The organism is Mammaliicoccus sp. RAM2 (assembly GCF_045897195.1).
Taxonomy (GTDB): Bacteria; Bacillota; Bacilli; order Staphylococcales; family Staphylococcaceae; genus Mammaliicoccus; species Mammaliicoccus sciuri.
On sequence record NZ_JBJNWI010000001.1, the window covers coordinates 57,672 to 115,342 of the forward strand.

Annotated in this window: 58 protein-coding genes and 1 riboswitch (2 of these 59 cut by a window edge); of the genes, 14 read left to right on the forward strand and 44 right to left on the reverse strand. The window is 32.7% G+C overall.

The window, feature by feature from the left end; genetic code table 11:
• The 6 genes from ctaG to cyoE all read right to left on the reverse strand — a co-directional run.
• On the reverse strand, nucleotides 1-487 hold the 5' portion of the coding sequence (ctaG, locus tag ACJTHF_RS00300) for a cytochrome c oxidase assembly factor CtaG (RefSeq protein WP_048542279.1). The gene continues 467 nt to the left of window position 1, outside the view; the window shows 487 of its 954 coding nt (coding positions 1-487); it begins with the start codon at nucleotides 485-487; its stop codon lies off the left edge, out of view.
• A gap of 159 nt (nucleotides 488-646) precedes the next feature.
• Complete coding sequence (locus tag ACJTHF_RS00305) at nucleotides 647-1,000, reverse strand: cytochrome C oxidase subunit IV family protein (RefSeq protein WP_048542277.1); 354 nt, start codon at nucleotides 998-1,000, stop codon at nucleotides 647-649.
• Nucleotide 1,001: 1 nt separating this feature from the next.
• Entirely contained in the window at nucleotides 1,002-1,631 is a 630-nt protein-coding gene (locus tag ACJTHF_RS00310) for a cytochrome c oxidase subunit 3 (RefSeq protein ID WP_048542275.1), read from the reverse strand.
• Complete coding sequence (gene ctaD, locus ACJTHF_RS00315) at nucleotides 1,631-3,532, reverse strand: cytochrome c oxidase subunit I (protein ID WP_048542273.1); 1,902 nt, start codon at nucleotides 3,530-3,532, stop codon at nucleotides 1,631-1,633. The genes ACJTHF_RS00310 and ctaD overlap by 1 nt, the downstream gene beginning before the upstream one ends.
• A gap of 23 nt (nucleotides 3,533-3,555) precedes the next feature.
• Complete coding sequence (gene coxB, locus ACJTHF_RS00320; RefSeq protein ID WP_037587457.1) at nucleotides 3,556-4,623, reverse strand: cytochrome c oxidase subunit II; 1,068 nt, start codon at nucleotides 4,621-4,623, stop codon at nucleotides 3,556-3,558.
• Nucleotides 4,624-4,661: 38 nt separating this feature from the next.
• Nucleotides 4,662-5,567 (reverse strand): heme o synthase, encoded by a 906-nt coding sequence (gene cyoE / locus ACJTHF_RS00325; RefSeq protein WP_049319430.1) that lies wholly within the window; start codon nucleotides 5,565-5,567, stop codon nucleotides 4,662-4,664.
• A 357-nt stretch (nucleotides 5,568-5,924) separates the two neighbouring features.
• On the opposite strand from cyoE, the gene ACJTHF_RS00330 reads away from it, so the two are divergent.
• The gene (locus ACJTHF_RS00330; RefSeq protein WP_058592396.1) at nucleotides 5,925-6,836 is read left to right on the forward strand and encodes a COX15/CtaA family protein; all 912 of its coding nucleotides are present in this window, start codon (nucleotides 5,925-5,927) and stop codon (nucleotides 6,834-6,836) included.
• Between the two features lie 49 nt (nucleotides 6,837-6,885).
• On the opposite strand, the gene ACJTHF_RS00335 is transcribed toward ACJTHF_RS00330, so the two are convergent.
• From ACJTHF_RS00335 to ACJTHF_RS00345, 3 genes are all read right to left on the reverse strand, one after another.
• A complete protein-coding gene (locus ACJTHF_RS00335; RefSeq protein WP_058592397.1) occupies nucleotides 6,886-10,332 on the reverse strand; it encodes a pyruvate carboxylase in 3,447 nt (1,148 codons plus the stop codon).
• A gap of 136 nt (nucleotides 10,333-10,468) precedes the next feature.
• Nucleotides 10,469-11,668 (reverse strand): FtsW/RodA/SpoVE family cell cycle protein, encoded by a 1,200-nt coding sequence (locus tag ACJTHF_RS00340; RefSeq protein ID WP_048542264.1) that lies wholly within the window; start codon nucleotides 11,666-11,668, stop codon nucleotides 10,469-10,471.
• Nucleotides 11,669-11,734: 66 nt separating this feature from the next.
• Nucleotides 11,735-12,010 (reverse strand): YlaN family protein, encoded by a 276-nt coding sequence (locus tag ACJTHF_RS00345; RefSeq protein WP_025904660.1) that lies wholly within the window; start codon nucleotides 12,008-12,010, stop codon nucleotides 11,735-11,737.
• Nucleotides 12,011-12,151: 141 nt separating this feature from the next.
• On the opposite strand from ACJTHF_RS00345, the gene ACJTHF_RS00350 reads away from it, so the two are divergent.
• Nucleotides 12,152-12,634, forward strand: coding sequence for a hypothetical protein (locus ACJTHF_RS00350; RefSeq protein WP_058592398.1), 483 nt, complete (start codon nucleotides 12,152-12,154; stop codon nucleotides 12,632-12,634).
• A gap of 5 nt (nucleotides 12,635-12,639) precedes the next feature.
• Nucleotides 12,640-12,786, forward strand: a complete 147-nt coding sequence (locus ACJTHF_RS00355) for a DUF2197 domain-containing protein (protein WP_075578086.1) — start codon at nucleotides 12,640-12,642, stop codon at nucleotides 12,784-12,786.
• A 33-nt stretch (nucleotides 12,787-12,819) separates the two neighbouring features.
• On the opposite strand, the gene ACJTHF_RS00360 is transcribed toward ACJTHF_RS00355, so the two are convergent.
• A complete protein-coding gene (locus ACJTHF_RS00360; protein WP_037587446.1) occupies nucleotides 12,820-13,158 on the reverse strand; it encodes a YlaH-like family protein in 339 nt (112 codons plus the stop codon).
• A 5-nt stretch (nucleotides 13,159-13,163) separates the two neighbouring features.
• Nucleotides 13,164-15,011, reverse strand: a complete 1,848-nt coding sequence (gene typA / locus ACJTHF_RS00365) for a translational GTPase TypA (protein WP_048542260.1) — start codon at nucleotides 15,009-15,011, stop codon at nucleotides 13,164-13,166.
• 220 nt (nucleotides 15,012-15,231) lie between these two features.
• Between typA and ACJTHF_RS00370 the strand changes: the two genes are divergently transcribed.
• A complete protein-coding gene (locus ACJTHF_RS00370) occupies nucleotides 15,232-15,417 on the forward strand; it encodes a DUF5325 family protein (RefSeq protein ID WP_048542258.1) in 186 nt (61 codons plus the stop codon).
• 221 nt (nucleotides 15,418-15,638) lie between these two features.
• Here ACJTHF_RS00370 and ACJTHF_RS00375 read toward each other — a convergent pair whose 3' ends face one another.
• Nucleotides 15,639-16,460 (reverse strand): inositol monophosphatase family protein, encoded by an 822-nt coding sequence (locus tag ACJTHF_RS00375; RefSeq protein ID WP_107609346.1) that lies wholly within the window; start codon nucleotides 16,458-16,460, stop codon nucleotides 15,639-15,641.
• A 104-nt stretch (nucleotides 16,461-16,564) separates the two neighbouring features.
• Between ACJTHF_RS00375 and ACJTHF_RS00380 the strand changes: the two genes are divergently transcribed.
• Nucleotides 16,565-17,176, forward strand: coding sequence for a YktB family protein (locus tag ACJTHF_RS00380; RefSeq protein ID WP_037587436.1), 612 nt, complete (start codon nucleotides 16,565-16,567; stop codon nucleotides 17,174-17,176).
• Between the two features lie 56 nt (nucleotides 17,177-17,232).
• Here ACJTHF_RS00380 and ACJTHF_RS00385 read toward each other — a convergent pair whose 3' ends face one another.
• From ACJTHF_RS00385 to ACJTHF_RS00445, 13 genes are all read right to left on the reverse strand, one after another.
• Complete coding sequence (locus ACJTHF_RS00385; RefSeq protein WP_058592400.1) at nucleotides 17,233-17,751, reverse strand: DUF4064 domain-containing protein; 519 nt, start codon at nucleotides 17,749-17,751, stop codon at nucleotides 17,233-17,235.
• A 47-nt stretch (nucleotides 17,752-17,798) separates the two neighbouring features.
• Complete coding sequence (locus ACJTHF_RS00390; RefSeq protein WP_058592401.1) at nucleotides 17,799-18,788, reverse strand: DUF4064 domain-containing protein; 990 nt, start codon at nucleotides 18,786-18,788, stop codon at nucleotides 17,799-17,801.
• Between the two features lie 81 nt (nucleotides 18,789-18,869).
• Nucleotides 18,870-19,943 (reverse strand): ABC transporter substrate-binding protein, encoded by a 1,074-nt coding sequence (locus ACJTHF_RS00395; RefSeq protein ID WP_048542251.1) that lies wholly within the window; start codon nucleotides 19,941-19,943, stop codon nucleotides 18,870-18,872.
• Nucleotides 19,940-20,752 carry an ABC transporter permease gene (locus tag ACJTHF_RS00400; RefSeq protein WP_049319340.1) on the reverse strand — a complete coding sequence of 271 codons (813 nt, stop codon included), beginning with the start codon at nucleotides 20,750-20,752 and terminating at the stop codon, nucleotides 19,940-19,942. The genes ACJTHF_RS00395 and ACJTHF_RS00400 overlap by 4 nt, the downstream gene beginning before the upstream one ends.
• A gap of 1 nt (nucleotide 20,753) precedes the next feature.
• The gene (locus tag ACJTHF_RS00405; protein WP_088592420.1) at nucleotides 20,754-21,557 is read right to left on the reverse strand and encodes an ABC transporter permease; all 804 of its coding nucleotides are present in this window, start codon (nucleotides 21,555-21,557) and stop codon (nucleotides 20,754-20,756) included.
• On the reverse strand, nucleotides 21,550-22,647 hold the full coding sequence (locus ACJTHF_RS00410; protein WP_025905170.1) for an ABC transporter ATP-binding protein: 1,098 nt from the start codon (nucleotides 22,645-22,647) through the stop codon (nucleotides 21,550-21,552). Before ACJTHF_RS00410 ends, ACJTHF_RS00405 begins: the two co-directional genes overlap by 8 nt.
• A gap of 10 nt (nucleotides 22,648-22,657) precedes the next feature.
• Nucleotides 22,658-23,200 (reverse strand): helix-turn-helix domain-containing protein, encoded by a 543-nt coding sequence (locus tag ACJTHF_RS00415; RefSeq protein ID WP_048542242.1) that lies wholly within the window; start codon nucleotides 23,198-23,200, stop codon nucleotides 22,658-22,660.
• A 114-nt stretch (nucleotides 23,201-23,314) separates the two neighbouring features.
• The gene (locus tag ACJTHF_RS00420; RefSeq protein ID WP_048542241.1) at nucleotides 23,315-23,587 is read right to left on the reverse strand and encodes a UPF0223 family protein; all 273 of its coding nucleotides are present in this window, start codon (nucleotides 23,585-23,587) and stop codon (nucleotides 23,315-23,317) included.
• Between the two features lie 64 nt (nucleotides 23,588-23,651).
• Nucleotides 23,652-25,058 carry a dihydrolipoyl dehydrogenase gene (gene lpdA, locus ACJTHF_RS00425; RefSeq protein ID WP_048542237.1) on the reverse strand — a complete coding sequence of 469 codons (1,407 nt, stop codon included), beginning with the start codon at nucleotides 25,056-25,058 and terminating at the stop codon, nucleotides 23,652-23,654.
• A 2-nt stretch (nucleotides 25,059-25,060) separates the two neighbouring features.
• A complete protein-coding gene (locus ACJTHF_RS00430) occupies nucleotides 25,061-26,347 on the reverse strand; it encodes a dihydrolipoamide acetyltransferase family protein (protein WP_058592402.1) in 1,287 nt (428 codons plus the stop codon).
• A gap of 42 nt (nucleotides 26,348-26,389) precedes the next feature.
• Nucleotides 26,390-27,367, reverse strand: a complete 978-nt coding sequence (locus ACJTHF_RS00435; protein ID WP_058592403.1) for an alpha-ketoacid dehydrogenase subunit beta — start codon at nucleotides 27,365-27,367, stop codon at nucleotides 26,390-26,392.
• Nucleotides 27,368-27,370: 3 nt separating this feature from the next.
• Complete coding sequence (gene pdhA / locus ACJTHF_RS00440) at nucleotides 27,371-28,483, reverse strand: pyruvate dehydrogenase (acetyl-transferring) E1 component subunit alpha (RefSeq protein WP_048542229.1); 1,113 nt, start codon at nucleotides 28,481-28,483, stop codon at nucleotides 27,371-27,373.
• Nucleotides 28,484-28,647: 164 nt separating this feature from the next.
• Nucleotides 28,648-29,280, reverse strand: coding sequence for a YkyA family protein (locus ACJTHF_RS00445; protein ID WP_153653279.1), 633 nt, complete (start codon nucleotides 29,278-29,280; stop codon nucleotides 28,648-28,650).
• A gap of 121 nt (nucleotides 29,281-29,401) precedes the next feature.
• Between ACJTHF_RS00445 and def the strand changes: the two genes are divergently transcribed.
• Nucleotides 29,402-29,956: a peptide deformylase gene (def, locus tag ACJTHF_RS00450; protein ID WP_049319348.1), complete on the forward strand. Its 555-nt coding sequence runs from the start codon at nucleotides 29,402-29,404 to the stop codon at nucleotides 29,954-29,956.
• Nucleotides 29,957-30,297: 341 nt separating this feature from the next.
• On the opposite strand, the gene ACJTHF_RS00455 is transcribed toward def, so the two are convergent.
• Together ACJTHF_RS00455 and ACJTHF_RS00460 are read right to left on the reverse strand one after the other, a co-directional pair.
• Nucleotides 30,298-30,570: a hypothetical protein gene (locus tag ACJTHF_RS00455; RefSeq protein WP_025905179.1), complete on the reverse strand. Its 273-nt coding sequence runs from the start codon at nucleotides 30,568-30,570 to the stop codon at nucleotides 30,298-30,300.
• A 12-nt stretch (nucleotides 30,571-30,582) separates the two neighbouring features.
• Complete coding sequence (locus ACJTHF_RS00460; protein ID WP_058592404.1) at nucleotides 30,583-31,362, reverse strand: Cof-type HAD-IIB family hydrolase; 780 nt, start codon at nucleotides 31,360-31,362, stop codon at nucleotides 30,583-30,585.
• A 236-nt stretch (nucleotides 31,363-31,598) separates the two neighbouring features.
• On the opposite strand from ACJTHF_RS00460, the gene ACJTHF_RS00465 reads away from it, so the two are divergent.
• Together ACJTHF_RS00465 and rnjA are read left to right on the forward strand one after the other, a co-directional pair.
• Complete coding sequence (locus tag ACJTHF_RS00465) at nucleotides 31,599-31,811, forward strand: DNA-dependent RNA polymerase subunit epsilon (protein ID WP_048542221.1); 213 nt, start codon at nucleotides 31,599-31,601, stop codon at nucleotides 31,809-31,811.
• Complete coding sequence (gene rnjA, locus ACJTHF_RS00470; protein ID WP_058592405.1) at nucleotides 31,812-33,485, forward strand: ribonuclease J1; 1,674 nt, start codon at nucleotides 31,812-31,814, stop codon at nucleotides 33,483-33,485.
• A 43-nt stretch (nucleotides 33,486-33,528) separates the two neighbouring features.
• Here the strand turns inward: rnjA and ACJTHF_RS00475 are convergent, their stop codons facing one another.
• From ACJTHF_RS00475 to ACJTHF_RS00485, 3 genes are read right to left on the reverse strand one after another with little or no spacing between them, the layout of a single operon-like run.
• Nucleotides 33,529-34,191: a potassium channel family protein gene (locus ACJTHF_RS00475; protein WP_025905183.1), complete on the reverse strand. Its 663-nt coding sequence runs from the start codon at nucleotides 34,189-34,191 to the stop codon at nucleotides 33,529-33,531.
• Between the two features lie 24 nt (nucleotides 34,192-34,215).
• Nucleotides 34,216-35,232 (reverse strand): cytochrome d ubiquinol oxidase subunit II, encoded by a 1,017-nt coding sequence (locus tag ACJTHF_RS00480; protein ID WP_048542219.1) that lies wholly within the window; start codon nucleotides 35,230-35,232, stop codon nucleotides 34,216-34,218.
• Entirely contained in the window at nucleotides 35,232-36,578 is a 1,347-nt protein-coding gene (locus tag ACJTHF_RS00485) for a cytochrome ubiquinol oxidase subunit I (protein WP_048542217.1), read from the reverse strand. The genes ACJTHF_RS00480 and ACJTHF_RS00485 overlap by 1 nt, the downstream gene beginning before the upstream one ends.
• 185 nt (nucleotides 36,579-36,763) lie before the next feature.
• Between ACJTHF_RS00485 and ACJTHF_RS00490 the strand changes: the two genes are divergently transcribed.
• Entirely contained in the window at nucleotides 36,764-36,994 is a 231-nt protein-coding gene (locus ACJTHF_RS00490; RefSeq protein WP_048542216.1) for a glutaredoxin family protein, read from the forward strand.
• The gene (locus ACJTHF_RS00495; RefSeq protein ID WP_058592406.1) at nucleotides 36,994-37,755 is read left to right on the forward strand and encodes a metallophosphoesterase; all 762 of its coding nucleotides are present in this window, start codon (nucleotides 36,994-36,996) and stop codon (nucleotides 37,753-37,755) included. Before ACJTHF_RS00490 ends, ACJTHF_RS00495 begins: the two co-directional genes overlap by 1 nt.
• Nucleotides 37,756-37,834: 79 nt before the next feature.
• On the opposite strand, the gene ptsP is transcribed toward ACJTHF_RS00495, so the two are convergent.
• The 7 genes from ptsP to auxA form a co-directional block, all read right to left on the reverse strand.
• Nucleotides 37,835-39,547 (reverse strand): phosphoenolpyruvate--protein phosphotransferase, encoded by a 1,713-nt coding sequence (gene ptsP / locus ACJTHF_RS00500; RefSeq protein WP_048542211.1) that lies wholly within the window; start codon nucleotides 39,545-39,547, stop codon nucleotides 37,835-37,837.
• Nucleotides 39,547-39,813: a phosphocarrier protein HPr gene (locus ACJTHF_RS00505; RefSeq protein ID WP_016912884.1), complete on the reverse strand. Its 267-nt coding sequence runs from the start codon at nucleotides 39,811-39,813 to the stop codon at nucleotides 39,547-39,549. Before ACJTHF_RS00505 ends, ptsP begins: the two co-directional genes overlap by 1 nt.
• 136 nt (nucleotides 39,814-39,949) lie before the next feature.
• On the reverse strand, nucleotides 39,950-40,867 hold the full coding sequence (locus ACJTHF_RS00510) for a pseudouridine-5'-phosphate glycosidase (RefSeq protein ID WP_058591005.1): 918 nt from the start codon (nucleotides 40,865-40,867) through the stop codon (nucleotides 39,950-39,952).
• Entirely contained in the window at nucleotides 40,867-41,958 is a 1,092-nt protein-coding gene (locus ACJTHF_RS00515; protein ID WP_048542207.1) for a carbohydrate kinase, read from the reverse strand. The genes ACJTHF_RS00510 and ACJTHF_RS00515 overlap by 1 nt, the downstream gene beginning before the upstream one ends.
• Before the next feature lie 153 nt (nucleotides 41,959-42,111).
• Nucleotides 42,112-42,648 carry a hypothetical protein gene (locus ACJTHF_RS00520; RefSeq protein WP_048542205.1) on the reverse strand — a complete coding sequence of 179 codons (537 nt, stop codon included), beginning with the start codon at nucleotides 42,646-42,648 and terminating at the stop codon, nucleotides 42,112-42,114.
• A gap of 72 nt (nucleotides 42,649-42,720) precedes the next feature.
• Nucleotides 42,721-43,893: a class I SAM-dependent rRNA methyltransferase gene (locus ACJTHF_RS00525; RefSeq protein ID WP_048542203.1), complete on the reverse strand. Its 1,173-nt coding sequence runs from the start codon at nucleotides 43,891-43,893 to the stop codon at nucleotides 42,721-42,723.
• A gap of 347 nt (nucleotides 43,894-44,240) precedes the next feature.
• Complete coding sequence (auxA, locus tag ACJTHF_RS00530) at nucleotides 44,241-45,539, reverse strand: lipoteichoic acid stability factor AuxA (protein ID WP_048542200.1); 1,299 nt, start codon at nucleotides 45,537-45,539, stop codon at nucleotides 44,241-44,243.
• A gap of 147 nt (nucleotides 45,540-45,686) precedes the next feature.
• Here auxA and ACJTHF_RS00535 point away from each other — a divergent pair, with 147 nt between their 5' ends.
• The 4 genes from ACJTHF_RS00535 to ACJTHF_RS00550 all read left to right on the forward strand — a co-directional run bounded on the left by ACJTHF_RS00535 (nucleotide 45,687) and on the right by ACJTHF_RS00550 (nucleotide 48,959).
• The gene (locus ACJTHF_RS00535) at nucleotides 45,687-45,812 is read left to right on the forward strand and encodes a hypothetical protein (RefSeq protein ID WP_255201038.1); all 126 of its coding nucleotides are present in this window, start codon (nucleotides 45,687-45,689) and stop codon (nucleotides 45,810-45,812) included.
• 179 nt (nucleotides 45,813-45,991) lie between these two features.
• Nucleotides 45,992-46,096, forward strand: a riboswitch (TPP riboswitch).
• Nucleotides 46,097-46,187: 91 nt separating this feature from the next.
• Nucleotides 46,188-46,763, forward strand: a complete 576-nt coding sequence (locus ACJTHF_RS00540; RefSeq protein WP_048542198.1) for an ECF transporter S component — start codon at nucleotides 46,188-46,190, stop codon at nucleotides 46,761-46,763.
• Nucleotides 46,764-46,774: 11 nt separating this feature from the next.
• Nucleotides 46,775-48,178 (forward strand): ABC transporter ATP-binding protein, encoded by a 1,404-nt coding sequence (locus tag ACJTHF_RS00545; RefSeq protein WP_058591006.1) that lies wholly within the window; start codon nucleotides 46,775-46,777, stop codon nucleotides 48,176-48,178.
• Nucleotides 48,168-48,959 carry an energy-coupling factor transporter transmembrane component T family protein gene (locus ACJTHF_RS00550; protein ID WP_058591007.1) on the forward strand — a complete coding sequence of 264 codons (792 nt, stop codon included), beginning with the start codon at nucleotides 48,168-48,170 and terminating at the stop codon, nucleotides 48,957-48,959. The genes ACJTHF_RS00545 and ACJTHF_RS00550 overlap by 11 nt, the downstream gene beginning before the upstream one ends.
• 92 nt (nucleotides 48,960-49,051) lie before the next feature.
• Here ACJTHF_RS00550 and purD read toward each other — a convergent pair whose 3' ends face one another.
• The 7 genes in view from purD to purQ are tightly spaced (at most 15 nt apart) and all read right to left on the reverse strand, a layout consistent with a single transcriptional unit that may run on beyond the window.
• Nucleotides 49,052-50,305 carry a phosphoribosylamine--glycine ligase gene (purD, locus tag ACJTHF_RS00555; protein ID WP_048542194.1) on the reverse strand — a complete coding sequence of 418 codons (1,254 nt, stop codon included), beginning with the start codon at nucleotides 50,303-50,305 and terminating at the stop codon, nucleotides 49,052-49,054.
• Nucleotides 50,306-50,314: 9 nt separating this feature from the next.
• Nucleotides 50,315-51,793, reverse strand: a complete 1,479-nt coding sequence (gene purH / locus ACJTHF_RS00560) for a bifunctional phosphoribosylaminoimidazolecarboxamide formyltransferase/IMP cyclohydrolase (protein ID WP_058591008.1) — start codon at nucleotides 51,791-51,793, stop codon at nucleotides 50,315-50,317.
• A gap of 15 nt (nucleotides 51,794-51,808) precedes the next feature.
• On the reverse strand, nucleotides 51,809-52,375 hold the full coding sequence (gene purN / locus ACJTHF_RS00565) for a phosphoribosylglycinamide formyltransferase (protein WP_048542190.1): 567 nt from the start codon (nucleotides 52,373-52,375) through the stop codon (nucleotides 51,809-51,811).
• On the reverse strand, nucleotides 52,372-53,406 hold the full coding sequence (gene purM, locus ACJTHF_RS00570; RefSeq protein WP_107603413.1) for a phosphoribosylformylglycinamidine cyclo-ligase: 1,035 nt from the start codon (nucleotides 53,404-53,406) through the stop codon (nucleotides 52,372-52,374). Before purM ends, purN begins: the two co-directional genes overlap by 4 nt.
• Entirely contained in the window at nucleotides 53,390-54,886 is a 1,497-nt protein-coding gene (gene purF, locus ACJTHF_RS00575) for an amidophosphoribosyltransferase (RefSeq protein WP_058591010.1), read from the reverse strand. Before purF ends, purM begins: the two co-directional genes overlap by 17 nt.
• Nucleotides 54,865-57,054 (reverse strand): phosphoribosylformylglycinamidine synthase subunit PurL, encoded by a 2,190-nt coding sequence (gene purL, locus ACJTHF_RS00580; protein ID WP_058591011.1) that lies wholly within the window; start codon nucleotides 57,052-57,054, stop codon nucleotides 54,865-54,867. The genes purF and purL overlap by 22 nt, the downstream gene beginning before the upstream one ends.
• Nucleotides 57,047-57,671, reverse strand: partial view of a phosphoribosylformylglycinamidine synthase subunit PurQ gene (purQ, locus tag ACJTHF_RS00585; RefSeq protein ID WP_048542181.1) — the 3' portion only. 47 nt of this gene lie beyond the right edge of the window; the window shows 625 of its 672 coding nt (coding positions 48-672); its start codon lies beyond the right edge, outside the window; it ends in the stop codon at nucleotides 57,047-57,049. Before purQ ends, purL begins: the two co-directional genes overlap by 8 nt.

Genomic DNA, 57,671 nt, shown 5'->3' on the forward strand with positions numbered 1-57,671 from the left:
ATAAAATAATCGTATATAACTCATGCAAAACAAGATCTTGTTTTAAAGTATCTAACACAAGTGGTATATGATATACAGAGAATAAACCGTTAAAAAGAAAAATTGCTAATATCGGCTTTGTAAATAATTGAACAATCTTATTAATTACGGGTAGCTCTTCCACATATTTGATGATGTACTCTGGGATAGCAAAATACAGTAACGGGACGACAATTAAAAATAACAAAGCCATTTGCAACATATGGAAACTAAAAATGATATGTGAAAGCAGATCAATAGGTCCACCTTCTAAAAAGTATATCGTTAACATTAAGATAACGAAAAGTGTTGCTTCACCTTTTCTTAAAGGTCTTCCACCTGGTATATCTTTATACCATTTTCCACAAATTAAAAAGTATAAGATTATTACACATAATACGCCTACAAAGAAGAATGGCGTCCAGTTTGCCCAAAAACCGAATATAGATATTGAGGTTAAGTTACCCATCTCTTTACACTTCCCCACTTAGTCATTACTTTCATTATAAAATTTAATCCACCGTTAAACAACCCAACAATGTAAATAGTTATGACAATGATATGACCAATTATGAAAGATAAAAAGACTCGAGAACTTATATAACAAAGTTCTCGAGTCTTTTATAAATTATTTCGTTTTTACGAATAACGGATCGCCTAACCATACGATGTAAATAAACGTTACGACGAACGATAATCCGAAGAATACACCCGTAATCATGAATAATTTTGATATGCCATGTTTTTCAGCTTTCATATGCATGAAATAATAGAATTGTAATACAACTTGTAGTACTGCTAATCCTAAAATAACTGGAATAACGAACTCTTTAGGAAGTTCAGCAGCAACTAACGCGAAAGCAACAAAAGTAACAAAAATCATAATAGCAAAGTTTGTAACTTGCATACGCATTTCTTTTGTACTTTTACGCTTTCTATACTCTCTAAGTGCTTGTGCGTCATGATTTATTTGTTGACTCATATTATCCTAACGCTCCCATCAAGTATACTACTGTAAAGATAAACACCCATACAACGTCAATGAAGTGCCAATATAAAGCAGCAGTATTAAATTTATGTGCATTATAAATACTTAATCCTCTACCTCTATTACGGAAGATGAGTAATGTTAACCATACTAGTCCTATAAGTACGTGGAATCCGTGTGTTCCTACCAAGAAGTAGAAGGCACTACCAAACGCACTTGAACGGAATGTATGACCTTGATGTACATACTCTACGAATTCATAAATTTCTAATCCTAAGAATCCTAAGCCTAACAGTATTGTAATACCAATCCAAAGGAATAATCCTTTAGCATTGAAATTACGCATATGGTATAAAGCATATACACTTGTTAGAGATGATGTTAATAATAACATTGTCATTACGAACGCTAATGGTAAATGGAATAAATCTTTAGCTAATAAATGATCTTCACTTGGCACTGCATCTTTTAATGCTAAGTAAGTAGCGAATAGTGATGCGAATAATGCAACCTCTCCACCTAAGAACACCCAAAATCCTACGAGTTTATTCTTACCTTCCATAGATGCTGTTTCAGGATGGTTTGGCCAATTGTCAGCTGTAAATTTTGCTTCTTCATGTGACATTAACGCTCACCCCTTTCATACTCTAATAACTCTTCTTTAGAAATATGGTGACCATGATCATCTTTAAGTGATCTCACAATCATACTTCCTGCAGTAATACCTAAACCAAGAATCAATACGTAAACCGCCCATGGTTTTTCATGTAAATCTTTAACTGCATCTAGAGCCCATTCTTTACCATCTGCAAAATACATAGCACCAAAAGCTGCTACGAATAAACCGAACGCTTGCATGAATGGAATAAATGAATTGTTTGGCATATGAATCTCATCTAAAGATTCAGCTGGAAGAATTTTTCCGTCGCCTTGTGTTTTTTCAATCCATAATGCATCTAGTCCACGAACTAATGGTGTTTGTGCAAAGTTATAATGAGGTGTTGGTACAGGTAATGCCCATTCTAAAGTACGACCGTCTCCCCAAGCATCTTTTCCAACTTTTTCACCTTTAGCCAATGTCATGATTACATTGATAACTTCAGTAATAACAGCTACTGCCATGAAGAGTGCACCAATTGTTGATACTAAGTTTGGTATGTCATATCCTTGACCAGGTAAGTATGTAAATACTCGACGTGGCATACCCCATAGTCCTAAGAAATGTTGAATTAAGAATGTTAAATGGAAACCGATAAAGAATAACCAGAATGTTACTTTACCTAATTTTTCACTTAACATTTTACCAGCTATTAGCGGGAACCAATAATGTAAACCAGCTAATAAAGCGAATACTACTCCACCAACAATTACGTAGTGGAAGTGAGCAACGATAAAGTATGAGTCATGTAATTGATAGTCAGCTGGTGCTGATGCTTGCATGACACCTGTTACACCACCCATTACGAATGATGGAATAAAGAATAATGCATATAACATTGGTGTTGTGAATTCTACGCTACCGCCCCATACAGTCAGTAACCAGTTGAATATTTTCACACCCGTCGGAACAGCAATTGCCATTGTTGCAACAGCGAAAATCGCGTTAGCTACTGGACCTAAACCTACAGTGAACATGTGGTGAGCCCAAACCATGAATCCTAAGAAACCGATTAATACTGTAGCGAATACCATCGCTGAATAACCGAATAAACGTTTTCTAGCGAATACAGGTATAATTTCAGAGAATATACCAAACGCTGGTAATACTAAAATGTAAACTTCTGGGTGTCCAAAGATCCAGAATAAATGTTCCCAAATAATTGTGTTACCACCTTGAGAAGCAACAAAGAATGATGTACCAAACATTCTATCGAATATTAATAAGAAAATACCGATAGTTAATGGTGGGAATGCAAATACGATTAATGTAGAAGCAACAAATGTTGTCCAAGTCATTAGTGGCATACGCATATACGTCATACCAGGTGCTCTCATGTTAACGATTGTAGCTACAAAGTTAATACCAGCAATTAATGTACCAGCACCAGAAATTTGTAGCCCTAGAGCATAGAAGTTAATACCATGCCCTGCCGATTCTAAAGATAAACTTGCATAAGATGTCCAACCTGCGTTAGGCGCTCCACCTAAAATCCAAGATAAGTTTAAGAATATTCCACCAAAGAAGAATAACCAGAAACCTAATGCATTTAAGAATGGAAATGCAACATCTCGTGCACCAATTTGTAATGGAACAACTGCGTTCATATAACCGAATAATAAAGGCATTGCGGCTAAGAATATCATCGTTGTACCATGCATTGTGATAATTTCATTAAACAGTCCAGCTGTAACAAAGTCGTTTTCTGGAACTGCTAACTGGATACGAATTAACATTGCTTCGATACCACCGATAGCAAAGAATAATCCTCCAGCAATTAAATACAAAATAGCAATTTTTTTGTGGTCGACTGTTGTTAAATAGTCCCAAATAGTCGATCCAAACCCCTTTTTACTTTGAGTAGACACTAGAGTAACCTCCCTTTCAATTCTTACTTATCAACTTTTCTTTCCATTAAGTAGGCAGATAAAGCGTCAATGTCTTCATCAGAAACTTTATATTGACCAGTCATCTTATTACCAGGTTTAACGCTTTCTGGGTCTTTAATCCATTTTTTAAGATTTTCTTCATCATGTTTTAAGTAACCTGCAATTAAATCACGATCACCAAAGTTTGTTAAGTTAGGACCTTTAGCTCCATCTCCAGTTGGTGTAACAGCGTGACATCCTGCACATGATTTGTTAAATACCTTTTCGCCCTCTTTAGCTTGGCTAGAAGTAGCGGCTACAGGTTTTTTAACATCTTTCATATCTTTAACCCATTTATCAAAATCATCTTGTGGTAGGGCTTTCACTTTAAAGTCCATTAAAGCATGTGATGGTCCACATAACTCAGCACACTTACCATAGAATAGATTTTTGACTTCTTTAGCTCTTTTATCATCGAATTTTAAGTAGAATTTATTAATACCTTCTACGTTTGTATCCAATTTCCCTCCAACTGCTGGTACCCAGAATGAGTGTTTAACATCAGCTGAATGTAATCTGAAGTAAACTTTTTTATCAGTTGGTACAACCAGTTCTTGGCTGGTAACAATTTTTTCATTTGGATAACTAAACTCCCACCAATAAAGGTTAGCAGTTACATCAATAACAAGTTCTTTACTTTTACCTTTTTCATCTACTTTATCGATTGCTTTAGTATCTCCAAGTGAGAACGTAAGCATAACAGTAGGAATTGCTAGAATAATAAGTAAAATAATTGGGATGATTGTCCAAACCAATTCTAATTTATGATTTCCTTCAACGTCTTTAGGTACATAATCTTCACCTAACTTTTTACGACGGAATTTAATCATTGCAAATAAGAATATAACAACAACTACAACAATAACTAGCAACATAATGCCTATTGAAAGCATTAGTAAAAAGAATTGTTTATCAGCAACTTCACCAGCTGGGTGAAGAACTGATAAATGTTTTTGTCCACAACCTGCTAATACAAACAGCAAAGTAGCAAGCAAACCGAACATTTTCGTGTTTTTTAAACGTGTCTTCATTCGTTTAACCCCTCTTTCATGCATTCATTCATAATTAATTATATTAATTGTATAACAGTTACGATAACTGTCATGACAAAGAAAATAACAAGATAATTTAAAGAAAAAACAAACATACTCGTAGCCCATTTTGATTTGTTTATTTCTTTTTTAAATCCATATAAAGCTAATAACATCCATGCTAAATTGAGCAGTGTTGCAATAACAACGAACACTGTACCAAGTTGTGTCATTAAGAACGGTATCGGTAATAAAAGAACTACCCAAAACAACATACTTAAACGCGTTCTATTAAAGCTTTTGACTGACGGTAACATTGGTATATTAGCTAAGGTATATTCATCTTTACGACGATAAGCTAAAGCATAAAAATGAGCAGGTTGCCATGCAAATAACACTAAGAATAGTGTCCATGCTAATGGACTTAATGATGGATCAATACTCGCCCAACCAATTAACGGCGGTATTGCACCTGGAAAACTTCCTACAACTGTATTCCAAACAGTATGTCTTTTTGACCATATTGAGTAAAGTACAACATATCCAAATATACCAAGTAATCCAATTATGCCAGTTGGAATATTTATCATGAATAATAAAATTTCACCCACAACCATTAATCCGAAACTTAATTGAATTAAGTGGCGATTACTAATACGTCCATTTACTGTAGGTCTCTTTTGTTTAGAAGGCATGATAGAATCGATATCTTGGTCGTAATAATTGTTTATAGCACATGCTCCGCCCATAATAAGGGTTGATCCTACCATCATTAATAGAACAACCGGTAAACTGTGGAAGAAGTTAAATCCACCAAATACTATTGCAAGCCACGCACCCGCAAATGTTGGGATCAGATTTCCTTGAACAAGACCCATTTTAATGATGGCTTTAATTTCATACAAAGTGAGACGTCCAGTTTCAATTTCTTTCTCAGAAGTCACACTATATTGATTTTGTTGCAATTTTGTCCCTCCTTCCATTATCTTTCACATATAACTCAATGATATATGAAAATTGTCACATAATCTATACATTTTTGAAACAAAATTTTGACATTTTATTACTTATCGTTTGTTCGCATAAAAAGTCATTATTGTGTAACATTTACAATGCACATTCATTGTTATACTATAGATATTAGTGTTTAAATTAGAATCGTATTAAAGTAAGAATAATTGTTAATACGTTGTTCTCTTAAATTCTATCATATTTTGACATATAAATAAGGTTTATTTTAGAATAAAACTCATTTTATAGTACTATAAATATCAATTTTAATTTTACTTGAGGTGTTCGAATTGTTTAGTGATAAATTTTTAAAATGGCTATCAACTATAGCGACAATTGTGATGCTCTTTGTCCAATTAGGTGGCGCTTTAGTTACTAAGACTGGGTCTGCTGATGGTTGTGGAAACTCTTGGCCATTATGTCATGGCTCTGTTATACCTACAGATTGGCCAGTAGAAACGATTATAGAATTAGCCCATAGAGGCGTATCTGGATTAGCACTTATTCTTGTTTGCCTACTTACTTATATAAGTTGGGTCAAACTTGGACATATAAGAGAAGTTAAACCACTTTGTATTACAAGCATTGCATTTATCTTTGCTCAAGCTTTAATTGGTGCAGCAGCTGTAATTTGGCAACAAAATAGTTTTATTTTATCTCTACATTTCGGAATATCACTCATTAGCTTCGCATCAGTTTTATTATTAACATTAATTATTTATGAAGTTGATCAAAAATTCGAAGCTACAAGCTTAATAATAGATAAACACTTAAAGTTCCACACTTATGCTGTTACATTATTTATATATTTTGTGATTTATTCAGGCGCACTTGTAAGACATGCAGATGCAAGTTTAGCATGTTTAAGTTGGCCATTATGTAGAAACGGTGAAGTCGGATTACCTCAAAACTTTTATGAATGGGTTCAAATGTCTCATAGAACTTTAGCATTCATTATATTTATTTGGATATTATATATTTTCATTCATGCATTCAAAAATTATACACAATACCGTGTAATTAAATACGGTTGGACATTAGCTTTTATACTTGTTTGTTTACAAGTAACGACAGGTGCTTTATCAGTTATTACACGTGTTAACTTATTTATCGCACTCTTCCATGCATTATTTATAACAATGTTATTTGGATTGTTATGTTACTTCATCATGCTAATATCACGTTCTAAACATCGAAGTTAACATTCAAAAAGCCGCTGGAATCATTTGATGATTTCAGCGGCTTTTTTTATTATGCTTTATCGATTGTAATAATCAAATCTTGTGTTTGAATACTGTCACCAGCTGAAACGTAAATATTGCTTACCGTTCCATCAAATGGTGCTTGTATTGTTGTTTCCATTTTCATTGCTTCAGTAATGATAAGTGCATCACCTTGTTTCACTTCATCACCTTGTTTCACTTTCACTTCTGAAATTGTACCAGGCATTTGAGCACCAATATGAGATTCATTACTTAAGTCTGCTTTTTGTAATACTGCCTCGGATACTTTAACATGCTCATCTTTAACGTATACTTTTCTAGGCTGACCATTCAGCTCATAGTAAACCCAACGATGACCATCTTCGTATACATGACCGATAGAAAGTAATTTAACGATTAAGATCTTACCTTTATCAATTGTTATTTCAACCGTTTCATTCTTCTTCATACCGAATAAGAATGTAGGTGTATCTAACAATGATAAGTTTCCGAAACTTTCATATGTCTTAATATATTGTTCGTAAACTTTAGGATAAATGGCATAACTGATTAAGTCTTGTTCCGTTACTTCCTCTTGTTGTTTAGCTTGTAGTTCTTCACGCAATGCATCAAAATCAACAGGCTCTAATAATTCTCCTGGTCGTTTTTCAATTGGTTGTTGCCCTTTTAAGATGACTTTTTGTAATTCTTTATTAAAGCCATTTACTGGTTGGCCAATTTCGCCTTTAAAGAATGAGACAACTGATTCAGGGAAATCTAGTGAACGTCCACGTTTAATGACACTTTCTTCATCCAAATCGTTTTGAACCATGTATAATGCCATGTCCCCAACTACTTTAGAAGAAGGTGTAACTTTTACGATATCACCAAATAATAAGTTAACACGTTTATACATGTCTTTAACTTCATTAAATCTTTCACCTAATCCTAAACTTTTAGCTTGTTGGCCTAAGTTAGAATATTGTCCACCTGGCATTTCATGTTGGTAAATTTCAGTATGTGGAGAACGAATATCACTTTCAAAATCAGAATAATAGTTTCTAACTGTATCCCAATATTGAGATAACCTTTCAAGTCCATCAATATTTGTTCTAACATCTCTTTCATTACCACTTAATGCATAGTATAAAGAGTTAGCTGAAGGTTGTGATGTTGTACCACTCATACTTGCTACTGCAGTATCAATCACATCGACACCTGCTCTAATCGCACTTTGATAAACAAGTAATCCGTTACCACTCGTATCATGAGTATGTAAATGGATTGGAATATCAATTTGTGTCTTCAATTCACTAATTAATTCATAAGCAGCTTTAGGTTTTAATAAGCCGGCCATATCTTTAATGCCAAGAATATGTACACCTTCACGTTGTAATTCTTTAGCTAGATTAATGTAATACTCTAACGTATATACATTAGATCTTTCAGGATTTAAGATATCGCCTGTATAGCAAATTGCACCTTCAGAGATTTTACCTGATTTTTGTACCGCTTCATTTGCGACTTTCATTTGATCTAACCAGTTTAATGAATCGAATATTCTAAACACATCGATTCCAGCTTCAGCACTTTCTTTAACAAATTTTTCAATCACATTATCAGGATAGTTTTTATATCCAACTGCATTTGATGCTCTTAATAACATTTGGAATAACACATTTGGAATTTTTTTACGTAAGCGTGTTAAACGTTCCCATGGATTTTCTTTTAAGAAGTTATATGCCACATCAAATGTTGCACCACCCCACATTTCTAAAGAAAATGCGTCATTTAAATATTTAGCTGTTTCAGGTGCGATTTGTAACATGTCGTATGTTCTCATACGAGTAGCTAATAATGATTGATGTGCATCTCTAAACGTCGTATCCGTCAATAGTACTTCTTCTTGTTCTTTTAACCATTTACTTACGCCTTCAGGTCCATGTTGTTCTAGAATTTGTTTCGTACCTGATAATGATGCAATTTCTTCATTAGATACTTCTTCTAATTTGAACTTTTCAAAGTGTGGTTTTTCTCGTTTTTCAACACCAGGAAATCCATTTACCGAAATATTCCCGATATATTGTAACGTCTTTGTACCTCTATCTCTAGTCGGTGTAATATCAAAAAGCTCTGGGTTGTTCTCTAAAAATTTAGTTGTATATGTACCCTTTGCGAACTTCTCGTGATTTACCACATTATACAAGAATGGAATATTGGTTTTAATACCTCTTATTCTCATTTCTTTAAGCGAACGTAGCATTTTTTCAGTCGCTTGTCTTAATGACATAGCATGTGTTGAAACTTTCACTAATAATGAATCGTAATAAGGTGAAATTTCTGCACCTTCGAATCCATCACCAGCATCCAGTCTTACACCAAAGCCACCACTTGAACGGTAAGCAATAATTTTACCTGTATCTGGCATGAAGTCATTTAAAGGATCTTCAGTTGTGATACGACTTTGAATTGCAAAACCTAAAGTAGTAATATCTTCTTGTTGAGGCATTTCAATTTTGTTACCAAATAATGATTCACCTTCTGCAACTAGAATTTGTGTCTTAACAATATCGATACCTGTTACCATTTCAGTAATTGTATGTTCAACTTGTACACGTGGATTAACTTCAATAAAGTAGAATTCGTCACCAGATACTAAGAACTCAACCGTACCTGCATTGACATATCCAATTTTCTTCATTAAGTCTAATGCAACATTACAAATACGATGTCTTAATTCATCACCTAATGAAACAGATGGTGCAACTTCTACAACTTTTTGATGTCTACGTTGTACTGAGCAATCTCTTTCATATAAATGAACTAAGTTTCCATGCTCATCACCTATGATTTGAACTTCAATATGTTTTGGTTGATCTATGTATTTTTCGACATAAACTTCACTATTACCAAAAGATTTTCCCGCTTCTGATTTAGCTCTTTGATATGCATCTTCTAATTCACTCGCATTATTTACAATACGCATACCTTTACCACCACCACCAGAAATAGCTTTGATGATAACTGGGAAACCGTGTTCTTTTGTAAATGCTTCTACTTCCTCAAATGATTCAACCGCGCCATCAGTTCCTGGAATAACTGGAACATCTGCAGCTATAGCTGTCGCTCTTGCTTTTACCTTATCCCCAAACATGTCTAAATGTTTAAGTTCTGGTCCGATAAATTTAATGCCTTCTTCAGCACATCTCTTAGCGAATGTTTCATTTTCACTTAAAAAGCCATAGCCCGGATGAATCGCATCGACGCCTGCTTTTTTTGCAACTTTTATAATTGCTTCTATATTTAAATAACTTTCAGTTGGTCCAAGGTTTTCATCTACTAAATAAGACTCATCTGCTTTATATCTATGCAATGCGCCTAAGTCTTCATTAGAATAAATTGCTACCGTTTCAATATCTAACTCTGTAGCTGCTCTAAAAATTCTGATTGCAATTTCGCCTCGGTTGGCTACTAATAATTTGTTTATTTTGCTCATATTTGGAGGCTCCCCTCAATGTATTTGAATTTTCTAAAAACAATATATTAGTCCATTATATAAAAATTGCGGATTATATTCTACTATAATCCGCAGTTTTTATATAATTTATTAATTTGATTGATTAAATATGCATTTACCTCGTGCTTTGACGACTCTCAATTCTTATTTGTTTAGCCGTTAATAATAGTATACCTGTCGCGATACTTAAGCTTAACATAGAAGATCCTCCAAATGTCATAAACGGCAATGGAACACCTGTTAAAGGAATTGTTCCTGAAATACCAGCTAAATTGACAAAAGTTTGAATACCAATATAGCTTGAAATACCGACACACACTAATTTAAAGAAATATGAATCCGTAAGTGCTGCATATAAGAAACCTTTATATACAATGAAGCCAAGTAATCCTATTATAAATAACACGCCAACTAAGCCTAATTCTTCAGCAATAACTGCAAAGATAAAGTCTGTATGCGGCTCAGGTAAATAACCTAATTTCATAATACCATTACCTAACCCTTTACCAAAGAGTCCACCATTACCGATTGCTAATAATGAATTAGCTAAGTGATATCCAATACCGCTTTCGTAGTTGAAAGGATTTTCAAGTACATGAAATCGGTCTGCTTGGTGTTGTGACAGAATGCCACCTTTAAACACTATACTAAAGATAATCAGTAATACAACACCTGCAAATATTGGTCCAGACCATTTTATAATGGCTTTAATACCAATACCTGAATACGCAAATATACATAATACGATCATACATAGTATCAACGCTTGACCAGTATCATTTTGTAATAAGACTAATCCAATACAAGTACCGATTAAGAATAAAGGCATCATCAGTGCAAGTTTAAATTGTTTAAGTCGATTTCGCCTTTTATCAATAATGAAAGATAAGTATAAAATCATTGCAACTTTCAATATTTCAGATGCTTGTAAGTTCATAAATCCTAAGTTAATCCAACTTTTCGCACCATTAATCGTCGTACCAACAAGTAACGTTAACACGAGCAAACCAAATATTGTGAATATGACAATTTGTTGTACTCTTTTATTCTTTAAAATGTTGATGTGCATAAAATACGACATAAAAAATACAATAAAAAATCCAACTATACAATATAGTAGCTGCCTCACAAAAAAGTAAGTTCCCGATACTGGAATACCACCTGTTAAAGTACCTTTTGTAGCAGCAACCATACTTGCACTGTATACCATCACTAAGCCAATGAATGATAAAATGATATAAGTAATTAACAATGTAAAATCTATGTATTTTGAGTAATTCTTAATGTACTGGAAAAACCTCTTAATATATTCCATCGACTCATTCCAATTCTAAAAAAATAAGTCTAAAGAAAGATTTCTCCTCTCTAGACTTTGTATAATTTAAGCATTTGTGAAAGCATCATGCAATTTAGATAGTTCCTTTTCTAAACTTGCCATAAGTGTCTGACCCTTTTCTCTATCAACAAGTCCAATTTGTACTGCAAAATCTACTTCCTTTTGAAGACCAAACATTTGCGTATCTAAAACTTCCTCATATAAAGGACATTGTGGCATTGTTAAGTTGTCCATTTGTACCTTTATTAACTGAAGGATTTTTTCAGAATCGTTATATAATTGGTCATATGCCCTTTGACAAATTTCTGAATCGTAATGCATGACATACTCCCCCTTAATCTTTTTAAGTTTCTATACTTATAAAATTTTAGCCTACAAATCTGAAAATTGCAAGCGAAAACAGAAGGTTATTAATTACAAATATGTTAAAATTGAATTGTGAGATTGATAGGAGTGAAAAAATTGATACAAATTAAAGGAAATACGAAGTTTAATATTACGTTAGATGCAACAACATGGATTTTTGATGATCGCAAAGTAAAAATTGAAGATTTAGAGCAAGGTATCTTTAATGGCGAAAAGCCAATTGAATTTAAAAATAATGTTGCATGGAACCGTGCAATCCTTGAAGGTGCGACAAATCCTCCAACATTAAATAGTGAAACAACTTATAAAAGACGTTCATTTTTAAAAGATACTTATGTTATAAGTGCGATGCCTTTCATCAAAAATGCTGAACCAAATGAGAGCGCTACAAAAGTAGTCTTAAAAAATGATCAAGATTCAATTGATATTCCAATTGAACAATGGCCATATTTATTTTTCCAATTCTCTAAAGAAGGAAAAATGATATATAAAGATGGTAAAATCGACGCTTTTACTTATGATCAAGAAAATGGTTACCAAAATAAATTCAGTTATGTTTCTGACATAGAGGTTGTTTAACCATGATTATGAAAGTGAAATGCATTATTTGTGATTCTGTCGTTAATTTAGATTCTAAATCTAAAGAAGCAAAAAGATTAAGAAATCACCCAATACGTACGTTTATGTGCGATGATTGTAAAGCAAGACTTGATAAACCTAAATCAGAATAAAATAAAAAAGGCAGCTCTCATGAGCCGCCTTTTTTATTGTTGTTTACCGCTACTTCGTTCTTTATGAAGTCTGTAACGATATAGACCTAAAACAATTGCTGCAATTATTAAACTTTCTCCTACTGGCAAGAATACCGCTAGAAATGTTAATAATAAACAACCTAAAAACAGTAATATATAGATAATAATGTTTTGCCAAAACTTTAGTTTTCTTGCAAACCCTAAATTATAAACAATCGCACTTAATACAAAAATCGTTAATAATAAAAGCCACATACCAAGCTCTGGGTTCTCATCTACTCTAAATAACTTACCAAAAAATGAAAGCCTTTCTGTTGGATTGACACTTACATTTTTAGCAACTAAGAGCATCTATATCACTCCTCTTCTTGTTCAGCCATTTTTTGTCTCTTCTGAGCTCTTTCTCTTTCTGCTTTATCTAAAATTTTCTTTCTTAAACGAATTGATTCAGGTGTTACTTCAACTAATTCATCATCATTTAAGTATTCTAACGCTTCTTCAAGAGTTAAAATTCTAGGTTTTTTCATTGTTGTTGTTTGTTCTTTAGTAGCTGAACGGATGTTGTTAGCTGCTTTAACTTTTGTAATGTTAACTGTTAGATCGTTTTCACGAGTGTTTTCACCAACAATCATACCTTCATAAACTTCAGTACCTGGTTCCATGAAGTTTACACCTCTATCTTCTAAGTTCAAGATAGCATAAGTACTTGCTACACCTTTATCGATTGATACAAGAACACCATTTCTTCTTCCACCAATACGTCCTTTAATTCTTGGACGGTAAGAATCGAATGTATGATTAATGATACCATAACCGCGAGTCATTGACATGAATTCAGTAGTGTAACCAATTAATCCACGAGCTGGAACGATAAAGATTAATTTAGTTTGTCCATTTTCGTTAGATTGCATATCAACCATTTCACCTTTACGTGATCCTAAAGATTCAATAATTGCACCTGTATATTCATCAGGAACATCAATTTGAACACGTTCATAAGGCTCTGATTTAACGCCATCTATTTCTTTGATAATAACTTGAGGTTTAGAAACTTGTAATTCATAACCTTCACGTCTCATATTTTCAATTAGGATAGATAAATGTAACTCCCCACGTCCTGCTACAACCCATGCATCAGGTGAATCGGTAGGTGTTACACGTAAAGATACATCCGTTTCTAATTGTGTTTCTAATCTTTCTTCAATCTTACGAGCTGTTACGTAAGTACCTTCTTTACCAGCGAATGGAGAATTATTAACTGAGAATGTCATTTCTAATGTTGGCTCATCAATTCTTAAAATTGGCAAAGCTTCAACATGATCTTGAGGTGTAATTGTTTCACCTACGTTAATATCTTCCATACCACTAATAGCGATTAGGTCACCAGCGTATGCTTCATCAATTTCTATACGATTTAAACCAAAGAAACCAAAGATTTTTGTAACTCTAAAGTTTTTAACAGTACCATCAATCTTAACTAATGATACTTGTTGTCCAACTTTAATTGTCCCTCTGAATACACGCCCTACACCAATACGTCCAACATAATCATTATAATCTAATAATGCAACTTGGAACTGTAAGGGCTCATCTCTATTATCAATAGGTGCTGGTACATATTCTAAAATTGTTTCATATAGACATTGCATGTTTTCGTCTTGTTTATCAGATTCTAAACTAGCAGTACCACTTAATGCAGATGCATATACAACTGGGAATTCAAGTTGCTCATCATTTGCATCTAATTCAATAAATAAATCTAATACTTCATCTACAACTTGTTCTGGTCTTGCAGAAGGTTTATCTATTTTATTAACAACTACTACTGGTTTTAAATTTTGTTCTAATGCTTTTTTAAGTACGAAACGTGTTTGTGGCATCGTTCCTTCATAAGCATCTACTACTAATACAACACCATCAACCATTTTCATAATACGCTCAACTTCTCCTCCGAAGTCAGCATGTCCAGGTGTATCTAGTATATTGATACGGTGATCTTTATAGTCAATTGCCGTATTTTTAGCTAATATCGTAATACCGCGTTCTTTTTCAAGGTCGTTTGAATCCATCGCACGTTCTGCTATATGTTCATTTTCACGAAAAATACCAGATTGCTTTAATAATTCATCTACTAAAGTTGTTTTTCCGTGGTCAACGTGGGCAATAATCGCAATGTTACGTACATTTTCTCTTAAATTAGTCATGCAAAAAATTTTCCTCTCCGATTTAAATTAATCGACATTTATTCGACTTAAATTTATAACTTGATAATTATAACATAAATCGTTTGAAAAATAACTATTATTGAACAGATTTACTCAAATTTCCATATTTTTTATTTGATAGCGTTTTAATCAACAGGTTGATTTTTCTTTAAATGTGAAGCATAATAAAATAATGAAAACGGTTAAAGGATGGATATAAATGAAGAAATCTAAAGCAATATTCGTACTACTTGCTTTAATTGTAACATGTCTCCTTTTAGTGTTTAGCTTTGCATTAGCAGAAGGTTCTATGTTGTTTATGTTATTAGCAGTATTGTTAATCGTTGCAACTATGGGATTTGGTTTTACACTTAAAAAGAAATACCGAGAAAACGGTTGGCTATAAACATCATACGACATCAATTAAAAAGCATATCACTTAACGAAACGTTATCGTGATATGCTTTTTTGTATTAAGGTTAGGTGTATAAAGTTGATGATATTAATTAGGATCTAACTTTCATTATTTCGAATTGTGGTAATTAGATAGACCACTCTTACGGACATTTCTCTGAATTATGCCTTTATAAAAAAGGGCTTAAACAATAATTGTTTATGCCTTGCACTCTACTTTCCTTTAAATCTTTCTGTATGAATTTGTTCTAACATTGTCTTGTATGGTAAGAAGTATTTATTCAATAATTCTTGGTGAATTTTTTTATTGCCTATTAGTATTGAATTCGCTTCTAATATATTTAAGTGTTCTCCTAATTGGTTTGTTACAACTGCGCCTACTTCTTCAGCAATTATTAAGCCTCCTGCAAAGTCCCATGGATGTAATCGCATTGTTAAATATGCACTTGTATTGCCTTTTGCAACGTTAGCAAAGTCTAATGCTGCTGATCCGTATGCTCTTGTACTCCTTGCTTGATCAACAATTGGCATGTAGATTTTAGCTAATTTTTCTTTTGTTAACCATAATGGATTTGTTGAAATTAAGCTGGTCTTCAAATCAGTGTCTTCTAAAGGTTTAAGTTGTTCATTATTTAACCATGCACCTTTACCAGCTATGGCGTGATACATTTTATCGTTCATCACATCATATACAAATCCTGCATATTTTTCACCATCAATAAAAATACCGATTGAAATGGCGAAATTTTCTTGTTGATGTACAAAGTTTAGCGTGCCATCTATTGGGTCAACAATCCATAGGACGCCCTCTGTATTATCAATATCCGTGCCGTGACCTTCTTCTCCTAAAATGCGATGTTCTGGATATGTAGATTTAATTTGATTAAATAATCTTTCTTCTGTTTCTTTATCTATATTTGTCACTAAATCATTAGGGTTTGACTTTGTTTCAATTTGAATATCGTCATCTATTGAATCACGAATAATTTGACCCGCTTCTTGTATTATTTGATAAGCAAATTTGTATATTTCCATGACAAAACCTCCTATGTTATTTTTATATTAGCATTGTTCTTTATATATTCAAAAAAATTTATGATAAACTATTGTTAAGTACCACAGTTATAAGGAGGACAACTATGACTAAGTATACGTTTAAACAAAAAGATTTTAAAGTTTTTAGTGTTGAAGGTTTAGAAAATAGGATGCAAGCACTAGATGAACAAGTAAGACCACAATTACATGCTTTAGGTGAAAGATATACAAAATATTTAACTGAACAAACTGGAGATACATTCCATTACCATGTTGCAAAACATGCAAGAAGAACCGTTAATCCCCCTAAAGATACATGGGTTGCCTTTGCGACTAATCAACGTGGATATAAAATGTTACCACATTTTCAAATTGGCTTATTTGAATCACAATTATTTATAATGTTTGGTGTCATGCATGAAAATAAAAACAAAGGTCAAATGGCTGACTTTTTAAATAAAAACTTTAACTTATTAGAAGACTTACCAAGTGATTATTCATTATGTTTCGATCATTATAATATTGATAAGTCTCCTATTGATTCATTATCTACAGAAGATTTGAAACATCATATTAAAAGACTTAAAGATATTAAAAAAGCTGAGTTCTTTGTAGCACGTACTTTAGATCCTAAGTCTGATGTGTTAAAAACAGATAAATCATTTACTGCATTTTTAGATGAAACATTTGATGAATTAATCAAATTTTATAGTTAATATTTAAAGTAACAGCCCTTCAGTATTGAACTGAAGGGCTGTTACTTATATATTGATTAATAAATATATGGATCGTCATCTTTTTTCTTTTTATCTTCTGAATTAAACTGATTTTGTTGATGATTGTTATCGTCTAAATGATTATGATCATTTTGGAAATTCACATCTTCAAATTGATGATTTTTTTCTTTTCTCACTAATAACATAATACCCGCAATAATTAATACAAGGAATGAAATGATGTTAAAGATAAGTATTGAAACAATACCACCAAGTATAGCTGATATACCAGATAAAATTCTCTGTTTTTTAACAAATACTAATGCCACTATCGCTAATACAATACTAATGATTAGAACGGTAAGTGCATAATTTGTAAAGCTACTCATAACAGATGACAATTGATCCGAAGATATTTCATTTTGTAACTCTGGATTATTTTGTATTTGTTGCTCAAATTCCATCTTAAATTGAGCAGTGTTTGAAACAGATTTCGTTATAAATGCCAATACAATTCCAATTAATGAAAATACTGCACCTATAACAAGTAATATATATTCTGTTGTTCTTTTCATTTTAACCCTCCTAAAATTTGTCAATTATTATTATCTCAATCTAAATTTTATTTATCAAGTTTATTATCGTTTTTTTCTATATTTTGTTCGTCTTTATTTTTTTCTTCAAAATATTTTTTCTGTTGTTGCATTCTTTTTTCGTAATTATTTCTTCTTTCAATCGTTGCATTAGGTTTTACTTTTTTAGGTTTCTTTTCTTTTTTCAGTTTATCAGGTTGAACTTGATACTCATCTGATTGTGTTGTTTCATAATTGTATGGATCTTCATGTCTTTGACCAATATCCTCTTGCAGATTAATATCTGACTGATTTGCATCATCTAAGTCTTCAACCTTTGTTTCTTCTTGTTGATTTCGTTGTTTTTTATTTTGATGCTTTTTACTACGAGAAAGCACTTCCTCACTATGAGTAGTTTCAGTTTGTTCTACTGAATCAACTTGTGCTGAACGTTCTTTCTCATGTGATGACTCTTCTACATGTTCTTCTCGATATTGCTTTTTAGGTTCAACTCGTTGACGTTCTCTTGGCTGTGGTTGAATATTTTCTCGTTGATTTTCATAATAAGGTTGTTGTGGTGCCATACCTTGAACTGGTAATATTTTATCTTTTCTTACGAATAATAAAATACATACAATAAAGAAAAATAATGGTACAAGCACAATAAATAATGGAATTGTAATAATTGCTAATAGTAAAAATACAAAAGCCGAAAATATTCTCCATCTCATTAAAACTAAACCAATAAATGAAAATATTAAAACAATAATCAAGTAAATTATAAATAACCAAATACCATTTTGAATATTGAACGCTACTTCACTAGCAGACATTAATTGTCCATTAGTCGTAATATTAATATTTAGTCTATTAATTAAAGTTTCTAGCCTATTTATATTTTCTGGATTATTTAATACGACAAGTGCAGCAAATAAAGATAAGGCTGTTATGCCCAATAATATAATCCAAGCAAACCAGCCGAGAAATTTTTCTACACCTCTACCAACTGGTTGTCTCACATGTTCTACATATGAATTCATCATGTTTACCTCCTAATAATGAATTGGTTTTAATTATAACAAAAAAAGGGCTTTGTTTCTCACAAAGACCCTTTATATTGACTAATTAAGCGACATTTTAAATTTTAAAAAGGCTTCATTATACGCTCCAATATTTTCTTTTCCTAAATCTTCATAAACTTCAAGTTTATTTCTTACTGAAGAATCAGGGTAGAAACGCTCGTCTTCTCTAACACTCTTATCTAAAAGATTATAAGAAGCTTTATTTGGTGTTGCATATCCAACCCATTCTGCATTTTGTTTTCCATTCTTCTCTTCTAATAAGAAATTAATAAATTTATGTGCGCCATCAACATTTTGAGCTGTCTTAGGTATAACGATATTATCAAACCATAAGTTTGAACCTTCTTTAGGTACGACAAAATCCAATTTATCATTTTCAGTCATAATATCAGCTGCCATACCACTCCAAACAACGGCTACATCTGATTCGTTCTGAACCATCATTGTATTAATTTCATCACCTACAACACCTCGAACATTAGGTGATAACTTAATTAATTTATCTTGTGCTTTTTTCAGTTTTTGCTTATTCGTTTCATTTAAACTTTCATTCATGCTATTTAATGCAAATCCAATACCTTCTCTTGAACCATCAACGATTAATACATCATCTTTGAGACGTTTATCCCATAGACTATTCCATGTATTAAAATTGATACCTTTTGTTGTTTCAGGATTATACAAAATACCCACTGTTCCCCAAAAATAAGGTACGGAGTATTTATTACCTGGATCAAATGGTAAATTCATAAAATCTTTATCAATATTTTTTAAATTCGGTACTTTTTTATGATCAATCGGTATTAATAACTTTTCTTTTTTCATTTTTTCAACAGTATACTCACTCGGCACAGCAACATCATATGCTGTACCACCGTTTTTAATTTTAGCCATCATCGCTTCATTGGAATCAAACGTTTCGTATACGACTTTAATACCTGTTTGTTTTTCAAATTTTTTCGTCAAATCTGGGTCAATATATTCTCCCCAGTTATATACATAAATGACATTCTTTTTTCCTTTAGAAGGAGGCGGATCAATTAATTTAGTAGATAACATTAACAATGCCCCTACAACAATTGAAATGCCGACTAACTGCATTAATTGTTTCATCTTATAATGCCCCCTCTTTTTTCAAGTCTTTTTTGTTGGCCTCTTTTTAAGAAATAATATCCTAAAATCAGTATCATGACTAAAGCAAATAGCAATGTAGAAATCGCATTGATTTCCATCGTAATACCTTTTCTAGCCATAGAATATACTTCAACAGATAATACGCTAAAGCCACTACCTGTCACAAAGAAGCTCACTGTAAAGTCATCTAACGAGTACGTAAGTGCCATAAAGAATCCACCAATTGCACCCGGTAGAATATGAGGTATCACAACTTTAATAAGTGTTTGCCATGAAGTTGCACCTAAATCTTTAGCTGCATCGATCATTGATGTATTCATATCATAAAGTTTAGGAAGCACTAGAAGCACTACTATTGGTACACAAAATGCTATATGAGAAATTAATACTGACCAGAAACCGAGTCCCATACCTGTATAATGACCAATAACTGTAAATAACAGTAAAAATGACGAACCAATAACAACATCAGAACTTACCATTAAGATATTATTCAACGTTAGTAATCCCACTTTTAATTTTTTATTTCTTAAGTAGTAGATACCTATTGCACCACATATGCCGATTAAAGTAGAGATACTTGCTGCCAACAATGCGATCGCAATGGTGTTCACGATAATCACTAACAAGCGCTTATTTTGAAACACCGATGTATAATGATCAAATGTAAATCCTTTAAAATGCGTCATATTACCCGCACCATTAAATGAATAAAATATCAAGAAAAAGATAGGCAAGTATAGAAATATAAGTATAAGTGTAAAATAAAGTTTTCCTGTTAATTTCATACTATACCTCCTTATTCTCTGATTTAGATTTCGTAATAATGAGTATCAGAGCCATAGCTAATATTAAGAACACTGCTATCGTAGAACCCATACCATAATTTTGTGTAACTAAAAACTGTTCTTGTATAGCTGTACCTAAGTTAACAACTTTATTACCTGCGATTAAACGCGTAATCATAAATAAAGATAATGCCGGTATAAATGTAATTTGGATACCCGTTTTCACGCCTTCTAATGTTAAAGGCACGATGACATTTTTAAATGTTGTAAAACTATTTGCACCTAAGTCTCTTGAAGCTTGTAATAAATTCTCTGGTATTTCATCCATTGAATTAAAGATTGGTAACAGCATAAAAGGAATATAAATATAAACCGAAACGATGATAAATGCTGTACTTGTAAATAATAATTCTGTTGATGGTACGTGAAATATGCTTAAAATTTTATTTAATAAACCATCATGACTGAGGATACCAATAAAGGCATACGTCTTAAGTAACAAGTTAATCCATGTAGGTAAGATAACGAGTAATAATAATATATCTTTATGTTTAGCATTTCTAAGTGTTAACGCTAATGGATAACTGATTAGCAAACAAAAGAAAGTAATAATTAATGCATACCATGCTGAACTTAAAGTCATTTCTAAATAACTACTTGTAAAAAAGTTCTGGTAATTCTCGAATGAAAAGTGCCCATGAATATCAAGTAATGATGCATAAAAAATCATAGCAATTGGAACGATAATAAATAATACTATCCATATCATGTAAGGTACGAGTAATAATGATTTTATTTTATGCATGTTCCTCATCCTCATAGCTTTCAATTCGACGATCAAATTCTTCTTCTGTTTCACCTGGCAACATAATATGAATCGCTTCTGAATCAAAATCAAGTCCTACTGTTTCACCGATTGTTGCTTTTTTCGTCGTTTGGATTATCCATTCATTACCTTGTGCATCATAACAACAGATTTCATAATGAACACCTCTAAATAATTGAGAATCTACAACTGCAGAGATACGACCTTCATTCTCCGATTTAATCGTGATATCTTCTGGACGAATCACTACGTCAACTTTAGCATCTTTCTCAAATCCAGCATCTACACATTCATAAGGAATTCCGTACATTTCAACAACATAATCACGTTTCATGACACCTGTAACAATATTAGATTCTCCAATGAAATCTGCTACGAATTTATTGACCGGTTCGTCATATATGTCTACAGGTGTACCACTTTGTTGAATTTTTCCGTCTTTCATAACAAATATGTAATCACTCATTGCTAATGCTTCTTCTTGGTCATGTGTGACAAATATAAACGTAATACCTAATCGTTGTTGCAATTCACGTAATTCATATTGCATTTCTGTTCTTAACTTTAAGTCTAGAGCTGATAATGGCTCATCAAGCAAGATAATTTCAGGTTCATTCGCAATTGCTCTAGCAATTGCGACACGTTGCTTTTGACCGCCACTCATTTCAGTGATTTTACGTTGTTCATATCCTTCAAGCTTCACTAATTTTAATGCTTCTTTTACTTTAGTTTGAATATCTTTTTTATTTAACTTTTTTATTTTTAGTCCAAATGCTACATTGTCGTATACATTTAAATGAGGAAATAACGCGTAATCTTGGAACACTGTATTAACTTTCCTATTATTTGCTGGCACTTTGTTTATAATTTTATTATTAAACAAAATATTACCTTTTGTTGGTGTTTCAAATCCTGCTATCAATTTTAAAATTGTCGTTTTACCACATCCTGATGGACCTAATAATGTATAAAATTTACCTTCTTCAATTTCAAAACTGACATCATCTAATACTTGCGTGTTGTTAAAGTTCTTTGAAATGCCTTCGAACTTTATGATTGGTTGTTTCATACCTTACCTCCTATAAATACGATTCTGTAGCTACGATTAATACTTCAGCATCTTTGTTAGATTGATTTAAAAACTGATGCGTTTCATGCGCTTTAAAATAAAAACATTCTCCACTTTTAGCAGTATATGTTTGATTCCCTATATTTAAAGTTATGAATCCTTTTTTTACATATGCAAATGTTTCAGAATTTGATGGGCTAAATGCTTTATATTTAGATCCACTTTTTAAAGTGATAATAACAGGTTCCATTTCAAATTCATTTGAATCTGGAACGAGCCATTTGATTTTGTAACCTAAATCATATTCATCATATATCGTGTGTTCTTGTTCAGGATAATGTATACGGGCTTGATACAATTTCTCATTAAAAAACTCACTAGGCTCAACCCCTAATACATCTAAAATATTCAAAAATGTTTCCATAGATGGTGAAGATAAATTTCTTTCTAATTGCGAAATATACCCTTTAGATAAATCTGTACGCTCTCCAAGTTCTTCTTGTGTTAGGTTCTTTTGATACCTTAAATTTTTAAGTTTTTCTCCTATATTCATAAATCCCCCAAGAAAGTGTAAAGTTTACTTTTACTAAACATTAAGTTTAGTACCTTTAATAAAATAACAGAAATCATTTTATAGTTCAACACTTTTTTGGGGGATTTTATAATATTATTTAACTGAAATCGTTGTCGCTTCTTTATTCTCTTTTAAAGCTTTAACAACTTTATAGCCATCATAGCCACTCTCATCTTTGAAAGCTTTATAAAAATTATTCTCATCAGATTTACCAGGAATAATTTTCTTAAAGTTTTTATAAGCTTTATCTAATTCTTCTACATTTGCTTCACTTTCATATGCATCTTCTATAAGATTATAAAATGCCATCACTTCAAGAATTTCTTCTTGCGACCAATCCACATCTATTGGATAACTATACTCCATATTTTCTACTCCTTTACAAAAAAAGGCTGGGACATAAATATGTCTCAGCCTTATATTTTTATGATTACATTGTATGGATAGGTGTTCCTAATGCTACTTCTGCAGCTTCCATAGAAATTTCACCTAATGTTGGGTGAGCATGAATTGTTAATGATACGTCTTCAGCAGTCATACCTGTTTCAATTGCTAAACCTAATTCAGCAATGATATCTGAAGCGCCTGTACCAGCAACTTGTGCACCAATTAGAAGACCATTTTCTTTTAAAGCGATAAGTTTAACGAAACCAGCAGTTTCATTTAATGCTAATGCACGACCATTTGCAGCAAATGGGAACTTAGCAGCTTTAATTTCTAAACCTTCTTCTTTAGCGCTAGCTTCAGTGTAACCTACTGTTGCTAATTCTGGTTCAGTGAAACATACTGCTGGAATACCTAAGTAATCTACAGCTGATTTTTCACCAGAAATTGCTTCAGCAGCTACTTTAGCTTCGTAACTTGCTTTATGAGCAAGTGGAGGTCCAGCAACAATATCACCGATTGCATAGATATTGCTGATTGAACTACGGCTTTGTTCGTCAACTTCAACTAAACCACGATCTGACATTTTTAGACCTAATTCTTCAAGACCTAATTCATCAGTATTTGGTCGACGTCCTACTGTAACTAATACATAGTCTGCATCGATTTCTTTTGTTTCTCCGCCAGCTTCATAAGTAACTTTAACGCCGTTGTCAGTTTCTTCAGCTGATTTAGCCATCGCTTCTGTAACGATTTCTACACCTTTAGCTTTAAGACCTTTTTTAACGATTTGAGTCATTTGCTTTTCAAATCCACCTAAAATGTCTTTAGCACCTTCAAGAATTGTTACTTCAGAACCAAAGTTAGCATATGCAGTACCTAGCTCAGAACCAATGTATCCGCCACCTACTACTACTAATTTTTTAGGAACTTCTTGAAGTGCTAATGCACCTGTAGAATCAATGACACGTTTACCAAATTTGAAATTAGGAATTTCAATTGGTCGTGAACCAGTTGCGATAATTGCATTTTTGAAAGTATAAGTTTGAGATGCTTTTTCAGTCATAACTTTTAAGTTATTTTCATCTACAAAGTATGCTTCTCCCTTAACAACATCGATTTTGTTACCTTTCATTAGTCCAGCTACGCCGCCAGTTAATTTTTTAACTACGCCATTTTTGAACTCTTGAACTTTTTCGAAGTTTAATGCTACTTTCTCAGCTACAACACCCATATCTTCTGAATGTTGAGCATTGTGGAAACGGTGTGATGCTGATAATAAAGCTTTAGATGGGATACAACCAACGTTTAAACATACACCACCTAATTCGCCTTTTTCAACGATTGTTACTTTTTGTCCTAATTGTGCTGCACGAATTGCTGCAACATATCCACCAGGACCTGCTCCAATTACAATAGTATCTGTTTCAATAGGAAAATCTCCAACTACCATTTTTACCCCTCCATTAATAATAATTCTGGATTATTTAATAATCTCTTAATATGGTTCATTGCGTTTTGTCCAGTAGCACCATCAATTTGTCTATGGTCGAAACTTAATGATAGTGATAATACAGGTGCAGCAATAATTTCTCCATCTTTAACGATAGGTTTTTGAGCAATACGACCGATACCTAAAATAGCAACTTCAGGATGGTTGATTACTGGTGTAAACCATTGTCCACCTGCTGAACCGATATTACTTATCGTACATGTTGCGCCTTTCATTTCGTTAGCTTGTAGTTTACCATCACGTGCTTTAACAGCTAATTCGTTAATTTCATCAGAAATTTCGAACATTGATTTGTGATCAGCATTTTTGACTACTGGTACTAATAAACCACGATCAGTATCCGCAGCTATACCTATATTATAGTAATGTTTATGAACAATTTCACCATTTTCTTCATCAAATTCAGTATTTAATGCTGGGTATTTCTTAAGTGCAGATACTAATGCTTTAACAACATATGGTAAGAATGTTAATTTAGTACCTTGCTCAGCAGCAACTTCTTTGAATTTTTTACGGTGATCCCATAATTCTTGAACATCAATTTCATCCATTAATGTTACGTGAGGTGCAGTATGCTTAGAGTTAACCATTGCTTTAGCAATTGCCTTACGCATAGCTGGTATTTTCTCACGAGTTTCAGGGAATTCTCCTTCTGGTACTTGTGGAGATTGTACTGCTTGTGTATCTTCAGATGTAGTTTGAGCTTCTTCTTTTGCTGGTTGCTCTGAAGTAGTCCCACCATTTAAGTATGCTTCAACGTCTTCTTTTAAGATACGGCCATTTTTACCTGAACCTGAAACAGCTTTAATATTTACATCGTTATCACGAGCAAATTTACGAACTGAAGGCATAGCAATTACACGTTTAGACTCATCAACATTTTCTGATTGAGTTTCAGTAGTTGCTTCTTCTTTAGCTTCTTCAGCTGGTGCTTCTTCTTTAGTTTCTTCTTCATCGTCGTCATGACCTTTGAATTGTAAGCCTTCTGCGTCTGGTGCATCAATTTTAACAATTGTATCACCAACAACAGATACTGTACCTTCTTCAACCATAACTTCTTCAATTTTACCTGCAACAGGTGATGGAATTTCAACGACAGATTTATCATTTTGTACTTCACATAATACATCGTCTTCTTGAATTTCGTCTCCTGCTTTAACAAACCATTTTACAATTTCACCTTCGTGGATACCTTCACCGATATCTGGTAATTTAAATTCGAATGACACGATTTTTTCCTCCTAAATATTAAATCCGTATTTTAATGCGCATTAAAACTCTAATGTTTCTTTAGCTTGCGCTACGATATCTTTTTTGTTTGGTAACCAAACACCTTCTGCTTGTGTGAATGGATAAATAGTGTCAGCAGCTGCTACACGTGCAATAGGAGCTTCTAATGAAAGAACAGCTCTTTCAGAGATTTCAGCTACAACACTTGCGCCAACGCCTGCTTGTTTTTGAGCTTCTTGAACTACGATTACACGGTTTGTTTTTTCTACTGATTTAACAATTGCTTCAACATCTAATGGTTGAACAGTGATTAAGTCAATAACTTCAACTGAATAACCATCTTTTTCTAAATCTTCAGCAGCTTTTAATGATTCTTGAACCATTGCACCATAAGTAATGATTGTTAAATCTGTACCTTCACGTTTAACTTTAGCTTTACCGATTTCTACTTCGTACTCTTCTTCAGGTACCTCTTCACGGAATGAACGGTATAACTTCATGTGTTCTAAATAAACAACTGGGTCATTACTGCGGATTGCAGAAATTAATAGTCCTTTAGCATCATATGGGTTTGAAGGAATAACAACTTTCAAACCAGGAGATTGTGCTACTAAACCTTCTAAGTTGTCCGCGTGTAATTCTGGTGTATGAACACCACCACCAAATGGCGCACGGATTGTGATTGGAGCCACTTTTGAGTTACCTGAACGGAAACGGTGACGAGCTATTTGACCAGCAATTGAGTCCATAACTTCAAATACGAAACCAAAGAATTGGATTTCCATGACAGGACGGTAACCTTCAAGCGTTAAACCTAAAGCTAGACCACCAATACCTGATTCAGCTAGAGGTGTATCAAATACACGATCTTCACCGAATTCTTTTTGTAAACCTTCTGTAGCACGGAATACACCGCCGTTTACACCAACGTCTTCACCGAATAATAGAACATCTTCGTCTCTTTTTAATTCGTTTTGAAGCGCATTGTTAATCGCTTGAATCATTGTCATTTGTGCCATGACTTATTTCGACTCCTTCTCTTTGTAAATTTCATATTGTTCAGCTAAATTGTGAGGCATTTCTTCATACATGTTTTCCATTAAGTCTGTAACTTTTTGTTTAGGCGTATTATCTGCCTCTTTGATAGCTGTTTTAATTTCTTCTTTAGCTTTTTCCATTACTTCGTTTTCTTTTTCTTCAGACCATAAGTTTTTCGCTTCAAGATATTTTCTGAAACGTACTAATGGATCTTTCTTTTCCCAATCAGAATCTTCATCAGAAGTTCTATAACGAGTTGGATCGTCACCAGCCATTGTATGTGGACCGTAACGGTAAGTTAATGTTTCGATTAATGATGGACCTTCACCATTTACTGCACGTTCACGCGCTTGTTTAGTTACTGCATATACTGCTAATGCATCCATTCCATCTACTAATACACCTGGAATACCAACTGCTACTGATTTTTGAGCTAAAGTTTTAGCAGCCGTTTGTTTGTCACGAGGTGTTGAAATCGCATAGTTGTTATTTTGGATAACGAAAATTGCAGGTGCTTTGTAAGCAGAAGCAAAGTTGATACCTTCATAGAAGTCACCTTGTGAAGAACCGCCATCACCAGTGTAAGTAATTGCAACATTTTTCTTACCACGTTTTTTAAGACCTAATGCTACACCAGCTGTTTGGATAAACTGTGCACCAATAATAATTTGTGGACTTAAAGCATTAACACCTTCTGGAAATTGATTTCCAATAAAGTGTCCACGTGAGAATAAGAAAGCTTTTGTTAATGGTAAACCATGCCAAATTAATTGTGGCACATCACGGTAACCAGGTAATACATAGTCTTCTTTCTCTAACGCATAATGTGAAGCTAATTGTGAAGCTTCTTGTCCAGCTGTTGGTGCATAGAAACCTAGACGTCCTTGTCTATTTAATGAAATAGAACGTTGATCAAGAACACGAGTCCAAACCATTCTTTCCATTAATTCAACAAGTTCTTCGTCAGATAAGTCCGGTAACAAGTCACTATTTACGACATTTCCTTCTTCATCTAAAACTTGAACCATTTCAAACTTAGACTCTATTTCATTTAAAGTCGCTACTGCATCGAATTGGGCTTTTTTTCTCGGAGCCATTCAATTCACCATACCTTTCCCTATATTAAATAATCATTTCTTAATCATTCTAACACAAAACTGTTTTACTGTTAAATAAAAAATACTAACATCTTAAAAACCCCACTAATTAAAGGTTTTTATGTAACTGTACTAAAACATAATATTAGCTGTACTAATACAAATTATTTATCTAAAATAGCTGAAATATCTTTCTTTTCTTGTTGGACTTTTCTTAAAGTATTTTGATAATCTGTTACAACTTTTTCAGTCTTTTTATTAACTTCTGTCAATTTAGAAGAACGATCATTTGCACCTTTTTGCGTAGCATTGTCTTTTGATAAATAACTAAATAAATCTTTTTCCGTTTTTAATACCTCTTTATATGCATCCATCACTTCGTTATGTAACTTATACTTTTCGTCTAATGCATTCTTTAATTCTTTAGCTTCTTTTAATTGTTCTTCATCTTCTATATTTTTATAGTCCTTTTTAGACGTTTCATAAATATCTTTAGACTTCTTCATTGCTGACGTTTCATCTTTTACGATTTCTTCTCTATCTTTAATGCCGTCAGTTAATTCTTGCGCTTTTGTTTTAAAGTCATCATTTTTAGCTTTATTTAATGCTTCGATTTTTTTAACTTTGTCTTTTTCTGCCTTAGTCATTTTCTCATTTAAATCAACAATAACTTTTTCTTCTTTATTTGCTTTTTCAACTTTGTTATAAAAAGATTCAAGTGATTCTTTAGATTGACCACATGCTGTTAAAATTAATGAAGTCGCTAATGTTAATGTCACAAATTTCTTGCCAATCATTCGTAATTCCTCCTTTTAATCCTATCAATATGTTACTCTGTTTTTTTTATTTATACAATTAATAATAGATGTAAAAATGACCAGTTTTTGATAATATTTTATATGAGGAAGGTGCATGTAAATGATAACGATGGAAAATATTATTCGTGACGGCCACGAAACACTTAGAAAGAGAGCCGAAGAAGTAGAATTACCAGTATCGACTGAAGATAAAGAAACATTAAATGAAATGATGGAATTCCTAAAGAATTCTCAAAATGAAGAACTTGCTAAAAAATACAAATTACGTTCTGGCGTAGGCCTTGCCGCTCCACAAATCAATGTTTCTAAAAAAATGTTAGCAGTATATATTCAAGATGACGGAAAAGGAAACCAAATCGAACTTCAACTTATCAATCCTAAAATCGTAAGCCATAGTGTACAAAAAGCATATTTAAATGGTGGCGAAGGATGCTTAAGTGTAGATGAATCAAAACCAGGACTCGTACATCGTAATTATAAAGTAACGATTCAAGCATATGATATAGAAGGAAATCCATTTAAGAAAAGATTCAAAGGATATCCAGCAATCGTATTGCAACATGAAATCGATCATTTAAATGGCATCATGTTCTATGACTATATTAACGAAGAAGATCCATTCAAACCACTCGATGATGCAGTAGAAATTAATTAAATAAGTATGATGACAAAAGAGCGAATACCATTCAGTTGGTATTCGCTCTTTTTAATGTCATTATTCTGAATTGTGGTAATTAGAAACTGCTCACTTACGGACATTTCTCGGAATTCTGTCCCTAACAGCACCTCTTACGGACATTTCTCGGAATTCTGTCCCTAACTGCACCTCTTACGGACACTTCTCAGAATTATGTCCCTAACTGCACCTCTTACGGACACTTCTCAGAATTATGTCCCTAACTTACACACCTGATGATTTCTATTTTATCAATAAAAAACAGTAATCTCAATCTTCCAATTGTAGATTACTGTTCTTCTGTCTCATGATTTTATTCATTACATAAATTCATCTCTTCGTTCGATGAAATGAATGTTTTTTTCTTTTAGTGCTTTTTGAATAGCGGTTAATTCATCCAAACTTAACCATTCTGGATCTTTGTTATGTCGAATGTAATGTGGATCTTGTTTAACGTTATTAATCATTTCATCATAGTTATAGATCATAACAACTTCATTTTTTCGAATATTAAATTCTATTCCTTTAAATTGTTTGTCAGATCTATTTTTTTCTGCATCGATTGTTTTGATGATGCGTTCGACCTTATCCATAAAATTCACATCCTATTCATCTATCAATCCTAATTCTATACATGCATAGTATATACCATTTTCACTTACATGTTTCGTTTCAAAATCACAAACTTCTTTTAGTGCGTCAACGGCATTACCCATTGATACACCACACCCTACTTCAGTAATCATTTCTACATCATTTGGTCCATCACCGAATGCAACTACTTCGCTTAATGGGAATCCTAATTTATCACTGAGTTCTTTTATGCCTTCTGCTTTAGAACGATCATTTGGCACTACATCTCTACTTAGTGGATGCCATCTATAGAATTTCAACGCATTGAATTGATTATCGTACTTGTCATCTTCATCGTCAGCATGGAAAATAAGTGCTTGATAAACTGGGTGATCAAGATAATATGTATTGTGATATTCTGGATAATCCATCTTTAATGTACCAAGACTTTCAGAAATGTCGTTATCACTTTCTACATTTGCATACACTGCTGTTTCGCCGAAGAATACTAGTGGATGATTATTCGCGTGTGCTTTGTCTACTATACTGGTAAGTTCCTCTTTATTTAATGGATATTTACTAATAATTTCTCCATTATATACAACAATTTGTCCGTTTAGCGAAACAAAAGTATCAATACCTGTTTCTCTAATAACTTCTTTAAACATATACGGTGCTCTACCTGTTGCAATTGCGACGATATGGCCAGCTTCTTTTAATTTTTTTATCGCATTAATAGTTGATTCTGGAATTTCTTTGTTTTCATCATAGATTGTACCATCTATATCAAAAAATATTAATTTCTTATTCAACTTTCATCGCCTCCTTGTCTCTATTCTAGTTGATAATCAATATATATGAAAGATTTAGTTAAATATCTTTATTTATCTCTAATTTTCATGTAAAATGAACTTATTAAAAAGGTATTTATATATTTTCATATAATTACTTTTAAAAATGTACGGGAATCAAATTTTGAAATTGACAAACCCTAGACTTAAAAACTAGGGCTTTATTTATGTTAATTAACCTAGGAGGATTTATATAAATGGCAGTATTTAAAGTATTTTTTCAAGAAGACAAAAGTGAAGTAATCGTACGTGAAAGTACACAAACAAAATATTTCGAAGGACAAACTGAAGAACAAGTAAGAAGATATTTATCTGACCGTAATTACAATATCGAATTTGTCCAAAAATTAGAGGGCGCTCATTTAGAATATGAAAAGAAATCTGATCACTTTAATGTGGAGACAATCTAAATGAAGCCTTTACAAAAAAATGAAGTAGGCGTATACGCACTGGGTGGTCTCGGTGAAATTGGTAAAAACACGTACGCCCTCGAATATCAAGATGAAATCATTGTCATTGATGCAGGTATTAAATTCCCTGATGACGATCTTCTTGGTATCGATTACGTGATACCAGATTATACGTACTTAATTCAAAATAAACATAAAGTGAAAGCTTTATTTATCACTCATGGACACGAAGACCATATCGGTGGTGTCCCATTTTTATTAAAACAAATGAATGTTCCGATTTATAGTGGACCACTTGCTTTAGGTCTTATTAGAAATAAATTGGAAGAACATAATTTATTGAAGACTGCTCAATTAAATGAAATTGATGAAGATTCAGTATTTGAATTTAAACATTTCAAGATTTCATTTTATTTAACAACTCATAGTATTCCAGAAGCATACGGGATTATTGCAGATACACCAGAAGGTAAAATTGTTCATACAGGTGACTTTAAATTTGATTTCACACCTGTTGGTAAACCTGCAAATATTGCCAAAATGGCTCAACTTGGTGAAGAAGGCGTATTATGTTTGTTATCAGACTCTACAAATTCCGAAGTTCCTAACTTTACATTAAGTGAAAAGGAAGTTGGACAAAACGTAGATGAGATTTTCCGTAAGTGTTCAGGTAGAATTATTTTTGCAACATTTGCTTCTAATATTTATAGAGTTCAACAAGCTGTTGAAGCAGCCGTTAAATACAATCGTAAAATTGTTGTCTTCGGTCGTTCAATGGAGAACAATATTAAAATTGGTACAGAATTGGGTTATATTAAAGTACCACCTGAAACATTTATTGAACCAAACAAAATTAATACCGTTCCAAAACATGAAATTCTTATTTTATGTACAGGTTCTCAAGGTGAACCAATGGCAGCATTATCAAGAATTGCTAATGGTACACATAGACAAATCAGCATTATTCCAGATGATACAGTTGTATTCAGTTCATCACCTATTCCAGGTAACACGAAGAGTGTAAATAGAACAATCAACGCTTTATACAAAGCTGGTGCTGATGTTATTCACGGTAAATTATCAAACATTCATACTTCAGGTCACGGTTCACAAGATGAACAAAAATTAATGTTACGTTTAATTAAGCCTAAATACTTTATGCCAATTCATGGTGAATATAGAATGCTTAAGAAACATAGTGAAACTGGTGTAAACTGTGGTGTAGATCCAGAAAATATATTCGTATATGAAATTGGTGATGTGCTCGCACTTACTAAAGATTCTGCAAGATATGCTGGCCGTATTCCATCAGGAAATGTATTTGTTGATGGTAGCGGAATTGGAGATATCGGTAATGTCGTAATTAAAGACCGTAAAGTCCTTTCAGAAGAAGGTCTTGTAATAGTTGTTGTAAGTATAGATTTCAAAACGAAACAACTACTCTCAGGTCCAGACATCATCTCTAGAGGATTTGTATATATGAGAGAATCAGGTCATTTAATTTACGATGCACAACGATTAATCAAAAAAGCTGTTATTGAAAAGCTAAACAATAATGATAAAGTAGAATGGCATCACGTTAAATCTACAATTACTGAAGCTTTACAACCTTATTTATACGAAAAAACAGCTCGTAAACCAATGATTTTACCAATTATCATGAAAATTAAATAAAACATAAAAACACCCGTAATTTCTAAAAATTACGGGTGTTTTTTTACTCATTTACAAGTTTCTTCTCAAATCTATTTAAATCATTGTCATGACCTATCACGATTAAAATATCATGAAATTCAATATTTTCATTTGGATCTGGTGCTACGATGATATCTTTACCTCTTTTAACAGCAATGATATTTATACCGTAATTTGCACGTACATCCAATTCTAATATAGAACTACCAGCAAGTCTTTCCCCTGCTTTAATTTCTACAATTGAATACTCATCAGAGAGTTCTAAGTAGTCTAGTACAGATGCGCTAGCAACATTATGTGCGATACGACGACCCATATCTCTTTCTGGATGGACAACAGTATCCGCACCTATTTTATTGAGAATTTTAGCGTGATAATCGTTTTGAGCTTTAGCGGTAACTTTTTTAACACCTAATTCTTTAAGAATTAAGGTTGTTAATGTACTCGCTTGTATATTCTCACCTATTGCAACAATTACATGATCGAAATTACGTATACCTAAACTTTTCATGACCGCTTCATCTGTTGTATCTGCAATCACCGCATGTGTGGCGATATCACTGAACTCATTCACTCTTGCTTCATCTGCATCAATGGCCATTACATCCATATCTAAAGCATTGAGCTCTCTTACAATACTTCCGCCAAATCGGCCTAAACCTATAACTACATACTCCCTACTCATGATATGCCTCCATACTTTATAATCTTATTTTTTACCTTTAACGTAATCAGCATCAAAGATAAATAATCTTAATAATAATATAAGCGATGGCACGAGTAAAAGTAAACCTAAAATAAATACGATTACAAGCATTAATGCCATTTGATCGTTCACAACTGCTTTATCAATATTAATAAACGGATCTAATATATATGGTAATTTACTTACACCATATCCAAAGAACGCTGTACCGAATTGTAATAATATCATAATAAAAGCAACACCATGTGCTTTTTTAAAGTATATTAATCCAACAGCAATGAGAAAGAATATAATACTTAAACCGAATAACCACCAATAACTGCCGACTGCATTATTAAAATGCGTTTCATTATGTTGTCTTAAAGATAAGAAAACGAACTGACAAATGATGATCATTGGAATTGCCCATATAAGGAACCACTGTCTCAATAAATGATATGCTTCAGAATCTTTAGCTTTGTTTGCATAAAATGTTAAAAATCCTGATGAAATATATAACACAGAAATAATTGCTAAAAATACGACTGCCCATGCATATGGACTTAATAATAAATCAACCCATTGTAGGTGAACACCATCACTTGTTTCTTTTATATAGCCACCTTCAGCAATTGTTAAAATTGTTGATAATGATGCTGGAATCAATAAACCTGTTCCACCATATAAGAATAACCACGATAACTTACTATCTTGTCCATAGTTTTCAAATGCATAAAAACTACCACGAATGGTCAGTAGAATTAATGCAATACTCCCAGGTATTAATAATGTTGACCCGAAATAATAAGCAGAATCTGGGAAGAATCCAACTATTCCTACAAAAAAGAATACGAAGAATACGTTTGTTACTTCCCAAACAGGGTTTAAATATCTAGAAATTAAGTTATTGATAATATGATCCTGTTTCGTTAATTTCGCGTGAAATGCGAAGAATCCTGCACCAAAGTCAATCGCACCAATAATAATGTAACCAAACAGAAAGAGCCAAAGCACTGTAATACCTATATGTTGATAATCCATTATACTTCACCCTTTCTGTCTATTATTTTGTTTACATCATCAGTCGCTTTACTGTGACTAAACATTCTAATAAGTACATAACTTGATGAAATACCAAGAACTAAATAAAGTATTGCAAATGCAATGAATACGAGTGCTAGTCCGTCAGCATTTGTTGCAGCTTGTGCAACTTTTAAGTAACCTCTTAATATCCAAGGTTGTCTACCCATCTCGGCTAAGAACCAACCAAATTCAATTGCAAGCATTGCAAGTGGTCCGGTTAATACTGCTAAATATAAGATTGGTTTACTATATTGTGACCATTTTTTCACCCATTTTAATACAATAAATAAAGCTGAAACGACAAAACAATAAACACCAAAGAATACCATCAAATCAAAGAAATAGTGAATGATAAGTGGTGGTGTTTCATCACTCTTAAATTCGTTTAATCCTTTAACTTCAGTATTAAAATTACTATCAGATAAGAAACTTAAAGCGCCAGGTATTTTAATAGCACCTTTTACTTCTTGTTTATCTTCATCTACTACCCCAAATAATACAAGGTCTGCTTTTGATTCACTTTCAAAATGCCATTCCATAGCTGCTAATTTTTCAGGTTGTTCTTGATGTAAGAACTTAGCTGATAAATCTCCTGCTAACATCGCAAGTAAACTCGCAATTAAACCGACTGTCATCGTAAGTTTGAGTGCTTTTTTATGATATTCTTTATCGTCTATAAATTTATTCTTAATTAAACGATATGCTGCTATACTTGCTAAAATAAATGCAGCTGTCATAAACGCAGTCGATACAACGTGAAATGATCTAATACCGAATGATGCATTAAACATCGCTGCAACTGGATCAATATTCATCAATTTTCCATTGATAAAATCGAATCCATTTGGCGTATTCATGAAAGAATTCACAGATGTTATAAAGAACGCTGAAAATGTACCACCAATAATGACTGGTAACGTAATTAAAAAGTGCGTCCATTTACCTTTGAATCTATCCCACGTATATAAATAAATACTTAAGAAAATAGCCTCAAAGAAAAAGGCGAATGTTTCCATAAATAATGGTAGTGCAATAACTTGACCACCTAATTGCATAAATGATGGCCACAATAATGATAATTGTAGACCAATAATTGTTCCCGTAACTACTCCGACCGCTACAGTAATCGTATAACCTTTAGACCAACGTTTTGCCATCGCAATATACATAGGATTATTGTTCTTAATACCTATGAATTCAGCAATTGCAAACATTAATGGGATACCCACACCAATTGTTGCAAAAATGATATGGAACCCCAATGTCATAGCAGTTAGTAAACGACTTATAACTACTGCATCCATAATATTCCTCCATTCAACGTTTGTGATATACATCACAATTTAATCTTATTATACAACACTTTAATCATTTGTGAAATGTTTAACATTTACAAAGTAATGACAAATTAATGGCAAAATAGGACTTAATCGTTGAACGCTTTAGAAAATCATTTATAATATGTCTATATAAAGTTGAGGTGAAAGCTATGAGTGAAGTTACAATTTATACACAAGACCAATGTCCCCCTTGCCAATTTGTAAAACAATATTTTACTGAAAAAGAAATTCCATTTACAGAAAAAAATATAAAAAACAAACAGTTTAAAAATGAACTTATCGATCTAGACAGTTTTTCAACACCTACTGTTCTCATTAATGGAAAAGTTTTTTATCAAGTTGATATAGAATCTTTTAATAAAGCATTGGGCATTCATTAATGAAGATTCAATTTCCAAGCTCTAAAATTAAAATCACCAAACATTCTATTGATACAAACCTAAAATCAAATCTGAAACTTATTCATATAACAGATTTGCATTTAGGTTATTATTCTAATTTAGAAAATTTATATCAACTTGTACGTCTTATCAATGAGCAAGAAGCAGATATTGTTTGTTTCACAGGTGATTGTTTTGATGATATTGCTCAAATTTCTTTTGACCCTTATCTAGTTATACCTTTATTTCGTACAGTTCAATCAAAATATGGAAAGTTTTTTGTTCCAGGCAACCATGATTACGGTTCAAACGGCATTCATACAGTATTAGATATCATGAATAAATCCGGTTTTGAAGTCTTGTTAAACAGTTCTTACGTCGTAAACACACCTGACGGTAATATTCAGATTAATGGCATTGACGATTTATGTTTTGGTCTGCCTAATTTTAGCAGTTCATTCCAATTACCAAATTGTCATATAAACTTTCGAATCGGACTCGTACATGAACCAGATAAAGTTAAATTATTAGATCCAAACATCCATTTAGTACTTTCTGGACATACTCATGGTGGTCAAGTTCGACTTCCTAAGATTGGCGCTATTTATACACCAACTTATGGAAAAGTATATAAACAAGGTTTGTATCAAATTAGAACTAGACAATTTCTTTACGTTAATCAAGGTATAGGCATGACAAGACTTCCTATTAGAATTTTTTGCTCACCTGAAATTGCGATATTCACCTTGAAATCTCATTAATGTCTGAAAGAAAGCATAACATATAAAAACAGAGCGATTATCACTTAAAGTTAAGAGATAATCGCTCTGTTTTTATATTTTAAAGAATTTGATTAACGAGTTCTACAACTTCTTCTTCTGTTGCACAGTTAATTGCTTTGTTCGCTAATTCTTGCATTTCTTTTTGATCTAATTGTTTGATTTGTTTTCTAGCTTTTAGAATACTTGTCGCACTCATAGAGAATTCATCTAAACCTAATCCAAGTAATAATGGAATTGCTGTATTGTCTCCAGCCATTTCTCCACACATACCAGTCCATTTACCTTCTTTATGAGAAGCTTCAATTACTTGCTTAACTAAGCGAAGAATTGCAGGGTTATATGGTTGGTATAAGTAAGAAACACGCTCAGACATACGGTCAGCAGCCATTGTATATTGGATTAAATCATTCGTACCAATACTGAAGAAATCAACTTCTTTAGCGAAGATGTCTGCAAGTGCTGCAGTAGATGGAATTTCTACCATAATACCGATTTCGATATCATCCGCAACGTTAACACCTTCAGAAACTAATTTTTCTTTTTCCTCAAGTAAGATTGCTTTAGCATCTCTAAATTCTTTAATAGTTGCAATCATAGGGAACATGATATTTAACTTACCAAATTCAGATGCACGTAATAAAGCTCTTAATTGTGTTCTAAAAATTTCAGTTTGATCTAAACATAAACGAATCGCTCTATATCCTAAGAATGGGTTCATTTCTTTAGGTAAGTTTAGATAAGATAATTCTTTATCTCCACCTATGTCTAAAGTACGAACGACAACACGTTTGCCGTCCATTTCTTTTAAAACTTTGCTATATGCTTCAAATTGTTCTTCTTCTGAAGGCATATTATCTCTACCCATGTATAAGAATTCAGTACGGTATAAACCGATACCTTCTGCGCCGTTATTTTTAACACCTTCTAAGTCATTAGGTGTACCAATATTCGCAGCTAATTCAACATGAACACCATCTTTAGAAACAGATTCATCATTAACAAGTTTAGCTAATTCTTCTTTTTCAGCTAAGAAGTTTTTCTGTTTTTGTTCGTATGCTTGAACTTCGTCATCTGTTGGGTTAATGATTACATCACCAGATAAACCATCAATGATTAAACTATCACCATGGTTTACGCGATCTGTAATATCTTTAGTACCTACAACAGCAGGAATTTCCAATGAACGACTCATTATTGCTGAGTGTGAAGTTCTTCCACCGATATTTGTCGCAAAACCTTTAACAAACTCTTTGTTAAGTTGCGCAGTATCAGATGGTGTTAAATCTTCACCCACAATAATAACGCTTTCATTGATCATACTAGGGTTTGGTAATTCTACACCTAAAATATGTGCCAAAATACGTTTAGAAACATCGCGAATATCCGCTGCACGTTCTTTCATATATTCATTATCCATATTTTCAAAAATTGTAATGAAGTTTGTTGATACTTCATTTAATGCAGTAGGTGCATTTACTTTGTTATTGCGAATATTTTCTTCAATTGGATTTAATAATTCTGGATCTTCTAATACTAATAAATGGGCATCAAAAATCGCAGCTTTATCTGCACCAAGTTGTTTTTCAGCATTATTACGAATTTGAGTTAATTCAACTTTTGATTGATTAACAGCCGCTTTAAACTTTTCAACTTCGCCGTCTACATCGCTGATATTTTCGCTTGAAAACGATAAGTCAGGTTCAACTAATAAATATGCTTTACTAATAGCCACACCATCAGATGCAGCTATACCTTTTAATATTTCAGACATTATTTAGTTAATCCTTCTTTAGATAATACTTCAGTAATTGCTTCGATAGCTTCTTTCTCATCACTACCCTCAGCGTAGATAGTAATTTCAGCATCTTTACCAACACCTAGGCTCATTACACCCATGATTGATTTTAAGTTAACTTTTTTAGCGTTATATTCTAATTGTACATCTGAATCAAATTTAGATGCAGTTTGAACTAACATTGTTGCTGGTCTAGCATGAATACCCGTTTCGTCAATAATTACGTATGAATTTTGTTCCATTTTTATTGTCTCCTTCTGATACCTATATTAAATTTGTATAAAATCAAATTTTATCTATACGATTAAAGAATATCAAAAAACCACTTACAATTCAATCATATTACATAAGTATGCAATTATTTGAGCTGATTATTCTTTAATTTTGAAGGTTCGTATATTCAACTGCTATTTGTGTACCAATTCTAGCGTTATGCTCAACAAGTTTAATATTTGTTTCTAATGATTTACCTTCAGATTGCTTAACGATTTCACCTAATAGGAATGGTGTAGAATCTTTACCATGAATACCTTCTTCTTCAGCTTTAGCAACTGCTTTGTCAATAATACCATTGATGAAACTTGGTTCTAGTTGATCCTCTTCTGGAACTGGGTTAGCTACAACAATACCTGTTTCTAAACCTAAATCCCATTGCACTTCTGCTAGTTTCGCAATTGTACTTACTTCATCAATTCTTGTATTTAATTTAAGACCACTTTCTCTTGTAAAGAATGCTGGAAGTTCATCAGTTTGATATCCAACTACAGGTACTCCTTTTGTTTCTAAATATTCTAATGTTTTGCCTAAGTCTAGAATTGATTTAGCACCAGCACAAATGACAGCTACTTTCGTTTTAGAAAGTTCATCTAAGTCTGCAGAAATATCCATTGTATGCTCAGCACCTTTATGAACACCACCGATACCACCAGTAACAAAGAATTTAATGTCTGCTAATTGCGCACAAATCATTGTTGAAGCCACTGTTGTTGCACCAATTTTCTTAGTTGCTAATATTTCAGCGATATCTCTTCTAGAAACTTTTGATACATTTTCTGCACTTGCTAATAATTCTAATTCATCTTCGCTCAATCCAATTTTAATCTTTCCATCAATAATTGCGATTGTTGCTGGTACCCCACCATTATCTCTTACAATTTGTTCTACTTTTTGTGCCATTTCTACGTTTTGAGGATAAGGCATACCATGTGAAATAATTGTAGATTCTAAAGCAACAATTGCTTTACCTTCCTCTTTTGCTTTTTCTACTTCTTCTGAAAATTGAATATAGTTTTCCATTATAAAGCCTCCATGTCCTTAATTAATTGTTTTTTATCTAAATCTTGTCTCACTGTATAAGCTGTTTGAATTGTTTTAGATGCATTTGCTTTTGCCAAATCAATAATTTTGTCGATTTCAAATGATTTCAACCATCCATAAATTAAACCTGACGTAAAAGCATCACCAGCACCTGTTACATCAACGACATTATCTACTTTTTTAACTTCAAATTGACGTTGTCCTTCATCACCATCATAAATAATTTTATCTTTACCTGATGTCACAACTAAGTTCTTCACACCAAGTGATCTAATTTCACCAATGTATTGAATTAATTCCGCTTCTGTTTGTGCATCTTTACCTACGAAAGATTCAACTTCATCTTTATTTAATATGAGCCAATCAACCGCATGTAAGTTATGAGGTAGACGATTCATTTTAGGTCCAGATACTGCAATCAAGACTAATTTAATCTTTTTCTTCTCAGCGTATGAACATAAAAACTCTATCGTCTCTTTAGGACAGTTTAAATCTGCAATAATACATTTAGATTTATTAAGTAAGTATGTGTTCTTAATCATAAACTCCGGCGTAATTTTGTCATATACTGACATATCTGCAAATCCCATCGTCATACTGCCATGTTGATCTAACAATGCTGTATAACTTCCCGTTGATTCGCTAGAGATTTTCTCTACATAATCCACATTCATAAATGGTGATGATAAATCTGAAATATGTTGCCACTCTGCATCATTACCTGAAGTCGTTAATAACAGAACATCTTCACCGATACGTCCTAAATTCTCAGCAACATTTCTAGCAACACCACCAATAGAAGTTTCAGAGGTAACTGGATTTGAAGTACCTTTTACTAATTCGTCTGTAATATGAAATTTCCTATCTATGTTAGCCCCACCAATACAAACAATTGGATTTTGTTCATTTAATACATATGCTTTCCCTTGAACATATTCTTTCTTAACTAAACCTGAAATAATATTTGCAACTGCAGGTCTAGACAAACCAACTTTATCTGATAACTCTTGTTGGGATATAAAAGGATTTTCTTTTATTAAGTTAAGAATTAATTTTTCGTTTTCATTCATTGAATTCACCTCGCAAACATTTGTTTATTTTTCGAACTTTAGTTTACATTTTTAATTATAAAGCGTTTTCAGAATAATTGCAAATATAACATAAAAAAATTACACAAAAAGAAGCTAAGACATTACAAAATGCCTTAGCTTCGTATCAAAATTTTATTCACCTATAAAGTCTTGAATGACTGTTTCACATTTTTTAATGTGATCTTCGCCCATTTTTTTCATTAAATAATAACTTATTGAACCAGCAACTGCTTGTCCAACTAATGGTACCCATCTTGATTGTTTTGCCGCTTCTCTTTTTACGACTGATCTAAAAATAACTTTTACCATTGCATTCGTTACTTTTTGACCAATAAACTGGCTACCTCTCATTGCAGCAGATGTTAAAACTTTTTGTTTTAGATCATCTTGCATTTTATTAACTTGCTTATGACTTAATCCATAAATTTTATTAATATCTTCAATGATATCGCCCATTAATTTAATATCCATACCAACACCAAGTCCTGGGATTGGTACTACATTTGCAGCTGAAGACATTAATGACTTCTTATGAATAATTTCTTTAGCTTTTTTTCTACGTTCTAACAATTCTTCTTGTGAAGTTGGTAATTCAGAACGCTTCTTTATTTCTTGTATACCAAATGCTTTATTGCCTGCTTTTGTCGTAATTTTATCGAAAATTCCCATTGTTTCCATTCTCCTCACAGTTCGATTATATTCAATCATTATTATAATAATATATACCCGAACTAGGAAATTTTAACCATTTATTTGTACGAATACGACTTTCAAGTATTTACTTGGTTTATAGTGAGGATGACTCTTGAAGTCTTTTGGTAATCCCATTACATCAGAGATTGTATAATCAACACCTAATTGATCTAATGTTTGATTTATCATTTTTTTGAATGCTTTTTGTGGGAAAGCACTTGAATTTGTACTTAACACTAAGTTACCATTCTCGTTTAATAATTCTAATGCACCTTCAATTAATTCAGGATAGTTTTTCTGAACACTAAAAGTCTTTTTCTTATTACGTGCGAAACTTGGTGGATCAATAACGACAACGTCATAACTTAAACCATGTCTTAAAGCATATTTGAAATAATCAAATACATCCATAATAAATATGTGGTTCTGATTAAGATCCATTGTATTTAAACCAAAGTTTGCTTCAGTTAATGGTCTAGCTCTATTAGCTAAATCCACACTTGTAGTTGATCGAGCATTTTCACTTGCTGCAACTGAAAATGCACCAGTATAACTAAATAGATTTAATATATCTTTATCTTGACTATAGTGATCTCTTAACTTTTTTCTAACATCTTTTTGATCTAAGAAAATACCTGTCATAGGTCCATCATCAAGATTAATATTATAGAACATATGGTTTTCTTCAATGACATACGGAAATTCTGGTGCTTCACCCGTTACGAAGTCTGACGCTGTTTCCATGCCTTTAAATCTTCTTTTTTCAAAAATTGATTTATAATCAAAGACTTCTTTAATTGCAGGTAATATTCTATCTTTCAATCGATATATGCCTACTGAGTACCATTGAACTAATAAATGACCGTCATAATGATCAATTGTCAGTCCACCAATTCCATCACCTTCAGCATTAAATAATCTATATGCATTGATACCATCTACATTTTCATAATATGCTCTATCATTTTTTGCTTCATCAAATAACTTTACAAAAAAGTTATGATCAATCTTTTCAGTTGAGTCTAATGATAATACCCAGCCTATACCTTTATTTTGTTCACCATAATATGCAGTTGCAATAAATCTTTTACCCGCATCAACAAGTGCGACTAATTCACCTTCATCCATATTAGGCATATCAAAAACGTCGTCTTTTTCAACTAGTGGATATCCTCTTAAATATTTATCTTCTTTTCCTTTTTTGAGCATTAATTGTTTCATTATATATTAGCCATCCTTTCGAAATGTCTCACATATTATAACGTATATTATTCAAAACACCAAAAAACAGAGTATTCCCCTTTAGAATACTCTGTTAACCGAATTTTATTAATCAAAATTTCCCCCAGAAAGTTTTGATCCCCTTATATGTAAACGCTTACTAAAGTTAGTATAAAGGATAAGATTATTCCACGCAATACATTTTTTGAATAAATTCATTAAAATAGTTTACTTATTACATATTTAAACTTTTAAATACAGCAATTGCTCACGTAAATTATAAAATAAAAAACACTTTATTAAGCGCATATTGCTCAATAAAGTGTCTAACTATCTTGTGTATGATATTAAAATGATTTTTTCAAGTGAATGATAAATGCAGGTGTCACAAATAATAATAGTAAAAATGAAATTGGTGTGATAAACACGGAAAATTGTGAAGTTTGAATTGCTGATACAAAGAATGTCGTTGCAATTTCAAAGAATAATGCTGAAATGACAAACAACTTGCCAAAATTATTTTTATTCTTATAATTTGTCGTGTAATTGAAGTATGCATATAAGATAATCAATAACATCAAAATAAATAATGTTAACCATTCAAAAACGTATTGAATTTGAGATAATTTCCATTCACCTGATAAGAATAAACCATTACGGTTATTAAACTCTATAAATGTAAATAAGAATAAAACTACAGTACTTATCCATTCTATATAACTTTTCTTTAACCATTTCGGTCTTCTCATCCATCTTGGAATATCGTCTTCTTCGATTTTAATAATCTCTTTCCATTTTTCATTACGTCGTTTTCTTTTAGCGATTGCCTCTTCAGAATTGAATTTTTCTAAAGTAGCCTGTTTGAAATTCTGTAATTTTTGGTAAAAACCTTCTGCTAAAGTATATATTTTTCTTGTTAAGCGATTATTTTTAACTCTTGAATATCTTTCTTCATGAAATTGTTCAATGTCTTCATCACTTACTGGTAATGATCTTCTTAAATATAAACTAATCCATACTGACATTTGACTCAGACACCATAACAGTATGAAGAATAAGTTTACACTCATAACGTCTATAGGTTTTACATTTTGAGTATCGATATTATGGTTCATTGCAAATTGTGAAATGAAATAACATAATCCATATGAAATAATAATCCATAAATAATGTTTCTTCCGATGCATTGGATTCAGTTCATTTTTATAAACGACATATCCCACATGAATTGCAAATGGAATAATAAATAAGAAAGATGCAAAACTATATACTTGGAACATGGTCATCATAATAACAATCATTAAAATAATTGTGAGTCCGATATAAAATATAGAAATATCATAATCGTAATGCGTCGTTCTTCTTAAAGTACGTCCTACTAATAATACAAACACACCAAATAGCAATACTATAATTGCTGCGATAACTGGAAAGTTACCGATATAATGGTGTAATATTCTTACTAATTCATCAAAAAAAGCTACAAAAAAGTCCCAAATATTATTGATATGGATATTACTTGAATCCTTGATATTATAATCTTTAATACGTGGTGCATTAAAAAGTATAAGTAATCCAGTAATCAAAATAAATATACCTATAATTCGACTAAAATGAACTTCCCAGCTTTTTTTCTTTATAGCCATGTTCTTCACCTCATTGAACATTATAATTGTTTCATTTTCAATTGTCTTTAATTATATTGAAAATCAGTCCCAAGTACTAGCAAGAAGTTTAAAACTTATATGTAGTTGGGTATATAATAATATCATAAATTTTAAAGGAGTGTTATTATGACTCATAATGATAAGCATAAAGAAGAAGCAGAAAAAGCTAAGAAAAAAGAACAAGAAAATAAGCAAGACAACAACAAAGGTCAAGATGAAACAAAAGAAAATATACAAGACACATTCGAATAAATAAATTTCATTATCGTGCCTAGTCGGGAGCGAAATCACAATTTGCGATTTCGCTCCCGATTTTATTTTGAATTTATTTTAATGACTTACAAATCATTTATTTAAGAAATTAATTTTATTTTTATGATTTACTATTGACAAAAAGATTAATAAGACTTATCGTATGGATAACAAATTAATAAATGCACTAGGGGTGTTTTGAAACTGAGACAGACATGAAAAGGTCTGAACCCTTTGTACCTGATCTAGATGATACTAGCGTAGGAAAGTGTTCGTAAATCATATAATATTCATTTTTAAATGATAACAATATTTTTGTGCGCTTCTATTTAGATATAGGAGTGCACATTTTTTTATATAAAAGGAGAATTTAACATGTCAAAAAGATTAACGTTATCAGATATTTTAGTAACTGTATTAATTGGTGCTTTGTTTGCAATCATTTATAAGTTCTTATGGATACCTTATGAAATTTTAAAACCACTTGGTCTACACTTAGAACAATCTGTATATGGTGTATGGTTTATTGCAGCAATTGTCACTTATTTAATTATTCAAAAGCCTGGTGTTGCCATTCTTGCTGAATTTGCTGCTGGCGCTGGAGAAACAATTGTAATGGGGCAATTCGATATTCCAACATTTATATATGCATTATTACAAGGTTTAGCTTGTGAAATCATCTTCCTAGCTGTTCGATATCAATCAAGAAAATTATCAGTTGCAGTAATAGCTGGAATGGCTGCAGGTATTATTACGTTACCAATTGATTGGTTCTATAATTACTTAGGTGACGTTGCTTTATGGAATGTTATTTTAATGTTTACGATTAGAATTTTAAGTGGTGCAATCGTTGCGGGTGCATTAGGCTATGCAATTGTAAAAGCACTTGACCAAACTGGTGTTACGAAATTGTTCAGACCAGCATCTAAAAAAGATTATGACTTATTATAGGAGTTATTCAATTGTTATCACTAAAAAATTTAAGACTAAAGTATCCTGATGATGAACGCATTATATTTAAAAATTTAAACATCAATATTAATGATAAAGAAAAAGTTCTGTTACTAGGTCCAAGTGGATCTGGTAAAAGTACATTATTAAATATATTAAGTGGTATTATACCGAGATCGATGGACATACCGATGAAAGTAGATTCAATCAATATCGATTCACTTCCGGGTGTTATTTTCCAAGATCCAGATACGCAGTTTTGTATGCCTGAGATTAAAGAAGAATTAGCATTTGTGCTTGAGAATATGAACATCGAACCTGATAAAATGGACGGATTTATAAAAAATGCCATGAAACAGGTAAATTTAAATGCTGACCCTTCACTAAAAATCAATCGTTTAAGTGGTGGTATGAAACAAAAATTAGCGATTGCTTCTATATTATTACAAGATACAAATACGTTATTTCTTGATGAACCGACAGCAATGCTTGATCATCAATCAACGACTCAACTATGGGATTTGATTATGGAGCATTGGACAAATCAAACCGTTGTAATCGTGGAACATAAAGTTGATTATATTTGGAATTATGTTGATAGAGTCATCGTGATGAATGAAAATGGTGAAATCACACATGATAGTACACCTCAAGATATATTAGATCATCATACAGACATATTAAATGAATACGGTGTATGGCACCCTAACTCATGGCGATATGCCCCAAAATTAACTAAACAGACTACTGAGCACAATCCGTTGTTAAATATAGAGGAGTTAGATGTACTACGTGGCTCCAAAAAACTATTTAGTATAGATGAATTAACGATTTCAAGTGGCGAATGGCTTACAATAACTGGACCAAATGGAACAGGTAAGACAACATTTTTAGAAACGATGATGCAGCTCATTAAATATAATGGTCAAATACTTTATAAGAATAAACACATCAAAAAAGTAAAAGATGCTTCTAAACATATGTATTTCGTTTATCAAAATCCAGAATTACAATTCATCGAAACATCTGTTTATCATGAAATATTTATCAATTATGCTTATCAAGATAAACAGACAGCTCATGACAAGACTCAAGACATGTTGACGTTACTAAAACTTAATCATGTGAAAGACCAACACCCTTTTGAATTATCAATAGGACAGAAAAAAAGATTAAGTGTCGCAACTGCATTAAGTACAAATTCTGAAATTATTTTACTGGATGAGCCAACATTCGGTTTAGACAGTCACAACACCTTTGAACTCATCAAATTATTTCATGAGCGTGTACAAAATGGTCAAACTATCTTAATGATTACACATGAAAATGAGATCATTAATCGTTATGCTACTAGAAGATTGACGATCAAAGACGAGCAATTACATGTAAGCGGTGGTGAATCTCATGTTAACTAATTGGAAGAAATACTCTACATTTATTGATGATGTCAATATTCTAACGAAACTTATATTAGGTATCGCTCTATTTTTCTATGCGATATTTATTCATCAATTTGATTTCATGCTCTATTTAACGATTATTATGTTCCTTTATTTAATCATCATGAGCGGTGTGAGATGGTTACCACTATTAATCGTCATTGTAATCACTTTATTTTTCGGACTCACTTCTTCCTTATTTATGATTTTTTATGGTGAAGGAAGCGAAACAATTTTCAAGTTCGGCATTATTCATATTACTGAAGAAAGCTTTTTAAGAGGTATTCACGTAACCATGCGTACACTTGTTATTTCGTTTTACGGCATGGTTATACCATTTACTTCACAAATCATTTATGTGTTTTATAGTTTCATGCAACATTTAAAAGTCAAACCTAAAATTGCATATGCTTTCATGGCTTCTATACGCATGATACCTCTTATGTTTAGCTCTTTTATGCAGTTAAGACAAGCTTTAAAGATGCGTTATGCAGTTATAGATAAAAGTAACCGCAAAGCCTTAAAATGGATACACCATTTGCTCATTCCAACGTTAAGTCAAAGTATAAGAAAATCTCATAGGTTAGCTGTTGCAATGGAAGCAAAAGGATTCACAAACGGCAAAAGAACTTTCTATTATAAGGTACCTTTCACTAAAAATGATTCATATTTCATTTTAATGACGATTGCACTCGTTGCTGTTGCATATTTATTAAATATTTATTTACCTATAACACACATTTCAGATATTCGATAACATTGCGTTATATTTGACCATACCTTTCCCTAAAAGAATGAAATATAGCGCAATGAAAAGGCTGAGACAAACTTTGTTGTCTCAGCCTTTAATTATAATTTATATGCTTTTAATGCTTTATGCCCAATATCATTTCTATAGAATAATTGTTCACTTTTAATATGTTTGACTTGTTCATATGCATGTTTTTGAGCCGTTTCAATATTATCACCCGTACCGATAACTATCATGACACGTCCACCGTTATTTTCATACTTGCCTGCTGAATTCTTCTTCAAAGCACTCACAAAATATTGATCTACATGCTCTAAACCTTCAACTGAATATCCTTTATCATAATCACCTGGATATCCTTTAGATGCTAATACGACACCAACAACACTTTCATCTTTCCATTCTAATGTTATGGGTTCTTTATGATACACCTTGTTTAATATTTCAATAAAATCAGAATCTAATTTAGTCAATAATACTTGTGCCTCTGGATCACCGAATCTTGCATTAAATTCAATTACTTTTGGTCCTTCTTTTGTTAAAATTGCGCCAATATAAATCAAACCAAAATAGTTAATGCCTTCACTCACCAAAGCATCCGCAATAGGTTGTGCGATTTTTTGATTCGTTTCTTCCAATACATCATCCGTAATATGTGGTACCGGACAGTATGCGCCCATACCACCTGTATTTGGACCTTTATCACCATCGAATGCACGTTTATGATCTTGGGCGATACAATCAAATGGAACTGCATATGATTGATTCACAAATGTCATAACTGAATATTCTTCTCCATCAAGAAACTCTTCGAATACTACTTTTTCATGAGGTGTTTGATATAAAGTTTCTACGCCTTCCCTTGCTTCTTCACGTGTTAAAGCAACGATTACACCTTTACCGGCTGCAAGTCCATCTTTTTTAAGTACAATAGGTATTTTGCACTGCTCAACATAATTGATTGCTTCTTCTTTTGTTGTGATTGTCTTATATTCTGCAGTTGGAATATGATACTTTTCCATAATCTTTTTCGCAAATTCTTTAGAACCTTCTAATTGTGCTGCTTCTTTATTTGGTCCGAAGACTTTAGCATTTGTTTCCTCTAATACATCTGTTAAACCATCTATTAAAGGTTGTTCAGGTCCAATTATTACCCATTCAATATTGTTTTGTTCTACAAAAGATTTTATAGCTAAATGATCATTTTCTTGAATATCCGATACAATTGTCGCAACTTCTTCCATTGCATCATTACCCGGAATGACAAAGACTTCATTTACTAATTTAGACGATTGACATTTTTGAGCTAACGCATGTTCTCTTCCACCTGATCCTATAACAAGTACTTTCATATTGACCTCCTAATGTTTAAAGTGTCTCATTCCAGTAAATACCATACTGATTCCATATTTATTTGCCATATCTATTGAATCTTGATCTTTAATTGACCCACCTGGTTGGATAATTGTTTTAATACCTGCTTTTGCTGCTGTTTCTACAGTGTCACCCATTGGGAAAAATCCATCTGAGGCTAATGCTACATTTTCATTCATTTCAATTGCACGATCAATTGCTATTTTTGCAGAGCCAACTCTATTCATTTGTCCAGCACCTACACCAACAGTTTGGTGATCGTTTGCTAGTACAATAGCATTACTTTTAACTGAGCGGACAACTTTCCATCCAAGTTCTAACGCTTTCCATTGTGCTTCAGTTGGTTCAACATCTGTAACGACTTTCATTTCTTCACGCGTTAATGTTGCATTATCTTTATCTTGAACTAAATATCCACCTGATACGGATACAAATTCTTGTTCGTCTTGCGTTTCAGTCATATCAATTTCTAGTAATCTAATATTCTTCTTCGCTGTTAAGACTTCTAAAGCTTCTTCGTCATAGCTTGGCGCAATAATGACTTCCAAGAAAATAGAATGTAATTTTTCAGCTAATTCCTTTGTAACGGGTCTATTTAAAGCGACAATACCACCAAAAATAGATTGTGAATCTGCTTCATATGCATAATCGTACGCTTCTTCAATTGATGCGCCTACACCAACACCACATGGGTTCATATGTTTCACTGCAACAGCTGCAGGTTGTTCAAACTTTTTAATAAGTGATAAAGTTGCATCAGCATCTTTAATGTTATTAAAGCTTAAAGCTTTACCATGTAATTGTTTAGCGCCAGCTAATGTATTTGGTTCATTTGAAGTCTTTACAAAAGTAGCATTTTGTTGAGGGTTTTCACCATATCTTAATGTTTCTGACGTATTTCCAAAAAATTCAACAATCGCATTGTCATAATCATTTGTATGTTTAAATACTTTAACCATTAATGATTTACGATAATTTTCATCAAGTTTGTCAGAAGCAATACGTTCAATGACTTCGTTATAATCAGCAGGATCTACGACTGTTGTAACAAATTTGAAGTTCTTTGCTGCTGCACGTAACATAGTTGGTCCACCGATATCGATGTTTTCAATTGCTTCATCTTCTGTTACATCTTCTTTCTTGACAGTTTCTTTAAATGGATATAAATTTACGACTACTAAATCAATTAAGTCGATGTCTTGTTCTTTTAATGCTGTTAAATGTTCAGGAATAGAACGATTTGCAAGAATCCCTCCATGTACACCTGGATGTAAAGTTTTGACTCTTCCATCCATTATTTCTGGAAAGTTTGTTAACTCTGAAACTGAATATACTTCAATCCCAGCATTTTCAAGTGCCTTTTTAGTACCACCAGTTGAAAAGATTTTATAATCATTTTCTATTAATTTGCTTGCGAAATCTTCTATATTTGTTTTATCTGACACACTTAATATTGCATTCTTCATTTTGTAAAGACTCCTTTATTGAATAATTTCTTTCATAACACGTGGATATAATTCGTATTCTAAGTTCTGTATTCTTAATTGTAATGTCTCTCTCGTATCATCTGGATATACTTTACAGCTTAATTGATCGATGATTTCGCCAGTATCCATACCACTATCAACGTAATGAACAGTTGCTCCTGTAACACGTACACCGTAATCTAATGCTTGCCCAACAGCGTCCTTACCAGGAAAACTTGGTAATATTGATGGATGAATATTCAACATTTTACCTTCATATTGTTTTAATAATGTAGGACCGACAATTTTCATATATCCTGCTAAAATAACCCAACTTACACGATCTTGAGCTAATCTTGTGAGTAGTGCTTCTTCATATTCTTTTTTACTATCGTAAGTTCTTGGATCAATGATATAAACTGGTAAATTAAATCGTCTTGCTCTTTCTATGCAAAAAGCATTAGGGTTATCTGTATACAATGCTGTTACCTCTATATGGTCTAAATAACCTGCTTCGATATTTTCCATTATTTTCTCAAAGTTCGATCCATTTCCTGATGCAAATACTGCTATTTTAATCATGATTGAACCCCCGTCAATTTGACCTGACCTGTTCCGTTTGAAATTTCACCTATTACATATGCTTCTTCATTTTTTGCTTTCAAGATATCTAAAGTTTCTTGTGCATCTTCTTTATTGACGATAAGTACAAAGCCAATGCCCATATTAAACACATTATACATTTCCTGTGCTTCAATCTTTCCTTGCTCTTTTAACCATTGGAATATTTGTGGTACTTCATATGATTGAACATCGATATGTGCATCTTTATTTTCTGGAATAGCTCTTGGAATATTTTCAATAAATCCTCCGCCAGTAATGTGTGACATACCTTTAACTTTTACTTTATCTAATACCGCAAGAACAGGTTTAACATATAACTTTGTTGGTTCAAGAAAAGTTTCTAAATACGTTCTCTCATGATCAAATGCATCATTTAAGTTAATTTGACTTTCTTTAATTAAGTTTCTAACTAAACTGTAGCCGTTTGAATGTATACCACTTGATGTAATACCAATTATGACGTCACCTTCATCAACTTCACTGCCATCTATATAGTCATCTTTTTCAACAGCGCCAACACAAAATCCTGCGATATCATATTCTCCTTGATGGTACATTTCGCCCATTTCTGCAGTTTCTCCGCCAATTAATGCACAGTTCGTTTCTTTACAACCGACAGATACACCTGAAACAATCGCTTCAATCGTTTCAGGATTTACTTTATTCGTCGCAATATAATCAAGGAAATACAAAGGTTCTGCACCAGTCGTTAAAATATCATTCACACACATCGCAACGGCATCGATACCAATTGTGTCATGTTTGTTATAATCAATTGCAAGTTTAAGCTTTGTACCAACACCATCTGTTCCAGAAACAAGAACTGGTTTCTTCATATTTAATTGTGACAGATCAAATGCAGCACCAAAGCCGCCTAAACCACCTAGTACTTCCTTTCTCATCGTGCTTTGAACATGTGACTTTATTCTATTGACCGCTTCATAACCAGCTTCAATATCTACACCAGATGCTTTATATGCTTTCGACATTAAGATTACCCTCTTTATCAAAGTATTGTTTATTACTAGCTAAATAAGCTTTTTGACGTGGACTTAAATTTTGATAATATCTTTCTTCATAGTCATAAAGACCTGCTGGATAGTCACCAGTAAAGCTTTCTACACATAGCCCATGATAAGGTACGTCTTTATCTAACCCTATTGATCGTATTAAGCCATCAACTGATAAATATGCAAGTGAATCTGCACCGATATAATCTCTAATTTCTTCAGGTGATTTATGTGCAGAAATTAGTTCAGCAGATGTCGACACATCGATACCATAGAAACTTGGAAACATGAATTCTGGTGATGCGATACGTACGTGCACTTCATTTGCTCCAGCGTCTTTTAACATTCTAACGATACGTTTACTCGTAGTTCCTCTCACAATAGAATCATCAACAAGCACGATATTTTTACCATGTACGATATCTTTTACAGCTGATAATTTCACGCGTACACCTTGTTCTCTTAATTCCTGTGTCGGTTGGATAAATGTTCGAGCGACATATTGATTTTTTACAAGACCCATTTCATAAGGTAAATGACTTTCTTCTGCAAAACCAGATGCTGCTGAAAGTGAAGAGTTTGGTACACCGATTACCATATCAGCATTTAAAGCCGGACTTTCTTGAGCTAATTTTTTCCCTGATGCTTTACGAACTGCATGAACGTTCTTACCAGCAATTGTTGAGTCGGGTCTTGCAAAGTAAATATACTCCATCGCTGAAATTGCAGTCGTTGTTTCCTTTGTGTATGATTCAACTCTTATACCATCATCATTTATAACAATATACTCACCAGCATGAATATCTCTTACAAACTCTGCACCAAGTACATCAATTGCGCATGTCTCACTAGCAATGATATAAGCACCCGTCTTCATTCTACCGACTGCTAAAGGTCTTATTGCATTTGGGTCAACAGCGCCATATAATGCATCTTTAGTTAATAAAGCAAATGTGAAACCACCTTTAACTGTATTCAAACTTTCTTTCAATGCTTCTTCGAAAGTAGGAGCCTTACTTCTTCTTATAAGATGCATAATCACTTCTGTATCAGAAGAAGAATGGAAAATTGCGCCTTCTTGTTCTAGTTCTTTTCTTAAACTTTGTGCATTGACTAAGTTACCATTGTGGCAAACACCAACACTCATATCATAAAAGTGATATAAAAATGGTTGAATATTTTCAATTCCTTTGTTGCCTGAAGTTGCATATCTTACATGCCCTATTGCATGTTGATTCCCTTTAAAACCTTCTAATTGTGTATCCGTTATGGCATCAGATAATAAACCTAATCCTCTTTCACCTTTTAACTCGAAACCGTTTGAAGTTACAATTCCTGCACCTTCTTGACCTCTATGTTGTAAACTATGAAGACCCATATATGTGAGTTGTGCAGATTCGGGATGATTCCATATACCAAATACGCCGCATTCTTCATTTAAACTCTTGATATCATGCATTGAGCTATTGCCCCTTTCAATTGCTCGTTCAAATCAGATACATTGTATTTAATTTGAGCAGCATCATTTTTAATCGTAAATTGAGCATTATCAGTAACACGACCTATTTCAACGGCATCATCAATATCTATAGATTGTCCTTCTTTAACGACAACAATATATCTACCTTGAGTTTCACTAAATAATTGAGCATTTGTTACTGGTAACGTCACATCTAATCCTAAGTTAAAGTGTGTCGCTATTTTTGCAAGTCCAATAGCAAGACCACCTTTACCTACTGCTTGCGTATGTGAAATTTTGCCTGAACGTATAGCATCTTTAATTTGTTCTCCACGTTTTACTTCTGTTGATAAATCAATTGAACTTGGTTCATGATTAACTTCTTTAAATAATAACTTTTCAATCTGACTGCCACCAAAGTCATCTTTTGTTTCTCCAACAATAAATACACGATCATTTACTTGTGGTTGATAATCATTTAAATACGTCACATCTTCAATTAAACCAACCATACCGACTACAGGTGTAGGGAAAATTGATGTCCCTTTTGTTTCATTGTATAAAGAAACATTACCTGATACGACAGGGGTATTTAAAGCCTCACAAGCTTCTGCCATTCCTTTAGTAGAATCTGCAAGTTGTTGATAAATATCTTTCTTCTCAGGAGAACCATAGTTTAAACAATCCGTCATTGCTAATGGTTTAGCACCTACAGAAATTAAATTTCTATATGCTTCTGCAACAACCATTTTTCCACCTTCATATGGATTGTTATAAACATATCTCGCTTCTCCATCTATAGTAGAAGCAATAGCTTTATTTGTACCTTCCACTCTCACAACTCCAGCACTAATACCTGGCTTGATAATTGTATTGGCACCAACTTGTTGGTCATATTGGTCATATGCATAATGCTTAGATGCAATTGTTGGATGATTGATTAATTTCTGGAAAACTTCTTCAACATTGATTTCATCATATTGATTATCATTTTGATCAAATTCTTTTGCTTCACCTTCAAGAATATAAACGGGTGCTTCATCAGCTAACGGTTCCACAGGAATATCAGCGTATATTTCATCTTCATAAGACAAGACAAATCTATTTGTATCCGTTACTTCACCTATTACGGCAGAATCTAATTCATGATGTTCAAACAAATCTAAGAATTTTTGTTCTGTACCTTTTTCAACTACTAATAACATACGCTCTTGTGTTTCTGAAAGCATCATTTCATATGGTGAGATGCCTTTTTCTCTTGTTGGTACTTTCTCTAAATGCAGATGAATACCACTTTCACCTTTAGCTGCCATTTCAGAAGAAGATGATGTTAATCCTGCTGCTCCCATGTCTTGAATACCTACTAATTCAGGATAAGTAATTGCTTCTAAAGTTGCTTCCATTAATTTTTTACCTACAAATGGATCCCCAATTTGTACAGAAGGTCTTTTACTTTCAGATGCTTCACTTAGCTCTTCAGATGCAAAAGTTGCACCGTGAATACCGTCTCTACCCGTTTTTAATCCAACATAGATAACTGGGTTTCCAATACCTTTAGCAGTACCTTTTTGAATTTTGTCATGATCTATAATACCAACACACATTGCATTAACAAGTGGATTACCATCATATCTTTCATCAAATTCAATCTCACCTGCTACTGTTGGTATACCGATACAGTTTCCATAACCACCGATACCTTTTACAACACCACTAAACAATCTACGGTTTGTCTTATTTGATAATTCGCCAAATCTTAAACTATTTAATAAAGAAATAGGTCTTGCTCCGATTGATACGATATCGCGGATTATACCGCCAACACCTGTTGCAGCACCTTGATAAGGTTCAATTGCTGAAGGATGGTTATGAGATTCTACTTTAAACACGACTGCTTGATTATCACCGATATCTACAACACCAGCACCTTCACCTGGACCCATTAAGACATGTTCTCCAGAAGTAGGGAATTGTTTTAAAAATGGTTTAGAATGTTTATATGAGCAATGTTCACTCCACATTACCGAGAATATACCTATTTCAGTAAAGTTCGGTTTGCGTCCTAAAATGCTTACGACCTTTTGATATTCTTCGTCAGTTAAACCCATATCTCTATATAAATATTCTTTTTCAATTTCTTCTATACTAGGTTCTAAAAACTTAGACATGTTGTTCCCTCCAACTTTCGATCATAGATTGAAATAATTTAACGCCACTATCTGAACCAAGTAATGTTTCCATGGCACGTTCTGGATGAGGCATCATCCCACAAACATTTCCTTCTTTATTCGTAATTCCAGCTATATCTTTGTATGAACCATTAGGATTATCATTGTAAGTTAAAATAATTTGATTATGATTAACAAGTTCTTCGTATAATACATCTGTGCAATAATAGTGACCTTCACCATGCGCAACAGGATAAATGACAGTTTCATCTTTTTCATACTGATGTGTGAATTTCGTTTCATTATTCACGATTGTTAACGATTCATTTCTACTTACAAATAAATGACTGTCGTTATGTAACAGTGCACCTGGTAACAAACCAACCTCTGTTAAGATTTGGAATCCATTACATACGCCAAGTACTGGTTTACCTTCACTTGCAAGTCTTTTCACTTCACTAATAATTGGTGCTACGCGTGCCATTGCACCTGATCTTAAATAATCACCAAATGAGAAGCCTCCAGGTATTAATACACCATCAAAACCTTCAAGAGAAGTTTCTCTATAGTCTACATATGCCGCTTCGACACCTGAACGTTTAGCAGCATTATACATA

What these genes read in the sequence shown, in the direction of transcription:
- ACJTHF_RS00305 (WP_048542277.1), bottom strand. Translation starts at nt 1,000, where the DNA reads ATGAGTCAACAAATAAATCATGACGCACAAGCACTTAGAGAGTATAGA.
- ACJTHF_RS00310 (WP_048542275.1), bottom strand. Translation starts at nt 1,631, where the DNA reads ATGTCACATGAAGAAGCAAAATTTACAGCTGACAATTGGCCAAACCAT.
- coxB (WP_037587457.1), bottom strand. Translation starts at nt 4,623, where the DNA reads ATGAAGACACGTTTAAAAAACACGAAAATGTTCGGTTTGCTTGCTACT.
- ACJTHF_RS00335 (WP_058592397.1), bottom strand. Translation starts at nt 10,332, where the DNA reads ATGAGCAAAATAAACAAATTATTAGTAGCCAACCGAGGCGAAATTGCA.
- ACJTHF_RS00340 (WP_048542264.1), bottom strand. Translation starts at nt 11,668, where the DNA reads ATGGAATATATTAAGAGGTTTTTCCAGTACATTAAGAATTACTCAAAA.
- ACJTHF_RS00345 (WP_025904660.1), bottom strand. Translation starts at nt 12,010, where the DNA reads ATGCATTACGATTCAGAAATTTGTCAAAGGGCATATGACCAATTATAT.
- ACJTHF_RS00360 (WP_037587446.1), bottom strand. Translation starts at nt 13,158, where the DNA reads ATGCTCTTAGTTGCTAAAAATGTAAGTGTCAATCCAACAGAAAGGCTT.
- typA (WP_048542260.1), bottom strand. Translation starts at nt 15,011, where the DNA reads ATGACTAATTTAAGAGAAAATGTACGTAACATTGCGATTATTGCCCAC.
- ACJTHF_RS00370 (WP_048542258.1), top strand. Translation starts at nt 15,232, where the DNA reads ATGAAGAAATCTAAAGCAATATTCGTACTACTTGCTTTAATTGTAACA.
- ACJTHF_RS00375 (WP_107609346.1), bottom strand. Translation starts at nt 16,460, where the DNA reads ATGGAAATATACAAATTTGCTTATCAAATAATACAAGAAGCGGGTCAA.
- ACJTHF_RS00380 (WP_037587436.1), top strand. Translation starts at nt 16,565, where the DNA reads ATGACTAAGTATACGTTTAAACAAAAAGATTTTAAAGTTTTTAGTGTT.
- ACJTHF_RS00385 (WP_058592400.1), bottom strand. Translation starts at nt 17,751, where the DNA reads ATGAAAAGAACAACAGAATATATATTACTTGTTATAGGTGCAGTATTT.
- ACJTHF_RS00390 (WP_058592401.1), bottom strand. Translation starts at nt 18,788, where the DNA reads ATGAATTCATATGTAGAACATGTGAGACAACCAGTTGGTAGAGGTGTA.
- ACJTHF_RS00395 (WP_048542251.1), bottom strand. Translation starts at nt 19,943, where the DNA reads ATGAAACAATTAATGCAGTTAGTCGGCATTTCAATTGTTGTAGGGGCA.
- ACJTHF_RS00400 (WP_049319340.1), bottom strand. Translation starts at nt 20,752, where the DNA reads ATGAAATTAACAGGAAAACTTTATTTTACACTTATACTTATATTTCTA.
- ACJTHF_RS00405 (WP_088592420.1), bottom strand. Translation starts at nt 21,557, where the DNA reads ATGCATAAAATAAAATCATTATTACTCGTACCTTACATGATATGGATA.
- ACJTHF_RS00410 (WP_025905170.1), bottom strand. Translation starts at nt 22,647, where the DNA reads ATGAAACAACCAATCATAAAGTTCGAAGGCATTTCAAAGAACTTTAAC.
- ACJTHF_RS00415 (WP_048542242.1), bottom strand. Translation starts at nt 23,200, where the DNA reads ATGAATATAGGAGAAAAACTTAAAAATTTAAGGTATCAAAAGAACCTA.
- ACJTHF_RS00420 (WP_048542241.1), bottom strand. Translation starts at nt 23,587, where the DNA reads ATGGAGTATAGTTATCCAATAGATGTGGATTGGTCGCAAGAAGAAATT.
- lpdA (WP_048542237.1), bottom strand. Translation starts at nt 25,058, where the DNA reads ATGGTAGTTGGAGATTTTCCTATTGAAACAGATACTATTGTAATTGGA.
- ACJTHF_RS00435 (WP_058592403.1), bottom strand. Translation starts at nt 27,367, where the DNA reads ATGGCACAAATGACAATGATTCAAGCGATTAACAATGCGCTTCAAAAC.
- pdhA (WP_048542229.1), bottom strand. Translation starts at nt 28,483, where the DNA reads ATGGCTCCGAGAAAAAAAGCCCAATTCGATGCAGTAGCGACTTTAAAT.
- ACJTHF_RS00445 (WP_153653279.1), bottom strand. Translation starts at nt 29,280, where the DNA reads ATGATTGGCAAGAAATTTGTGACATTAACATTAGCGACTTCATTAATT.
- def (WP_049319348.1), top strand. Translation starts at nt 29,402, where the DNA reads ATGATAACGATGGAAAATATTATTCGTGACGGCCACGAAACACTTAGA.
- ACJTHF_RS00455 (WP_025905179.1), bottom strand. Translation starts at nt 30,570, where the DNA reads ATGGATAAGGTCGAACGCATCATCAAAACAATCGATGCAGAAAAAAAT.
- ACJTHF_RS00465 (WP_048542221.1), top strand. Translation starts at nt 31,599, where the DNA reads ATGGCAGTATTTAAAGTATTTTTTCAAGAAGACAAAAGTGAAGTAATC.
- rnjA (WP_058592405.1), top strand. Translation starts at nt 31,812, where the DNA reads ATGAAGCCTTTACAAAAAAATGAAGTAGGCGTATACGCACTGGGTGGT.
- ACJTHF_RS00475 (WP_025905183.1), bottom strand. Translation starts at nt 34,191, where the DNA reads ATGAGTAGGGAGTATGTAGTTATAGGTTTAGGCCGATTTGGCGGAAGT.
- ACJTHF_RS00480 (WP_048542219.1), bottom strand. Translation starts at nt 35,232, where the DNA reads ATGGATTATCAACATATAGGTATTACAGTGCTTTGGCTCTTTCTGTTT.
- ACJTHF_RS00485 (WP_048542217.1), bottom strand. Translation starts at nt 36,578, where the DNA reads ATGGATGCAGTAGTTATAAGTCGTTTACTAACTGCTATGACATTGGGG.
- ACJTHF_RS00490 (WP_048542216.1), top strand. Translation starts at nt 36,764, where the DNA reads ATGAGTGAAGTTACAATTTATACACAAGACCAATGTCCCCCTTGCCAA.
- ACJTHF_RS00495 (WP_058592406.1), top strand. Translation starts at nt 36,994, where the DNA reads ATGAAGATTCAATTTCCAAGCTCTAAAATTAAAATCACCAAACATTCT.
- ptsP (WP_048542211.1), bottom strand. Translation starts at nt 39,547, where the DNA reads ATGTCTGAAATATTAAAAGGTATAGCTGCATCTGATGGTGTGGCTATT.
- ACJTHF_RS00505 (WP_016912884.1), bottom strand. Translation starts at nt 39,813, where the DNA reads ATGGAACAAAATTCATACGTAATTATTGACGAAACGGGTATTCATGCT.
- ACJTHF_RS00510 (WP_058591005.1), bottom strand. Translation starts at nt 40,867, where the DNA reads ATGGAAAACTATATTCAATTTTCAGAAGAAGTAGAAAAAGCAAAAGAG.
- ACJTHF_RS00515 (WP_048542207.1), bottom strand. Translation starts at nt 41,958, where the DNA reads ATGAATGAAAACGAAAAATTAATTCTTAACTTAATAAAAGAAAATCCT.
- ACJTHF_RS00520 (WP_048542205.1), bottom strand. Translation starts at nt 42,648, where the DNA reads ATGGGAATTTTCGATAAAATTACGACAAAAGCAGGCAATAAAGCATTT.
- ACJTHF_RS00525 (WP_048542203.1), bottom strand. Translation starts at nt 43,893, where the DNA reads ATGAAACAATTAATGCTCAAAAAAGGAAAAGAAGATAAATATTTAAGA.
- auxA (WP_048542200.1), bottom strand. Translation starts at nt 45,539, where the DNA reads ATGGCTATAAAGAAAAAAAGCTGGGAAGTTCATTTTAGTCGAATTATA.
- ACJTHF_RS00535 (WP_255201038.1), top strand. Translation starts at nt 45,687, where the DNA reads ATGACTCATAATGATAAGCATAAAGAAGAAGCAGAAAAAGCTAAGAAA.
- ACJTHF_RS00540 (WP_048542198.1), top strand. Translation starts at nt 46,188, where the DNA reads ATGTCAAAAAGATTAACGTTATCAGATATTTTAGTAACTGTATTAATT.
- ACJTHF_RS00550 (WP_058591007.1), top strand. Translation starts at nt 48,168, where the DNA reads ATGTTAACTAATTGGAAGAAATACTCTACATTTATTGATGATGTCAAT.
- purD (WP_048542194.1), bottom strand. Translation starts at nt 50,305, where the DNA reads ATGAAAGTACTTGTTATAGGATCAGGTGGAAGAGAACATGCGTTAGCT.
- purH (WP_058591008.1), bottom strand. Translation starts at nt 51,793, where the DNA reads ATGAAGAATGCAATATTAAGTGTGTCAGATAAAACAAATATAGAAGAT.
- purN (WP_048542190.1), bottom strand. Translation starts at nt 52,375, where the DNA reads ATGATTAAAATAGCAGTATTTGCATCAGGAAATGGATCGAACTTTGAG.
- purM (WP_107603413.1), bottom strand. Translation starts at nt 53,406, where the DNA reads ATGTCGAAAGCATATAAAGCATCTGGTGTAGATATTGAAGCTGGTTAT.
- purF (WP_058591010.1), bottom strand. Translation starts at nt 54,886, where the DNA reads ATGCATGATATCAAGAGTTTAAATGAAGAATGCGGCGTATTTGGTATA.
- purL (WP_058591011.1), bottom strand. Translation starts at nt 57,054, where the DNA reads ATGTCTAAGTTTTTAGAACCTAGTATAGAAGAAATTGAAAAAGAATAT.